We start from the raw sequence: 55,786 nt of genomic DNA, 5'->3' as shown, positions 1-55,786 counted from the left end.
TTTCGGCCGAACAGCCCAAATCGGGGGTTTTGACACGTTTATTCTGGGGTGCCGGTGGCTTGCAATATGGGGTGTTTCACTCCAAGAGGATTGTTAACGACCTTCGCACAAGCTCGAAAAATCGTTTCAAAACCCCCTGAAATCGATAGGGGAATAAATTTCTGAGGAGGGTTGAGAGGCACCCTTTCCAGGCACGAAAAAGGCGGCCTCGCGACCGCCGATCTCATGTTTGATATCTAAAGCAAGTCCGCTTCTATCCCTTGAAGGAGAGCTTCCAAGCCTCGTAATCGGCCTCTGAGAGGTCGCCGGCTTCCAAGGCATCCTTCTTGCGCTTCCACGCCTTCAGGGCCTGAGAGAACTTCTGGGAGCCCTCCACGGAGGGATCCACAGCGATCGCAAGACCCTGGCCGGTGTCGACGAGCTTGAGACCCAAGTTGTCCTCCATGCGGAAGAGCATCTCGAGCGCGCCGCGAGCGGTCTCGGGTCCCATGTCGGAGAGCGCCTCCTCCGTCACGCCGAGCGTCTTCGCCAGCGCGGCGAGGTTCGCCTTGTTGGGGTTCCTGTAGCCGAGCTCGTAGTTGCGCACGGCAGACTCGGTCACGCCGATCTCCTCGGCGAGCTCGCGCTGGGTCATCCCCGCTTCCCTGCGGAACCTCCTGAGACGGGTACCTAAGCTCATAATCCGCCAATCTCTTGCCGTAAACGTATTTTGCTCATCTTACGACAACACAAATTTGTGCGCAATGCCTTGACAGCACATATTGGTATTGTTACCATCCAAAAGCAGAAGGGCACATATACGTGTTGTTTTGAAAGGGGCGTCGGGGATGTCGGTCAGGCAAGAGGAAAACGGCACCTGGACCGCGCAGGTCTGGTACCACGACTACAACGGCGAAAGGCGCCACAAGACCAAGCGGGGCTTCGAGACGGAGGAGGAGGCGCTCGCCTGGCACGACGAATACGCGGTAGAGGCAGAGGGCTCCGTGAGCAGCTCGCTTGCCGCCTTCGTGGAAACGTACCTCGAGGACATAAGGCCGCGCATCCGGGAGAGCACCTACGAGAACAAGGTGTACACCATCAAATCGAAGATCCTGCCTTATCTGGGCCACATGCGCATGGACGAGATCGAGCCCGTCGACATCGTCAGGTGGCAGAACCGGCTGATGAAGGCGACCAACAGCCGCGGCGAGCAGTACTCCCCAACGTACCTGCGCACCGTCAACAACCAGCTCACCGCCATATTCAACCACGCCAGCCGGCTCTACGGGCTCAAGGACAGCCCCTGCAAGAAGACCCAGCGCATGGGATCCTCGGAGGCGAGCGAGATGCAGTTCTGGACGAAAGAGGAGTACCTCAAGTTCGCCGACGCCATATCCGACAAACCGTTCTCTTACCATGCGTTCGAGGTGCTGTATTGGTGCGGTCTGCGCGAGGGAGAGATGCTGGCGCTCACCCCGAACGACCTCGATTTCGAAAGGTCGCTGCTTTACGTGAGGAAGTCGTACCGCCGCGCGCACGGCCAGGACATTATCACCGACCCCAAGACGCCGAAGTCGGTGCGCAAGGTGCAGATGCCCACCTTCCTGAGGGACGAGCTCGAGGAGTACGTCAAACAGCTCGGCATCGCCCCCGACGAGCGCATCTTCACCGTCACGAAGCACTGCCTCTACCACGAGATGAAGCGCGGAAGCCAGCTCGCCGGCGTCAAGAAGATCCGCGTCCACGACCTGAGGCACAGCCACGTCTCGCTGCTCATCGACCTCGGGTTCTCCGCCGTTGCCATCGCCGACAGGCTCGGCCACGAGAGCGCCGACATCACCTTCCGGTACGCGCACCTGTTCCCCGACAAGCAATCCGCCATGGCAGACGCCCTCGACGAGATGAAGAGGTAGACCATGCCCTGCCCCAACGACCACAGGCGCCGCAGCGTGACGATCGGCTTCAGGACCACGCCGGAGGATGCGGAATGGCTCGACCAGCTCGTAGCCCTCTCGGGCATGACCAAGCAGGAGTACATCCTCAAGCGCCTGGAGTGAGAGGACGTCACCGTCGTACCGAGCGTCAAGGTCCAGAAGAACCTGCGCGTCGCCATGGAGCGCGTGCACGACGAGCTCTCGCGCCTTGCCGACATCAGCCAAGCTGACGAGCGCATCGTGAGGCTGACCGAGATCCTCGCGGACACGTTCGCAGCGCTCGGCGCACCCGAAGCAGTCGACATCGGGCGGGGCAAGCACTTCGACTCAGCGCAGACCCACGCTCGCGACATCATGAACCTACAGCGCTAGCACCGCCAAAACGAGACCTTCCCGTCATGCGCGCCCGTGCCCACCGACCTCCGGGCATGGGCGCGCTCCCTTGCTCTCCTCGTTCCCGCAGCATCGCCCGGAACCGCTCCGCGCGCAAGGGCCGCAAAAACTTTTCGCCGGCCGCTTCCTGGCCTGCGGCGAAAACTCAGGCCTTGCGGTTTTGCTTCCTCCCTTGCGCGCTCCGCGAGCCCGTCCGTCACGCGAGCCACGAGGTTCGCCAAAGGGGCGGGCCCAAACATAAGGAGGCCATCACAATGGGCAACAGGGCAGTCATCACCACCAAGGATCACGATCTGGCAGTCTACCTGCACTGGAACGGCGGGCGCGACACCGTCGAGCCGCTTCTGAAGTACTGCGAGCTCAAGGGCTACCGCGCACCGGATGCCGACTGCTACGGCTGGGCGCGCCTGGCTCAGGTCGCCGGCAACTTCTTCGGAGGGTCGCTCTCCGTGGGCATCAACCGCTTCGAACGCCTCGGCGACCAGGGCGACAACGGCATCTACGTCATAGACGGCTGGAAGATCGTCGCCCGCGAGGCCCTCTGCGACGGCTTCGAGGAGCAAGCCGAGCACCCGTTCGACGAGATGCTGCACGCGCTCGATGAGGCGATGCCAGAGAAGGAGCGCCTCGGCGAGCTCCTCGACGCCGAGAAGGTCCCGGTTGAAGAGTTGCGGGTCGGCGACGAGGTCTGGATGCGCGGTTACGAGTCTCTGGAGGCGTGGCCGGTGGCGGGCTTCAAGGACGGCCGACCCTACGTCGAACACTACGACCACGACGGCGACTGGACGTGGAACCCGAACAACTACATCAACGGCGAAACTGCTTTCATCCGCAAGCGCGCATAACCGGAATCGCATTCAACGTGACGAGCCCGTCGGCTTCGGTCGGCGGGCTTTTCCATGTTCGTGGGCGCGTAGTCATGTGGTGACAATTCGATTGCTTCTAAATTCCGCCCGCCCGAAGGCGGGCAGCTTGCCTGGCGCCTAGATGCCCCCAGCTCGGAAGCACGACTCGCGGCAGCGCCCCACCCAGCTCTCCCGATGCGGGTTCACATGCGTGACGAACCAATCGTCTCTTTGCATGTTGCCGGAATGGCCGCAGAACGTCGGCGTTTGCGCTGACCTCGGGCGGCAGCGCTAGCAATGTTCCGCAAGATGTACGGGCGCTCTCGTCCTCGTCACCGTGCATGAAGACGCTTCTACACGCCATGCGCCCAGCCCCTTGTATCCATGAATCCTGTGCATAGCGCCTGATGGCCATGCCTGCTGGCTGTGCCTCCACGACCCCCGTCACTTGGGTGCGCCTCCTTCGCTCTCCTTCGACCCTGCACTCTCGCCGAGGACCCCTCCGCGTGCAAGGGCCGCAAAAACTTTTCGCTGGCCATGTCCAAATAGATGGCGAAAACTCGGGCCCTCCGGGTTTTGCTTCCCCCCTTGCACGCTCCAGGAACTCCGGCGCCGTGCGAGCCACGAAGTTCGCCAAAGGGGCGGGCTGAAAGACTTAGGAGGTCATCACAATGGAAGCAACGATCCAAGCCAAGGTAATGTCCGGTATCAAGACGTACCTCGAGCGCAGGGGCTTCGAAATCCTCGAGGAAGGCTGGGCGCACGGCAGCGACAGTGTCGACTTCATCGCACGCGACGACGAAGACGAGAGCACCCTGGTCTTCATAAGCTGCGGAATCACCGGCAACACCGGCGACGGATTCCCCGAGGACAGGCTCGACCGCGATTCCCTCGAACGCCTGGCAGTCGCCTACCTGGCGGAGCACACCGAAGAGGCGGATTTCATGATCCGGTTCGACTACGTGAACATGCTCGTCATCGGTGAGAGCAAGGCACTTCTCCGCCATCATCGCAACGCGCTTTGCGCGTTCTAGAAGCTCTCAAGGCCGGGAGCTTCGGCTCCCGGCCCCGGCTGGTTGGTGTCTGTTCGGCGGGGCAGCTGGCACCGGCCCCGCCGGCTTGCCTGCCGAGTGAGCGTCGAATTGAACCGGCCGCGCTGTTCGCTCGGGCCGCTGGTAGTTGGCCTCGCGTCTCCCATCGTGTTCGCCTCGTGCTGCATGCATGGAAGTGCCTACTTTGGCGTGAGGGCAAGTAAGTGGAAGAGCTGGACTGCGCTCATGGCGCTCGTTGGCCTTGCGAACGCTGCCGGCGCGCCCTCAGGCTCATGCAGGAGGGCCACCCCGTGGGACAGCTTGCGGCAGGTAGCATAGGCTTCAATCTTTGCTCGGGCCTTGCCTTCCTGATTCCGGCAGCGATCTCCCTTGCCGGCCACCTGAGGGGAGAGGGGGTTGAGGAGAGTGAAGAGCCTGATGATGAAGTCGGCACGGGCCGTAAAGGACTGCTCTCAGCAGCAGCTTGCGGACCTGGTGGGCGTGTCCAGGCAGACCATCAATGCCATAGAGCGCGGGGACTACAACCCCAGCGTCAACCTCTGCCGCGCTATCTGCAAGGCGCTCGAACGGACCCTGGACGAGCTCTTCTGGGAGGAGCGGCCTCTCCTCAGGCTGACCGCCTGCAACGCCAGACCAACCCCGCCGCATGAATGGGTGAAGAAGGAGGCGAAAGGATGACCAAAGAGAGCGGTGCCACGCCCCAGTTTTCAGAGGAAGCCCACGTGTGAGCCGCCCGAGTTCTTGGTGCTCGAGGAGAACGGGTCCACGGAGGACATCGTTATGGCCGTCCCGTAGAACTCGCCGTTGTCGATCGTCCGTCCCCGGGCGCAGGCGGGCGCGGACTCGATGACGGTCTTGGCGTCGACCGTGGAGGCCGCGGCGACAGTATTCTTCCGGTCGTTTTATGATGAGGTCGCCTACTGCACCGATCTTCCCCCATCGCAGTCGACGAGCGATATGCCGTCCTTGCCGTCCCGCGACCAGGCGCCGTCCTTGAAGCCGGTGCCGCTCGCGGCGGTGGTATACTCGGTGTCTTGCACGTTCACCGACGTCGCGGCATATGCGCGGGGACTGTCGCGACGATCTTGCGCACATGTGGATGTGCCTGAATGCCGTTCTTTATCATGGAACTTTCCTGAATTGAAATAACAATACAGCCTGATCGCCGTGCATCCTCTCGCCCATGCGCCGCCCACGCGCCAGAAGGCAGGACTCGCCTCTCTTATGCAGGTGAGGAACTCATGTCCCCGCACCAGTATCCGTCCGGCTCATCGCTCCTCATCGCGGCTTCCGCGCTCATCCGGCCCTCTGCGGGAATGCGGGGCGCTATTGCCGGATGCGACGAGGACGGTGTTCCGCTGGACCCACTCCACGAGCTCGCGTCGGGCGATGAACATCCCGCGGACCCTGCTCGCGAGTCGGCGGAATGGGAGGGGGTCGCTTGGCCTTCCGGCGAGCCGGCGCACCTCGTTCTCCCCGATTCCCAGCAGGGTCGAGACGTCGGCGACGCTGTAGTAGTCCTTAAGGGGGATGTGGCTCCGGTTTCTGTTCGCAGCGGGCATGGTCGCCTCACCTCTTCTGCTTGCCTGTCTCGCAAGCGGCAAGGAGGTGGCGGCTGGTTCCCCTGTTCTGGGTGCATCGCCTCCGAGCGGTGGGGCAGTTGCGCGCGATTCGTCTCGGCGGGAATCGACCGGAGGCCATCGCGATGCCGCCTTACGGTCGTTTGCCCGGGCGCCTCCCGGGTCCCGGGTGTGGCGGACGGTTGGCCCGGGCACGTCCGCCCCGTTGCTCAAGCGAACCGCCCCCCAGGAGCGATGGAATCGCTTCCAGGGGGCGGTTTCCCTACGTAGGCCTTCTCTGTTCGGCTAGGCGTCTACCTCTTCGAATGGCGCGCGCATCCGGCGGCGCTGTCGTCCGGCTCCGCCGTCATCCTGCGGCGGGCGATGAGCCCGGCCGCCCCTGCCGCGAGGGCGGCCGCCAGAAGGGCTATAGGCGCTACGGTGTCGTCGCCGGTCTTCGGCAGGAACGAGTCCCCGCCGTGCTTGCCTTGGGACGGACCGCCGGGTTTGCCGGGGATCTCGTCCTTGGTGTTCGTCACCGTGAAGCCCCCCTTGGCGTCACCGGAGATCTGTGACGTGTACCCACTCACCGCATCCTCGGAGATAGTGTAGGCAATCTCGGTTCCATGGTCCTTGTACTTGGGCAGCCCCTCGAAGGAACCCTTCCAGTCGCCGTCAGCGGTAAGCGTCAAAGTATTACCAGTGTCAACACCGTCGGCGAGCAGGTGGATGGTGACGGGACCGGCCTCGCCCCCGACCCAAACCTTGGCCACGGGAACGCCCACGACCTCGGGGGCGTGGGCGTTGGTGACGGTGAAGCCGGCCGTGGCGTCGCCGGAGACCGCGGACGTGTAGCCGGCAGGCGCGTCGAGCTCCCCGACGGTGTAGACGACGTCCTGGCCGCCCTCCTTCTGGAACAGGCCGGTCCAGGTGTGGGTCCACTGGTTGCCCTCGTCCAGAGTGACGGGGTCGCCGGAGGCGGTTCCATTCGCGTAGAGCTGCACCTTCACGGTGCCGGGGCGGACGCCGTCCTGGTCGCCTCCGTCGTCCCACGCCTTCGTGACGGTGACGGAGGTCTTGCCGGGCGTGCGGGAGTTGGTGACGTCGAAGCCGTCGACCGTGGTGGCGTAGCCGGGGACGGCGTCCTCGGTCACGGTGTAGGAGATCTCGTGCCCGTCGGCCTGGTCGTACTTGTTAAGGCCGTCGAAGGACCACGCCCAGCCGTCGTCGGACGTGACGGTCTTCGCGGCCCGCTCGACCCCGTCCGCCAGCAGGCGCACGGTGATGGAGTCGGGGCGCTTGCCGTCGCGGTTGCCGTCGTCATCCCAGGTCTTAGTTCCGGAGACGCCGACCTTCTCGGTGTTGGTGTTCGTGATGGTGAAGCCCGATGCGGCGTCGCCCGAGATGGACGAGCTGTATCCGTCGACCACCTCCTCGCTGACCGTATAGGCGATCTCGGTGCCGTGGTCGCGATACTTGGGCAGGTTCTCGAAGGAGGCCGTCCAGTTGTTGCCATCGCTCAGCGTGACGGTCTTGCCCGTCGCCGCGCCGTCCGCGAGCAGGCGCACGGTGACCTGGCTCCCCTTGGGGCCGACCCACGCCTTGGTCACGGGGACCGACGTCGTCTCGGGGGCATGCGTGTTGGTGAGGTTGTAGCCGTTGGAAGTAGCCATGTAGCCCGCGACCGCGTCCTCGGCCACCGCGTAGGCGTACTCGTGGCCGTCGGCGGGGTCGTACTTGGCGAGACCGGCGAAGGAGTAGCTCCAGCCGTCGGCCGCCGTCACGGTCTTGGAGTCGACCTTCACGCCGTCCTTCATGAGGTTGACGGTGATGCTGGCGGGGCGCCTGCCGTCCTGGTCGTTCGCGTCGTCCCAGGTCTTGGTGCCAGAGACGCTCACGGTCTCGGCGTTGGTGTTGGTGATGGTGAAGCCGGAGGCGGCGTCGCCGGAGACGGTTGAATCGTAATTGGCCACCGGGTCCTCGGAGACGGTATAGACGATCTCATGACCATCATTGACGTCGAACTTGCGCAGGCCGTCGAAGGACCCCGTCCAGCCGCCGGCTGCGGAGAGCGTGGCCGTCTTGCCCGTGTCAGTGTTGTCGGCGAGCAAGCGCACGGTGACGTCGCCGCCCTCCGGGCCGACCCAAGACTTCGTCACGTCGACGGAGGTCCTCACCGGCTCGTCGGTGATGGTCTGGAGAGCACCGCCGGCGGAGTTGACCGTGAGGGTGTACTCCTGCTCGTTGAGCTCGTAGCCCGTGGGAGCGGTCTTCTCCTTGGCCTTGTACGTGCCCTGCTCGAGGTGGCCGGAGGTCACCGTGCCATCGGCGCCCGTGGTGAGCTCGAAGGTGGAGCCGTCGGGCCTGGTCACGGTGAAGACAGCGCCCGCGAGCACGACCGACGTGTCATCGGCGGCCACCTTGACGAGCTTGATCTTGCTTGCCAGGTCGCCGCCGGCTGTGCCGCCCGAGTCGGAGGAGTGGTAGTTAGACTCGGCGACCTTGCTCTGCTCGGTCGACGTGAGCTTCAGCTTGTTCTTGAGCGTCGAGCCGGGCGTGTAGGTGGATGCGTATGTCAGTCGGTATTGATCGCCGGGGACGTTCCCCAAGTTGAGCGTGAACGAGTGGCCATCGGGCGAGATGGCGAGCATGGAGCTCGTGTCGACCGTCTCGTACACGTGGTTGACGTACCCCTTGGAGGTGAAATCGACTCTGTCGAGTTTGAAGGAGCTGGGGATGTAGGTCTCGGTACCGCCCTGCAGCTCGTCCGTCACGACGACGTTCGTGAGGTTGCTCTTGTTGTGATTGATGCGGACATGCCACATTGCCTGGTGCTTGTCGCCGGAGACCTTACCGCCCCACTTGCCTAGCACCTCGTCAGGAAGGTCCTGCTGTCCAATGATGCCGACAGTAGCACTGCTGCCGTGGCCGGAGACCTCGCCGTTGACCGTCACGGTGAAGGTGTTGTCCTCCCCCGTCTTGATTTTCGACCTGTCGAAGCAGGCAGACAGGTGTATCGTGCCCTTGACGTTGTACTTGCTCTCCGCGCCCTCGGTGAAGGTAACTCGAACGGTGCCGCCAGCGTCATGATTATCGCCGCCAGGACCAGGTGTGACGTGCGCCGTCGCCACGACGTTTCCGTCGGCATCGGTCAGGTTGAAGTCTGCCGCCGGCGAGCTGTCCGGGAAGCGCATGTTGTCAGGCAGCGTGATGTCGAAGTAGTCACCCTCGTGGATGTCCGTCCCGTTCGCGCTGGCATCCCAATCCATCGCAAGGTAGAAGTGGGACGTCTCGTGCAGCTGTGTCGCCGTGTTGTGGCTCCAGTCCTGAATATCGAACTTCGTGACCGTCGCATCGACCTGCTTCGCCGCTGCTGGCGCGCGCAGAGGCGCCTTCGCGGCTGCGGGGACGTCGGCAGGCGGCTCCTCGGTCGGGCTGCCTCTGGTGCCGTTCGCCTGCATAGCCTCGCCGGACGCCTTTTCGTCCGCCGGGGCCGGGACGGCCTGCGAGGCCTTGCCGGGGTCGGAGGCGGCCCCCTGCTCGCCCTGCTCCCGCGCGACGGCCGAGGTGACCTGCGACTCGTCCACCGCCTGGCCGGAGGCGGCGGGCTCCTGCGGGGCCGTTGCCGACGTCGAGACCTGCCCGCCGCCGTCGGCCGCCAGCGCCTGCATCGCCCTCCCGGGCACGCAGATGCCGAGCGCGAGCACCGCGCTCATGATGCAGCATAGTTTCTTTCTCACTGTGTTCCTTTTCTCCCTTTCGCTGTCTCGGTCGGCTCTGGGGCATAAAATCCCACGAACCTACAGGATGACTTTACCCCCCCGAAAACGCAAGCTAAACCTGCATGGCAGGTGCCAAAATAATGTGTGATGACCTGCCAGAGCATGGACGCAAAGGGGTGCTGCCTCTGGTCGTTCGCGCCCCCAATAGTGGCCGGCTGGCGGGTCCTTCCGAATAAACAGCACGTATACATGCTGTTTATGGTACAATCCTGCTGCCAGCGAGGGCGACGCGCTGGTCATAGCGACCACCGCGATGGGCATGCCGTCCGCCCCGCTGCCGTGTCCGGCCAACGGCGAGATTGCCGCCGCCGCGCTGCAATTTCACAACCAAGTCTCCAGCCCTATAAAATAAAGCACATATATGTGCTCGTTTGTGATATGATGGGCATGCTTCTCCAACGGAAGCAAGCGCGTGCGGCGCGGGCTCTACGCCTCGCACGCGGGCAGGTTCGAGGGCGTGGGCGTCGACCCCTACGAGGTCGTCACGGCCCTCGACCCAGGCGCCGTCCTCTCGTACCACACCGCCCTGGAGGCGCTCGGCGTGGCGCATAACGTCGTCTTCGAGTGCAGGTTCCGGACCGGCCGCGCCAGAGCCCCGTTCTCCTTCGGCGGCATCGACTACGTCCCGCACCCGGCCGACGGCGCCGCGCGCAGCCGAAGGGTGCGCGGCAGCGCGTTCGGCAGCGCGCTCGCGACCACGCGGGAGCAGACCATCGTGGACTGCCTGAAGCACCCGGAATGGTCGGGCGGCATCGAGGAGGCGGTCAGGTCCCTCTCCGCCATGCCGTACGTGGACTCGGCGGCCGTCGCCGAGCTCGCATGCGCCGACAGCGCGTCGCTCGCCGCGAGGGCTGGCTGGCTGCTCGAGGCGAAGGCGGGGCGGTGGCGCGTGCCCGAAGATGTGATCGAGCAACTGCAGGAGAGGTGCGCCGGCGTGACCTCCAAGCTCGACAAGCGGTCCCCCGGATCGCGCGGCTGGTCAAATAGGTGGCGCATGACGCTGCCGGAGACGGAGGAGGAGGTGCGCTCGTGGGTATCGTGAGCATGGACGAGTTCCAGCCGAGGACGGCGGACAAGGTGGACAGGCTCCTCGACGTCCTCGAGGAGATGGGACAGCATCCCGATCTGCGGGGCAAGCTCGCCATGCACGGAGGCACCGCCGTCAACCTCTTCATGCTCGGGATGCCTCGGCTCTCGGTCGACATCGACGTGTCGTACGTGGGCGCCGTCGGCCGCGCCGCGATGCTCGCGGAACGCCCCCTCGTCGAGGCCGCCATCGGGGAGGTGGCGACCGCGCTCGGGTACGCCGTGGGTCCCGGGGAGGGCGGCCACGCGGGAAGGACCTTCATGCTGCGCTACGGAGGCGCGTGGGGTCCCGACCACGTCAAGATCGACTGCATCTACATGAACCGCTCGCCGCTCGCCGCGCCCACGCTGCGGTCGTGCCCGCTCCGCCCGGATGCCGGCGTGCTCCCGAGAGACGATGCCGAGAGGGAGTATCTGGACAGGCTCGCGGATGCGGACTGCCGCCCAGACCTCCTCTTCGCGGACGCCGAGACGGCCGGCGCCGCGTCAAGGAGCCCCGAAGCGCTCTGGAAGGTGCGGAACCTCCAGAAGATGGCGCGCGGATAGAGCCCAATGGGCATCGCTCACAGATCCTCGTTGCTCTCGGCCGCGTAGACGATCGTGCGCGAGCTCCAAGTCTCGTAGTAACACATGGCAAAAGCGTAAATCTGGCCGGCGACTGCCGGCCGTCCGAGTAAGACTTCGCTCTCGTCGATGCATGACGCCACGTAATCATCGAAGGCCTTCCGGTCCTCGAACTCGGTCTGCAGCGGTTCGCCGCTCGCGTTCAGGACGTTGACCGTCTCAGCCTTCAACTCGTGGCGCAGAATTGCCGCGCATTGCTGCGCATTGCCGCGCATTCGGGTGCGCGGCAATTCAATGCTTGGCCTGACCTGGCAGGTCGTATTGTGCTGATACTGACCGGCCGATTCTGACGATGGCGCCGGATTCGACTATCTTGCTGAGTATCCTCCTGGTTTGGGATTCGCTCACGCCGATTTCCTTGCTCATTTCTGCGGATCCGGATTTGCCATGAGCGCGCAGGTACTCGATCACTTCTTCCCCGTGTGCGGGAAGTGCCGTGCTGAGCCCGTTGTTTTCAGGACCGTTCGTCGCGGCTTCGGATCTGGCCCAGTCCGGGCGGTGGAAGCGCAGGACGGTGCCCTGCGCCATCACGAGGTACTCGAACGAGACGCCTGCGCTGGCGCATAGGTCCCTGATGCGCGGTATGCCGGTGCCATATGACTCTATGTCCCGCGACCTGTACAGAGTTTCGGCTATCAGCTTGTTCGGACTCTTGGAGTACGGCCGTTCCGCGCGAACGCGCTCTTCGGGAGTTGTGTCGGACGGGAAATGCCCGGGACTGAAGACTTCCACCTTGTCTGGGAAGATGTCGACCTGCACGGCGAGGCTTGAAGCGTAGCTGCGGTGGCAGAACGCGTTGATGACGGCCTCCCTCACGGCGGCCTGAAGCAGCCCGTCCTCGTCGATGTCGGCGACGGTGTACTGCGAGGTCCGCCTATCCCACGGGTCGGACCTGTTGCGGTTCTCGTCGAACATGGCCACAAGCTCGGTGCGAGGCATCTTCACGTCTTCGTCCCCCACGCGCTTGAGGTAGACGCCCGCGCTCGAGTACGGGGTGCCATCGCCGACTGCGGTGACCCGGATGATGGTCGCTCCGTCCAGATCGAGCCGATGAGCACGGAATAGCCCGACCAGATGAACGACTTGGCGATGGCGCTCGCCTCGTAGGTCTTCCCAGCTCCGACGCCGCCGACGAGGTAGAGCCCCTTGCCGTCTGAGTTGGCGAAGCCGTTGATGTAGTCGATGCACGGCTTCTGGCTCACGTTGGCGTCGAGGTACTTGCGCCCGATGCCAGCTCGCTTGCACTTCGTAACTATTGCGCGGCGGGCCGCCTCCTCGCGCGCTTTCTCTTCCTCACCCTTGATGCGCTCGTTCTCCGCGAGCTGCCCCTCGCAGTCGCACTGTGTGGTTATGAACCAGCGGACGATGCCGTCGCTCCCGAGACGCCCGAGCCGCTCGAGGGGCTTGCCGCAGAACGGGCAGGGCTTCTCCTCCTGGGGCTCGAACGCGAGCCCCTTCTCCTTGGCGTCCCGCATCGTGTAGAGCTTGAAGTCGGCTTTCATGTGGTGGTTTCCTTTTCTATCCGAAGAATTTGTTACCGGTCTTTGCCATTGGGTGAACATCCTTCAGGGGAGGCTCTGAACCTTCTTCAGAGCTGGCAGCCTTCGCCTCTGCAGTTTCTGCAGAGGCGCCCCACCCCGCTTCTGAACTTCCTTCAGAAGGTGAAGTTCCTGTATCTGCATGTTCTTCAGACCCGCAGGGCAGGACACCCACCGCGGCAAGCGGGCCGTATGCTGGCCGGTAGCATTTGCTGCCGATCTCGACGGCCGCGGGGCATCGCTCAGTCTCCTCGATAAGGCCCTTCGCCTTAAGCCGTGCGGCCGCATCGAAGACCGCGCGGTCACTCACGCCGAAGAAAACCGCCGCGCTGTGCTTGCTCTCGAAGTACACACGACCCGCCTGGTGGAAGCCGAAGATCCGGGCGTAGACCACCAGGTCGGTTCCCTTTAGCCCAAGCTTCTGGCCCATGAAGTCCCAGATCGTGGTGAACGAGCGGCCCGAGAGGTCGAACGCGGCTTTGGCGGGTCTCATCATCTCCCGTCCTAGAGGTTCTCGTCAACGGCGCAGCACTCGAGCAGGTCCTCGATGTTCTTGCGCGTGAAGCGCAGGGACTGCCCGATGCGGACGCCGCAGAGCGCGCCGTCCTTGATGAGACGGTAGACCGTCGTGTTGCTGACCTGCAGGTACTTCGCCACCTCGGTGATGGTGAAGAGCGGCGGCATGCACTCGAACTTGCCGTGCCCACGGTCTCCGATGGCCCGCGCCATCGCCTCCTCGATTTCCTTGCTGTCTCGCATTCGCACACCTTGCCTTCTGTTGGTGCCCGCTGCACGGCCGTGGCGTCGGGCTGGTCGATTCTCCGTGCGCACGGCGCCATTTAATCGGTTTGACGCCCTGTGGAAATCGAGAGACACCCGTTCGGGAGCTTCTAAGGTGCCTGTATGTTCAGGTTTTCTTATTCGGGATCCGGGTAATGGGTCTTCGGAAGGTTCGTCACCTCGCGGAGCCAGTCGATGAACCCGCTGCGGAGGACGAACGACCCGCGCGAGCCGTTGCGTCATTTCCTCAGCGGCAGTGGATTGACTGCATCCTTCGCGTAGCGGTAGACCTTGATTGGCTTCACGCCCAGCAGCTTCGCAATCTCGCCGACGGAGTAGGCGTCCTGAGGCAGGACCGGCTGATGCACGAGGCGCATGACGAAGAGCGCGTTTCCGGTGTTCTCGCCCTCGACCTTGATGTCGGGAACCTTGACGGTGGGTGTTTCCGCCACCCATGGGTCCGATTGCTCCTGGATAGATTGACGCGCCTGGGTACTGTCCATCTTGACCCAATGAACTCTCACCGAAGCGAACACCGTGTTTCTCATAACCCACTCTCGGAACTCGCAACACTCTATAAACATTCCTCTCTTGGAGTCCTGGAGGCATCGAAATGGCAGGGGATCGTCTAATCTTGAAATGAACTCTCGGATGCGACGCTCGCTGACATGGAGCATGGCTCGAACGTCATCCATGCTGTAGATATCTTTGATGGGAATCTGCGGCGATGTGTTTCTGTTTGTGGTCATTGCCGGTTCACCCCTTCCGCCTGCGGGAGCACGCCGCTACGAGCGGGAGGGACGGAAGACGTTGGCTTAAGGCATGTCGGTCGAAGGAACCCCCAAATATTGGGCGTCTGAAGCGATACGAACCACGTGCAGTCCCCCTAGCTGCGCGCCGGGCGCCTTTCCGCTTCGAATGCGGAGGATCGCCCTATCCCGAAGAACTCGCGTAGACGCGCTGCGCCCCCCGCATCGAGACCGTACTGGGCGATAGCCTTTCCGCCCTCCATCTCGGTAACTCTGTCGCAGGCAGCCAGCGCCAACTCGTAATCATGCGTTACGACGAGGACGAAGACCCCGGATGCGGCAAGTTCCCGCAGCAGCCCGGCCGTCTGCGCCATATGGGCGTAGTCAAGACCGCTCGTCGGCTCGTCGAATGCCATCACCCTCTTGCCGCAGAACATGGCCGCCGCTATGGCGCACCTCTGTTTCTGCCCTCCCGACAGCGTCAGGGGGTGGCGTCCCCTCACGTCGAGGAGATCCATCCGGTCGAGCACCGACTCCAAGGCCTGGGCGCCAGGGTGGCTTGCCCCAAGGATGATCTCCTCCTCGACACTATCGCAGAAGAGCTGGTGGTTGACCTCCTGCATCACTTCATAGCTTATGGGCAGGCGTCTTTTCGCCTTGAGAACACTGCCGTCTATCTCGGCGCGGCCTCGCCTCTCCTGGGCAAGCCCGCACACCACCGAGGCGAGGGTCGACTTGCCCGCACCGTTGTCTCCCACGATCGCCTCGACGCGACCCGACCCGAACTGCGCGTCGGCAACGGAGAGGGAGGGGGCGGTATGCCGTGAGTATGAGAAGACGAGGTCGTCGAGATGCATCTCGTGCATGGGCGCGTGTTCCACTGGGGCGCCCGTCCTCGGGAGGTCGAACCCCTCCAGCTTCACGGGTCGTATGCCCGTCTCGAGGCGCTGGCTGCGGGTCAGCGAGGCGAGCTCGCCCATGGCGAAGACACCGGAAGCCTTCCCGCCGTCCAGGTAGACCGCGCGGTCGACTATGCCCTCGAGGTACCACGTGCGATGCTCGGCGACGAGGATCGTCTTGCCCTTCGACCTTAGTATGCCCAAGGTACGTCGCAGCTCCCTGATCGCGGGGAAGTCGAGGTTCGCCGATGGTTCGTCCAGTAGGAGCACCTCCGGGCCGGTAGCATAGACGCTCGCGATGGCGACGCGCTGCTTCTCGCCCCCCGAGAGGCGGAAGATGTTGCGATTCATGAGTGCCGCGATGCCCAAATCGGCTGCGGCTTCGTTCACCCTACGTGAGATCTCGGCACGCGGCATCCCACGGTTCTCGCAGCCGAAGGCCACCTCGCTCGTGGTGTCGAGGGTGTAGAATTGCGTGCGGGGATTCTGGAACACGGTCCCTACCCGGCGGGCCACCTTGTACTGAGGGCAGGTGGTGGGATCCATGCCGCTAACCCTCACGCGCCCAGTCAGGTCACCGTCAAAGAACTCGGGTATCATGCCGTTCAGCAGGCGGAGGACGGTTGACTTTCCGCAACCGCTCTTCCCGCACAGGAGCACGCATTCCCCCGCCCCCACGTCAAGCGACAGCGACGATAGGCTCGGGGATTCTGCTCCACGATAGGAGAAGCTGACGTTGGTGAGCGATATCATCGGCTGGCCCATCGTCTCAGAGCCCCTTCCCGGCAATGGCGAAAGCCGCCGCCGTGGCCGTTCCCGCAGCTACGAGCGCCAGAGCCAGCCAGTCCTGGGCGCGCAACCCAATCTGTGCCAGGCAGGTGTGAGGCGCTGGATCGTCCATGCCGCGGCAGAGAGCCGCAGCCGCGAGTTCGTCACTTATAGAGATCACGGAGGCGAAAAGCGGCACATAGATGTGGGCTATCGTCTGGGCGGGATGGAGCAGCCAGGATGAGAGGCCCGTCCCGATACCCCTCATCTTCATGGCGGACCTTATGGCGCGCCACTCCTCGCCGATAGTCGGGAAGCACCTGAAGGCCACCGATGTTGTGATTATGGCGCTCTTCGGCACCCCGCTTCCCCACAGGGCGGCCGAGAACTCGCTGACGCCGGTTGTCCCCACGGCCCAGTAGGCCACAAGTAGGCATGGCAGGACCTTGCGGACCGCCACTGCCAGGAATTGCACGAGGGAAAGCGCGGCGCTTTGGCCCACCATGGGACCGATCAGCTGTTGGACGGCAACGAGCAGGGAAAAGACCGCGCAGTAGCGCAGGGCGGTGCTGGCCATGCCGCCGACTGCCACAATCAGGACGCAAACCAAAAAGACAGCGGCCTCGTAGGGCAGTGAGCGGCCGAGGAAGACGGCTATGTCGAGCAGGACGAGCAGGGTCGCCTTCGTTCGAGGGTCGAAGACAATGCCTCCGTTGTGACCCTGCTCCGTATACAGCTTTTCGAGGGAGCTCACAGGATTCCTGCCCGTTCGAGCTTGGCTGCGAGCAGCTTGCGCGCGATCAGCGAGCCCAACATCGAGCAGACGACGATGGCGACCATCATGGCCGGAAGCACCCAGCCGGGCGTGAGCGCATAGAGCGTGTCGCAGAAGCTTGAGCTCATACCCCGCTCAAGGGTGTCTTGGAAGAAGTAGTCGCGCATGAACCAGATGGGCACGAAGCCTCCGAGCAGGTTCCAGGAGAAGACGGCGTGGCTTGCGGCGTTCCGTGCGAAGCTGCGATATTTTCCAGCACGCGCGATGAGCACCGCAACGATGCCCGCAGGGACCGAGACAGCAGGTGCGATGGGGATGTGTCCCGAGGCGATGAGGACGAGGCTCGGAAGGACGGCGGCGATGAAGACGGGCACGCCCGAGGGCGACCTGGCGAGCATTATGTGGAAGACGGGTGCCGCAAGCAGGGCGACGAGGGCGGGCATGAGCAGAAACAGAATCGGCACCGGCATGCACACGGCCCCGATGATGACGTAGATGGCCAGGTAGAGCGCAATGAACACCCCTGCGGAAATAGCAGCCCTCGAGGATGTGCTCTTCTTTTGTGGTTCCATGATGTTTCCTTTCTCTTGTGGTTGGCGAACGCCGTTGTCTTCGGAGGATGTCATCGTGCGGGCGTGTCGCCGTTGCCGTGCGGGCGCTTTGCGCGCCAGGCGTCGAGATCCGTCTGGAGTCCCCACAGTTTCGCGTAGGTCCCTCCCTTGGCAAGCAGCGACTCGTGGGTGCCGCTCTCCGCGACGCGACCGCTGTCGATCACATATATGGCGTCGGCGCGCGTCACCGTGCGCAGCCGGTGCGCGATGGCGACAACAGTCCTGCCCTGTGCGAGCGTGCCCATAGCCGCCTGCACCTCGGCCTCGTTCTCCGGATCAAGGGCGCTTGTCGCCTCGTCCAGAAGGACGATAGGCGCGTCTTTGAGTAGGGCGCGGGCGATGGAGATACGCTGGCGCTCACCGCCCGAAAGAGTCGAGCCGCCCTCGCCGATGACGGTATCGTAGCCGTTGGGCAGTTCCATTATGAAGTCGTGGCAGCGTGCCGCCTTGGCCGCCTGAACGACCTCCTCGTGCGTTGCATTCGCGCGCCCGTAGCGGATGTTGGCCTCGACCGTATCCTGAAACAGGTAGACATCCTGAAAGACGATCGACACCCGACTGAGCAGGTGCTCCGGGTTTATGGAGCGCTCGTCGAGCCCGCCGAGCAGCACGTGCCCTGCTTGCGGGTCCCAAAAACGCGCGGCAAGCCTCAGAATCGTGCTCTTGCCTGAGCCAGAGGGTCCGACAAGTGCGGTCAGCTCCCCAGCCCTCATGTCCAGGCTCACGTTGTGAAGCACCTCGTCATCGTCGTAGCCGAACGACACGTGGTCAAAGGAGATGCCGCACTCCTCGGGGGCATCGGCCTCGCCGGGCATCTCCGGCTCGCCCATGAGGGACATGATCCGGCGGCCCGCCGCCGCGCAGCGCTGCAATTCGGGCCAGCTCGTGAGGGCTACGGCAAGAGGCTCGAAAGCTCGCGTGCCGACGAGGAGGAAGAGGGCGAACCCCGTGGGGTCGAGGGAGCCGCCGGCCAGCAGGTAGACGCCGGCGAGGATCATGCATGCCAGACCGCTGCGTAGAATTGCCTCCGACACCGCGCCGAGCGAGCCGGCCGCGCTCTCGTTCGCCATGCAGGCATCTCGGTAGTCCTCGCATGCCTTGGCGAGGGTCGTGAAGCTCGCGCCCTGCAGGTGATGGGCCTTGATGGCGCGCATGCCCCTCAGATACTCCTGGATTCGGGTTGTCTGCTCCATCCTCGTTGCGGCAAGGCGCCTCTCCGCGCGGTTCTGCAAGCCCTGTGCAACGGCGGTGATGGTGAGAGACAGGGGCAGTCCAACGAAGAGGGCGAGGCCCATGCGCCAGTCGAGCAGGCAGAGCGCCCCCGTCGTGACGAGCGCCACGACGCCGGCGCTGATGGCCTGGGCGAGCAGGTGCGTCATGCCCGTCTCAACGAGCGAGAAGTCGTCCATCATCGTCGTAGCGATGCCGCCAGCACCCTTTCCCTCGAGTTTTCCTAGGGGCAGCTTGCGGATATGCTCGGCCAGGCTTGTGCGACCCGCAGCGCCGACAGCGTAGCCGCCGCGGAAGGTCACCTTGCATGCGATGTTCTCGACCGCGAGGGCAAGGACGAAGCAGGCGGCCATGCCGGCCCACGCGAGCCAGAGTCCGGCGTTGCTCAGTCCGCCTGTGGCATAGAAGCCGAACATGCAGTCGACGATCAGCACCAGACAGATGAAGGGTAGAAACCATACGAGCTGGGCAATGGTGTTCCAGAATGCGGGTCTGGCTATGCGCCTCGGTTCTCCGCAGGTTATCGCCTCGATAATGCCTCTCATAGCGACACCTCAGCCTTCTCTGTGCCAAGCTTCCAGTCGGCAGCTCTGTCGCCGGAGGCCCACATATCTGCATAGGGCCCATCGACCCCTATGAGCTCGTCGTGTCTGCCCCGTTGCGCAATCCGGCCCTTATCCATCACGATGATCTGGTTCGCCGACTGTACGGTCTCAAGTCTGTGGGCGATTGTCAGAACCGTCTTGCCCCTCGCCAGCTCCGCCAGAGCGCGGTGGATCGAGAACTGCGTCTGTGCGTCAGCGAAGGAACTGGCCTCGTCGAGGATGAGGATGGGGGCGCTTTTGAGGATTGCCCGCGCTATAGCCACGCGCTGCCGCTCACCTCCCGACAGGCGGACACCGCCTGCGCCGACGACGGTGTCGATTCCCTTCGGGAGCCGCGCGAGGAACTCGTCGCACTGGGCCGCCGAAGCCGCTGCGGCTATCTGATCCTCGGTCGCGCTGGGTAGCCCCATGGCGATGTTATCCCGGATGGTTCCTGCAAAGAGGAAGCTGTCCTGGAAAACGAAGGCAACGCCGTCCATGAGCGCATCGGTCCCCAGCTCGCGCACATCGACTCCCCCTATGCGGACCGCTCCCTCATCCACATCCCAGAAGCGGCCGACTAGCTCGGCGATTGTGGACTTACCGGCGCCCGAGGGACCCACGATGGCACAAGTGCTGCCGGGCTCTACAGCGAACGACACCCCATCTACCGCGGGATTCTCGGCACCTGGATAGGAGAAGGTCACACGGTCGAACGCAATGCCCGCATCTTGGGGAGTCGCCCGGACATCCTGCGAAGCCTGTCCTTGCGGCTCCAGGTCAAGCACTGCGCACACACGCCCGACCGCCTCGTTGACCGTGTTCACGCCCTCGGCGAACATGCGCAATTTGAGTACTGGCGAGGAGGCGGCGGGACCGACCACGAGGGCGAAGACGCAGACGGCTGCGAGCGCGACGTCCGAGGGGTTGCCGAGGAACAGCGCTATCGCAACTGGGGCCGCGAAGGTCGCGACCGAAAGCGTGAAGACGCGGAAACGCACGTAGCCCGGGCGGATCTGGTCGGTCATGCCTACAGTGAAGTCCCGGTAGGCCTCGGTGTCGCCCTTGAAGCCGCGAAAGGACGCCGTGGTCTGGCCGAACGCTTTGATGGCGGGCATCCCCTCGACGTACTGGATCGCCGACGAGTTGATCCGTTCGAGGACATCGAAGTTCTTCTTGATCGCGCCCGTCTTCATGACCTTGGCCATCGCCTGCAGCTGACAGGTGATTCCAATGACAATTGGCGCAAGGCAGGCCAAGGCAAGCCAGACATTCGCGGCGAACATCAGGACGAAGAGGACGATGAGCGTGGCGAGGGCGCTCGCGAAGTCGGGCACCTGGTGGGCGAGGAATGCCTCGACCTGCTCGACATCCGCATCCATCACCTGCTCGGCCTGCCCTATGGACGAGGAGTCGAGGTAGCCCATCGGGAGGCGGCCCACATGCTCTGCGACCGCGATGCGTATGTCGCAGACCGTGCGGTAGGCGTGCGCATGCGCGGCGATTCCAGCGATCCAGGAGGCCGCAGTCCCAGCCAGAAGCCCCGCGAGGCCGACGGCCCCCCACCATAGCATGGAGCCCGCCTCGGGGGCCGTGCCAGATGCCACGCCTGCCATCAGAGAGGCTATGACCCGCCATGAGGCTAGATAGGGCACGAGCTGCAGCGCTGACCCGATACAGCCGAGCGCAATGCCGAACACGAGAAGCCCCTTCCCTCGCTCCGAGAGGGCCAGCAGCCTGGCCATGCCCTGCCTCTTTTTCAAGTTTTTACCTGGGTCTTCCAGGTCTGTCTCGTCCTCCATGGACCCGTGCTCCTTTCACTGCTATCGGAACGAATTCGTTCCGTTTTTCCCTTAAACGTACCGACGGGAGCATCCATCTGGATGCTCCCGTCATCAGTCCCTTCCTGCACGCCGCTCAGAGCGGCGATTTTGCAGCCTGCCTACGTCAATAAAACAGCTCCTGCGCTATCTCGAATGCCTCTTCAGGAGAATGCCGCTCACACTCTGGTGCAAAACGCCCGTCGTACATGACGCCCCAGAGCCCGTACAGCATGAACAGCGCGCAGGCCTGCGCATTGCTCTCGTTTACGCCGAGACGGTTCTTGAGCTTGCCAGTCTGTATCCCTTCCAGCATGAGCTTGGTGTAGGGGCCTGCCATACGATCGATCATCTGGACCATGTCCCAGAGTTTGTAAGAGGCGTCGGGAACTGACTCACCCGGCTCGGGGTCGAAGGAGCGGACATATTCGCTGACGTCATCCTTTACGAGGCTGCGCAGAGCGGCGATCCTTTCGTCGAACGGCCGGCCCTCGTCCTCCATGACCGCGCACTTGCGGTCCATGCGCTCCGAGATGAAGTCCTCCATGACGGCCACGTAGACGTCCTGCTTCGACTTGAAGTAGTAGTAGAACATGCCAGGAGCGCCGTTCACGGCATCCAGGATGTCGCGCACCGATGTACTCTCGTAGCCCTTCTCCGCGAAGAGCCTCGCTGTCGCATCCACGAGCTCCTTGCGTCGCTCTGCAGGTTTTTTGCTGTTCTTTCTCAAGCGATGCTCCGATTCCTTGTCCCATGTCGATGAGTTTCTGATGCACAGAACGAACGTCGGTCTAATGTTAGCCAAGACTAACTGCAATGTCAAGGATGGTGCATTAGGGAAGGGCGGGTCGCTGCGGTTCGAGGCGCGTCATGCCCGTCATGCCCGAAGACGGGCTATGGGCGGGAGAGTTGCACTTTGCCCATGGGGATGAAGAGCGGCGGCATGACGCACGTCTTTGACGTATGTTTTCTAACTTTGCCGGGAATTTGCATTCCCGAATTCCGCGGCGGTCAAAGAGCAGCTGCCCTTTCGGCGCTGGTGACAGGAGACTTTAGCTTGTTCACCGGGTCCGATTCGATAGCTTGGGGCGTCTTCCAAGCCACCGGCATTCATTCCCGCTGGGAAAACGGGGAATGACTTGTTGCAGCTGGCGATAGTTGGTGAGATTTGGCGCTATGTGAAAATCATTCCCCTTCCATCTGAATCAAGGGCTGATTCGGGATTGATTCGGATGGGGCAACACGAGATGGACGGTACAGCACCATATAGAGACATGCAGAACCGTATGGACAAGATAAGGCATCGAGTGGGAATAGAGTTTTAGCCCATTTCATCTAGTCTTATCCTGCACGTCTAGTCGCGGTGGTTGATCGCGTCGGAAAAGTTGGTGTAAGTCCGGGAACGGCCCCTTTGTAAGGGAAACGGCCATTGCCTAGAATCTGAAATCACGACAGATCAGGTTCTAGAGAAAGGCAATGACCGCAATGGAAAGCATAGCAGACGTGAGGACGCCGGAGGCGGCGCTGGCCATCCCCAGGTTCGAGGACGGCTTCGTGAACATGCAGGAGCTCCTGCGCTCCCTGGCCGAGTCGATCGTGAACGAGATCATGAGCGCCGAGGCCGACCAGATGTGCGCGGCCACGGGCAACAGCAGGAACGGGTACAGGGAGCGCAAGCTCACAACGTGCGTGGGAACGCTCACGCTGCGCGTCCCCAAGCTGAGGTCCGGCAGCTTCTTCCCCGACGACGTCCTCGAGCGCTACCAGAGGGTGGACAGGGCGATCGTGGCCGCCGTCGCGGAGATGTACGCCACCGGCACGAGCACCAGGAAGGTCCAGAAGGTGGCCCAGGCCATGGGCGTCGAGCGGCTCTCGAAGGACCAGGTGAGCGCCATATGCGGGCACCTGGACGCCGAGGTGGGGGAGCTGGTGACGCGCCCGCTCGGAAAGCCGCGCACGCCCTACCTGTGGATAGACGCCACCTACGTCAAGTGCAGGCGCGACCGGCGCGTGGCCTCCACCGCCGTCGTGACGGCCATCGGCTGCGACGAGGGGGGCTGGCGGCGGGTGCTCGGCCTCGGCGTCGTGGACACCGAGGCCTACGACTCCTGGCTGGCCTTCCTGCGGAAGGTCAGGGACCGCGGGGTGCGCGGCGTGGGGCTCGTGACCTCCGACGCCCACCCCGGGCTCGTAAGGGCCGTGTCCGAGGTCTTCCAGGGCGCCGCCTGGCAGCGCTGCGTCGTCCACCTCATGCGCGGCTGCGCCCGCGCGGCCGGATCCCGCCAGCTCTCGAGGCGGGTCTCCAGGATCGTCGCCCCGGTCTTCAGGCTGAAGGAGGCCGGCGCCGTGCGCGCCGCCTACCACCTCGCGGTCGACGTGCTCGGGTCGTGCTGCCCGGAGGCCGCGGCCGTCCTCGAGGGGACCGAGCCGGACGCCCTGGCCTACCTGGACTTCCCGCCGAGCCACTGGAAGCGCCTGCGCACCAACAACGTGCAGGAGCGCGCCAATCGCGAGATCAAGCGCAGGTCGCGGGTGGTGCAGGTCTTCCCCTCGGCCTCCTCGCTGGAGCGCCTGGCCGGCGCGGTCATGTGCGACATGGACGAGGCGTGGTCGGATGCGCGCTACTTCTCCGAGGCCAGGATGGCCGAGCTCTATGACGAGAGGCAGAGGGGAGCGAACGGGGAGCCGCTGACCGAGGAGCAGCTCGAGGGGTTCCGCTTAGTGGCCAGGCAGGCCATCGAGGCCAGCCTGGAGCTTGCAGACATGCTGGAGGCGGCGTAGGATAGGCGGGGATCGAAGATTCTGGTGATGGCCGACTCGCCTACGGAAGAGCCGTTACACCAACATTCCCGACACTACCGCGAGGACGCAGTGCACACAACCCGTTGCTTGGCAGTTCTGGTTACTCCAGGTTTGCATGCCGCGCGTACATCTGCGTGCCAGTTGTCCCTGTCCGCTCCATGATGCCAAGCACCAGGGCATCCAGGCTGATCCATAGCAGCTGCTCGAACGATGCGCCCATCGGCTGGATTGAGGAGCTGCCAGCCAGCTTGCTCGCGCCGGGAATGTACACCACGGCATCTGCCATGCTGCCGAGCGTGGAGTCTGGCGTTGAGGTGAGCACCGCAACCCTCACTCCCTCGCGCTTTGCCGTGCGCGCCAAGGAAACCAGGGCGTCCGTCTCGCCCGAACTGGAACCCACGACAAGGAGGTCGTCCGGGTCGGCGTGCGGGGCGCTGATCTCCCCGACCAGGCTTGCCGGGTAGCCCAGGTGCACCAGGCGATTACAGAAGGCGGATATCGCCATGAGGCTGCGGCCCTTGCCGGCACAGAACACATGGCCTGCCTCGCTGATGGCTTGGTACAGACCGGCGAAGTCTGCGTCGTGCAGGCCCTGGGCGTTCGCCTCCAGCTCGTTGAGCACCGCGCCGGTAAGGGACATGACCCGTATCGTATCGCTCATAGTCCGTCCTCCTCTCGTCCGTCCTCTTGCAGAAGCTCGCGGATTCTCTGGGCGGGATCATTCGCGCCGAAGATGTAGCCTCCGCACACCACGATGTCCGCGCCGGCCTTGGCGCACTCCCGCGCAGAAGCTGCGTCCACACCGCCGTCCACCTCGATCTGGAAGTGTGCCCCGAGGCTCTTTCGCAGCTCCGCGACCTCGGCCACCTTGCGGGTCATCGCCCTGATGAACGACTCCCCGCCGACCCCCGGGTTGCAGGTCATGACAAGCACCTGGTCCAGCAGGTCCGCGTACGACCCGATCATCGCCGACGAGGTACCCGGATTGAGCGCGACCCCCGCCTTGACGCCCACGGCATGCAGCTGCTGCAGGCAACGGTATACGTGGGGAGTCGCCTCGTGGTGGACCGTCACGATGTCTGCACCAGACTGGACGTACTCGCCAAGGCACCGCTCCGGATGCTCCACCATGAGGTGGACGTCCACCGTAAGGTCGGTGAGGCCACGCACCGCCTTCACCACGCTCGGCCCGAAGTCCTGACGGGGCACGAAGTGGCCATCCATTACGTCCACGTGGACGTGCGTGGCGCCGGCCGAGCCGAGCATGCCGAGCGTTCCGCAGAGGTCCGCAAGGCCGGCGCCATAAAGGGACGGGGAAACCTTCATCGTTACTCTCCCATCACCATGACGTTGATGGTGCGGGTGCGCTCGCGCAGGCGATCCCAGTCCACGAAGTACACGCGACCCAGGGGGCCCAGTAGCAGTTCGCCGTCACGCACGATGAAGGTGAGAGACGCAGAGCCGAAGATCGAGGCCTTGAGGTGGGCGTCGGTGTTGAGCATCACCCACTTCTCGGCTGGGTAGGAGGGGTCGGAGAGGGACAGGCCGAAGGCGATGTGCTCGGGACCCGGACTGTGGTACTGTCCCTCGCACTGCATGGGCGGCGCGATCTTGTCCATGGCCTCGTTGATGTCTTGCCACAGGAACTCGTCGCCGAAGAAGTTGCGGTCATGCATGGTCTCGTCAAAGAAGAGGGAGCAGGTGGTGTGCGCGCTTGCGACCGTCAGGCTACCGTCTTTGATGCCCGAGGCGGCCACGGCCTCGTTGAGCTGCTCGCGAATGTCGTGGTAGGAGTTCCTGCCGGTGACCGTTCGCACCTGCAGCGTGTCGTGGAAAACCGTCATCCTAGAGCCCCAGCCTCTCCACGAGCGAGGAGTAAATCTGATCCACGCCCATGCCCGTGAGCAAGCCCAGGCCGGGGATGACCTTGGCCTTGATGGAGTCGGGGACGATGGTGGTGGAGATGACGGCATCGTAATCGTCGATGCGGTTCAGTTCGTCGGCGATCTTGGACTGGTAGATCTTGACCTGGCTGTCATAGCCGTTGGCCTTGAGCCACTCGCTGACCTTGGCGACTGCGATGGTGGAGGTTGCGTGACCGGCGCCGCAGACGATGAGGAGCTTCTTCATGATGGTACTTCCTTTCTTTCTGGGCCCGCAGGCTCATCGATGGCTGAATCCCTTGTGGACTCCTTAAACGCTTGTTTGGTGCTTACTTGATTGTTGTTGGGAGTTGCCAGAGAGGTTAGGCCTCAGCCTGCTTGGGAGCCCGGACCTTGTTCACGTAGAACATGATGGCAACGACTGCGACGGCGATCAGCGCAAGGCCGACGACGCCGAGGTGCTGGGCGGCCAAGGTGAACAGGACGACCGGCCACAGACCGGCGGTGACGAAGCTTACGAGGCCAGTGGTGCCGACGTTGAAGCTGGCGAGCTTGAAGACGCTGGTGACGACGGGAGCGAGCCACGTGGAGAGGTAGAGCATGGTGATCATGTAGAGCGTGCAGCCCAGGATGGAGCGGACCACGTTGCCGTTGAAGAACGGGATCATGAGGCAGATGACAAAGGCAAAGAAGGCGAGGTCACCGAAGGGCAGGATCTTGACGCCGGGCAGGACCAAGGAGAGAGCCAGGGAGATGGGGACCATGAGCAGGGCGCAGGACATGACGGTGGAGTGGCCGACAGTCAGGGCAGCATCCATGCCGACGTTGACGCTCTTGCCGTGCATGTGCTTGTTGGCGAAGTCTTTGGCGCCCTCGGCGATGGGCATGATACCTTCCATGAACATGGCAACCATCTTGGGCATGATCTTCATGACGGCGGCGGTGGACATACCGAGGCCGAGCACGCCGGCCGCGTCGTAGCCAGCCAGGATACCGACGATAATGCCGATGATAAGGCCCATCACGACGGTGTCACCGAAGATACCGAAGCGCTTGGTCAGGGACTCGGCGTCTGCGTCGACATTCTTGAGGCCGGGGATGTGATCGAAGATCCAGTTCATGGGAATGGCGAACACAACGCCAGAGAGAGCCATCATGTGGGTGATCGCGATGCCAGGGTAGCCGAAGAACGTGCTGATCTTATCTGCAAAGAGGTCTGCGAGGAGCCACTGGAGCATGACGGCGACAACGGTGCCAAAGACGCCGGTGATGAAGCTGCCGGTGACGCTCTGAACGACGAGGCCCAGGAAAGCGGGGAACCAGAAGTTCCAGATGTCCACGTTCAGTGTGCGGGTGAGGCCGAGGGCGATGAAGGCGAAGTTCACGAGGAGCGAGATAGGGATGAGCAGGATGCCGGTCGTGGTGGAGAAGGCGAGTGGGCCACCCACGCCGCAGCCGATGTCCATGATGGAGAGTGAGGTGCCGTAGTTCTGACCCATCAACTGGATTGCCGAGCCAAGGCTGCCAGAAAGCAGGTCAATCACCAGACCCAAACCGATGGAGCCAATGCCAACCGTGATGCCCGAGATGAAGGACTTGGATGGCTTGACGCCGAAGATGAGTCCGATGACGAAGATGATGATGGGCAGAAAGACAGTCGATCCGAGTCCGATGAACCACTGCAATGCATTCATGATTACGTCCATGAGCGTTGTTCCTTTCTTGGGTTGACGTGAGTCTTATCGCAGGTTGGCATCCGCGAGAATCTGGGCGAAGTTCTCTCGGCTCTTACAGACCTTGAGGCGCTCGACGACTTCGGTGTTCTGGAACAGACCGAACAGGTTGCTCAGGGTATCAACCTGTTCGTGCGGCTGGCTCATGGCGAGCATGAACACCAGGCTGACGTCTATGCGGTGAGTGGGGTCGCCCATGTCGGCAAACTCGATGGGGTGCGCAAGCTGCCCGAAGAGAATCTGCGAGACGTTGACGTTCGCGGAGTCGCAGTGGGGAATGGCAAAGCCCGTGCCATCGATGAGCAGTCCGGTGGGGTAGACGGCCTCGCGCTCCTTGAGAGCCGACAGGTAGCTGGGCTTCACAATGCCCTCCTCCTGCAGCGCCCCAGCCATCTGGGTAAAGAGATCGTCTTGGTCCGTTGCGTCAAGACCGAGAAGACACATGTTCCGGTCGAAAAACATCCTCGTGCTCCTTACTTTGAAATCTTATGGTGGCCTGCTGTTGCATGCGACTCCTGCAGTGAATCTGGCGTGCGGGTCCTTGCTTGGGAAGTGGCCTCTCCTTTTCGCGATTTCATGGTAAGAGCGACGGTGCCTAAAGGGAATTACACCGACTTCCAAAATAATGTGGAAGTCGGTGTCGGCTAGTGCTACCTGCAATTTTATGGTCTTGGGACCGAGATGGTCCAAACCGGGCTACGGAATCTGGAACGCGCTCGCGAACTCTTCGGCCGAGGGGACGCTGGCAAGCTCGTGCACAAGCTCGTGGGTGCCCGTCATCTTGTAAACCTCGGTGATGACGTCACGGAAGTCGTCCACGTCCTGTTCGGCCAGCGACACCAGAATCACCAGCTCCACGCTCACACCATCCCAGTCAAGCGGCTGAGAGAGGCCCATTACAGAAACGCTCGACTCCCGCACTTCCTCGGGAGCCGCATGTGGAATGGCCACGCCGCTCTCCAACGCCGTCGCGCCCATCTGCTCGCGGTCGAAGATGGACCTGCGATACCCGTCCTGGACGAGTTCCATGGTCTCCAATTGGCAGAGCATGGCATCGAGGCACTCGTCTTTTGTCGCGAAATCCTCGCCCAAAGAGACGAGGTCCGGCCTTAGGTAGCTGGCAAAGCGAGGTGCGCAAACCTCCTCCAGAGCCGTGGGTGCCGCGTCTTGGGGCCCGATGACTTTCTCTGTGTAGGTACGCATGACGCTCACAAGGTCCTCGGTCGTGACTAGGGGGTTGACCCTGACCCACGGAATGGAGAGATTCTGAGATGTCAGGTCCAGCGTCGATATGACCATGTCCACGCCGTCTGTGTTCTTGATAAGGTGTTGAAGGGAGGAAGCCTCGACGTTGTCCTTGGCTGGGAGATACTGACGCACGCGCTCGCGTACCATCTGGCTTGTAGCGAGGCCAAACTGGCATACGACCACGATGTTGCGCGCTTGGGAGGTTCGCTCGATGGCCACCTGGAAGTGGGCGAGCAGCAGGGTAACTTCATCGTCGTTGAGCACGATGCCAAAGTCACGCTCCATGAATGAGAGCGCTACCCACAGCACGCTGAAAAGCTGACCGTACTGTCGGCGTATATCAGACTTCAGGGGGTTCTCGATGCGGATGCCTCGTTGCAGCCGCACGACCATAGCCGACACGTGGTAAAGCAACGCTTGATGCAGCTGCTGGTCGTGCGTCAGGTCAATGCCCTCCATCTCCCCCACGCGTCTGACCATATGCCTTACGAGGGAGTCGTACTCTTGATCGCCGACCGGCAACGCAGCCGTAATGCGATGCGCAAAGAGTTGGCGAGATAGATATTCGATGTCGCCAGGCTGGTAGTCAAGGCCAAGCCGCTCGCGCAACGTGCCCGCGATGCTGTTGGCGATGACGAAGGTCTCCATATACCGAATGTTGTTGAAGAGGTACTCCTGGTCGGGCACAACGCGGGCGCCGCGCCGCAGGCGAGATGCTTGCAGGGCGGCCAGCGTGACCAGCGAACGCAAGTAGTGCTCCGACACCTGGTCGGTAAGGTCAGCGTAATCCGACGTCAGGAGACGTATCACGGCTTCCGCGATGTCGTGGTCGGCGATGCGCGCCAAGACGGCGGCGTAGTCCATGCCCTGCGCAGCGGCAGTGTCCAACACAAGCTCCCTGGCAGCCATCTGAAGCTGCTCCTCAGTTCCCTTCGCCTCAACCCCCTCCGTAGACGAGATGATGCGCGCATGCGCCCTCACGGCAATGCCATCGAGCCAGCGTATGTCGGAATAAAGCGAGGTCTTTGCGACGTAGAACTCCCGAACCAGGTTTTCAAGGTGGAGCGTCTGGCCTTCGACAAGCAGCCTGCGCGCAAGCTCGACGCGGCGCCGCTCGAGTGAAAGCGGGTCGTCAAAGGATTCGCCCGCCGCCTCTGCCACCAGGCGATGCCGCAGCTGTGGATCGTCACATTCCAGCCGAATGCCGTTGCGGGGATTCTTGATCAGGTCGACGGAGTGAGCGTCGCAGAAGTTTTGCAGCTCCGACACGTCGGTGTAGATGGTTTTGCTCGATACGCCGAGGGCCCTCGCAAAATGGGAGGCCGGCAAGTAGCCTTCCGCGTCACACAACATACGTAAGAGCTCAATCCGTCGCTGCAACAACGCGACCCCATCCTCCCGAGCCGGTGACCCCGCACACGCCGCAGCCCAACTCGACGTGATATCAAGTATTCGGATTATATCCCAGCCGAAGAGTCGGGCCATCGAGGCCGGCACCGAGGATTTCGAAGTCCCTCAGACTCTCATTACTTTCAAAACAAGCTTTCTACCAGCAGAAATGCATCAATATAAATTTCATCAAATGGCGCAAATCGGCCCTCAGAGCGAAGAGGGGTCAAACGGTAGGCTATTTTGGCCACAGCAGGACATAAAACAAGACTACACGCAGATCCGCTTTTCAGTGATTCCTCATACCTTCGTGCCTCGATGCAAGGTTTTCATATAGCGCTTCCATATAAGCATGTTCATATTGTGCTGCGTATTTTTAAAACAATATCGAAAATGAGAATTATTGCGGGTAAAGACATTTCCGTGCACTGAAGGTATGTGTGACCTGATACCATATTCAAGCTCGCTAACCGCGTGTAATGGAGGCTGTATGAGCCGAATGAAGCATCACGAAGACATTTTTATCGTCTGATTGATGATTTTGGTACCAACGTTGTTGCTGCCGCAGACCTGTATAAAGACATCATTTACAATTTCTCGCCCGAAAGTGTGCGTGTGTAGGAGTTTCGCGATATGGAGCATACTTGCGACGCATGTGTACGTGCCATTATGGTTGAGCTCGCGCAGTCCTTTATCACGCCTTTTGATCGCGAGGATATCGCAGCATTGGCACACAAGATGGACGATATTGTTGACTCCATGTACGGGGTTGTTCAGCGTCTAACGATTTTTCATGTTGATGAAGTACGTCCTAGCGCGCTTGATTTGGCAGACATTATATTCCACTCCGACAGGGGTTCCCAGTACACCAGCCGAATGCTTTTGGACTGGGCCGAAGAAAACAACGTAAGGCTCTCATGCTCTAGGACCGGCAACTGCCACGACAACGCGGTGGCAGAATCCTTCTTTGCGACGTTGAAGAACGAGATGTATTACAGACGCAGCTTCAAGACCAGGGCCGATGCTAGGCGGGCGGTTTTCAACTACATCGAGGTTTTCTGCAACCGCAGAAGACCCCATTCGACGATGGGCTACCAGGTACCCGGCGAGCTCATGGACACCTTCTTCGCGAGGGCCGCCCCGGGCTGGGGGAAGCTGCCCATAGCAGCGTGAAATCCCCCACTTTCCCGTGTCCGAAATCTTGGCACAGGTCAGGGACTGCCGCTTCGTAGGTTGGCAGGATTTTGCGCCTACGACTCTTGGGTATGAGTGCGAGCTCGTCGTAGTCCCTGTCTCATGCGCACTTCTCATATGTAATGCTCGGCCACATGGTTCCTCCCAGAGGATTTAATGCTAATTCCTATTCTTTTACGGAAGTAAATATTAAAATACTACCGTTATTTTGACAAAGCGGAATTTGCGCGCTGTTGGCACATGCCAAGCGTCTACCTGCTTCGGCAACCATCGGGTGCGATTGCCATGTAGCAGCACTTACCTACGTGGAAGTGTTACAAGCATGGTGGTCCCGTTCTCGGAGCTCTTTTCCACCTCTATCGTGCCGCCGTGAAGGGCGACGATTTCCCAGACCAGAGAAAGGCCGAGGCCAACTCCGCCATATGTCCTGCTACGCGACTTGTCGATACGGAAGAAGGGCTGAAAGACGCTCTTTTGGTACTGGCTGGGTATCCCAGGTCCGCTGTCTTCCACTCGCACGAGAGCGCGGTCGTCCTTCGCGCAGACGGAGACGCTGACGGTGGAATCGGAGCGGCTGTATCGTATGGCGTTTTCGGTCAGGTTGAACAGCATGCGATACAGCAGGGTGTCGCTGCCAGGCACCTGGGCTTCTCCATCACATGTGAGGGCGATGCCCCTTTGCTCGGCAAGGGGGGAAAGGTCGGTAAGAACCTCCTCGACCATCGGTGCAAGTTCGATGATGTCGTTGCAGGAGACGCTGCAAAGTTCGCTCATCTCGAGCAGTGTCCTTGTCATCTGAGACATTCGCTCGGTCTGCTCCTGCAACGAGCCGAGCAGGCTAGCCGTGTCGGGCTGCGCGTCGGGATGCTCGGAGCAAAACAGCTCGATTTGGGCCTGCATCAGCGCCAGCGGCGTCCGCAGCTCGTGCGCGGCGTTGCCCGTGAACTGCCGCTGCGCGGCAAAACCCTCGTCAAGGCGGTCGATCATGTCGTTGAATGATGCGCTGCAACGCCCAAGCTCCGACGGTACATCCTCGGTGATTTTCATGTCAGCCAGATTGTCGGGTCGCACGTTTTCGACCTGAGTCGCAAAGGACCTCAGCGGCCTGAGTGCACATCCGCTTACAAAATACGCCAGGATGCCTCCAAACAGCGTCATTGCTGCCGTTATGCACCAGCTGGCCGTGCTAAAGGACCCCTGCGCATCGCTCACGACGATCGTGAGCTCGTGGTCTATCTCCTCACTCGCCGGGTCAAACGACGTGGGGTCGCCCCCGTTGATGTTGTCGCGGGCTGTCAGGCCGATGCCAATCGACTCCATGGAGCGCATGCCTAAGTAGCCGATCAGGCAATTCATGAGCACGCAGGTCAGACACAAAACCAGCGCCGTCATCAGCGTAATGCGCCATTGCAGCGAGAGTCGCTTCACTTAGACCTCCTCCATTACATAGCCCTCTCCAATGCGGTTGCGGATGGGGTCGTGCCCCAAGGCGCAGCGCAGCTTTTTCCTGAGCGACGAGATGTGTACCCTCACCGAATTGCTAAAGCTGTTCACGCTCCCGTCCCACACATGCTCGATGAGCTCCTCCTGACTTATCGGGCGCCCCTGGTTGAGCATGAGATGCTCTAGGATTCCCATTTCCTTGCGGGTCAGAGACAAGACCTCATCGCCGACGGTCGCCATGCGCAACTTGGTGTTGAAGCAAAGACTTCCGCAAGTCAGCACGACATCGTCTTGTGTAAAGCGCCTGAGCGTCAGGCTGCGAATCCGCGCCGCGAGCTCATCCAGATGAAACGGCTTGGTCAGATAGTCGTTGGCCCCTGCGTCCAGGCCCGCCACCTTGTCGGCGACCTCGCAGCGGGCTGACAAGATGAGCACCTTGGTCTCTCGGTCATCTTTCCTAAGGGTTTTGAGCACGGTCATGCCGTCGGCATGGGGAAGGTTGAGGTCGAGCACGACAAGGTCAAAGCTCTCGACAGCAAGTATTTCTAAGGCCTGGCGCCCGTCGTAGCTGCAATCAACGCTATAGGCAAGATTTCGCAGGCTGCGCGCAATCGCGTCGCACAGCACCCGCTCGTCTTCGACAACCAAAATACGCATGACGCTCTCCTCGTGCAGGTCTTTTCACGCTTAACAAAGATTTTATGGCCAGTATGGTCCAATGGTACGCAAGGTGAAAGGAGCAACCAAATTGTTCAAAGCAATAAAACCCATAGCTCAGCTTGCCTTGCTGGTCATCGGGATAACTATGGTGTGCTTTGGCGTTATGCGCGGCGAGGCAGACGCCGTGTTGGCTAAGGCTATCAGATTATGCTTGGAGTGTATCGGAATTGGATAAGAAAAAAAACTCCGCCTCACATCTTTTGAGCCGTTTTCGCTCTTGGGTGCAAGCGGCGGCGACGTTGCTCACCAATGTCCACCTGCCCAATTTCGTCAGGGGCGGCATCTATCAGGGTGCGGGCAAAACGGTCTGCGTGCCTGGCCTCAACTGCTATTCGTGTCCGGCGGCCTCGGGCGCGTGTCCCATAGGCTCGTTTCAGGCGGTGGTGGGTTCCTCAAAGTTCAACTTTTCCTATTACGTGACGGGAACGCTGATTTTAATCGGCGTGCTGCTGGGACGCTTCGTATGTGGGTTTTTGTGTCCGTTTGGCTGGTTGCAGGAGTTGCTGCATAAGATTCCCGGCAAGAAGCTATCGACAAAAAAGCTCAAGCCGCTCAGGTATGTGAAGTACGCCGTGCTGCTGCTTGCTGTAGTTTTGCTTCCCGCGCTGGTCGTAAACGATATGGGAATGGGCGACCCCTTCTTTTGCAAGTACGTTTGTCCGCAGGGGGTGCTTGAGGGCGCAATCCCACTGTCTATCGTTAACGCCGGCATACGCTCTGCTTTAGGCCGGCTGTTTACTTGGAAGCTCATCATCTTGGTGATGGTGGTTGTGCTAAGCGTGCTCTTCTATCGTCCTTTTTGCAAATGGATCTGTCCACTTGGCGCATGGTACGCGCTCATGAATAAGGTATCCCTGCTAGGGATGCGCGTTGACCAGCATAAGTGCGTCTCGTGCGGCAGGTGCGCAAGGGTGTGCAAGATGGACGTTGATGTCACGCGGTCGCCCGACCATGCCGAGTGTATTCGCTGCGGCAAGTGCGTAAGCGCCTGTCCCGTTGGTGCCGTTAAGTTTCGCTACGGCTTAAGCCTGCCGGACAAGCAGTCTTCTCAACCACGCGAGGAGAAGCAGCACGTAAAAGCAAAGATTTAGGTTTTAAGAAAACGGAGGAAAGTTATGAGTGTTATGAAGCTACCAAAGATTGCAGTCGCACTGGTGATGTCTGCGCTGGTGTTATGTCTTGCAGCCTGCTCGACGCCCGGAGCTGATAAGGGAAAGCCAGCAGGAAGCGATGCGGACATCGAGGCCTTTATTGCAGAGGAGCCAAAGAACGCCGGGGAAGCGACCGATCTGTACAACAGGCTCATGCAAAAGGAAAACGACATTTTCTCAAGCGACAAGGAGCTGTGGGAAAAGGTATTTGCTGAGGCAAACAAGGATTCCTCGATGATAGGGAACGGCTCAAATTACGGTGAGTTCCTGCTTTCTACTGTGGAAAGTGCCAAGGATAAGTTCTCGACTGACGAGTTCAACGTGCTTAAGACAGGGGCCGAGCAGATCAAAAAGATTGAGGATAAACTTACGGCGCTCAAAAAGAAGTTCCCCGACTGCGTAAAAGCACCTGAATCAGGCGATAGTGTTGATGCGTCGAGCGCGGGAATGACAGGCGATACAAGTAAGTCCACCAAGTTCCCCAGCTTTAAGGGCAAAGATCTCGATGGCAACGACGTAAGCAGCGATGAGCTTTTCTCAAAGAGCAAGGTGACTGTGATGAACTTCTGGTTTACCAGCTGCAAGCCGTGCGTGGAAGAGCTTGGAGAGCTGGAGGTGCTTCACAAGAAGCTTGCCGAAAAGGGCGGCCAGGTAGTAGGTGTTAACTCTTTTACGCTCGACGGCAACCAGGGTGAGATATCGGACGCTAAGGATGTCCTATCGAAGAAGGGTATTACATACAAAAACGTCTGGTTCAAGACGGATAGCGATGCAGGCAAGCTTGTCTCGGGGCTCTTTTCCTTCCCGACTACCTACGTTGTTGATAGCAAAGGCAACATCGTGGGAGAGCCAATCGTAGGCGCAATCACGTCTGCTGCGCAGCGAGAGGCACTGGACAAGCTGATTGATCAGGCGATTGCAAACAGCACAAAGTAGGGTTCGACGACAATATAACGCAATGAGCTTAGCATCTGCGGCTGCGTGGCACACCACCGCGCAGCCGCACTGTTGTCTAGATACTCCCGCACTATCCCCTCAGAGCAAAGATTCTGACGCGCTGAGGCAGGATGACCAGGTCAATGGGTAGCTCTGGCCCGTCGCCCCCGTCGTGCCCGCATTGCAGTCTACCGTCAAGGCACTCGATGCGGATGTTCTTTCCGCTCAGCAGGAGCACCTGGTCGCTCTCCTCGGCAGTTCTTGTCAGGATGTTCGGAATGACCTGTGCCAAGATTTCGGACACGGGAAAGTGGGGGATTTCACGCTGCTATGGGCAGCTTCCCCCAGCCCGGGGCGGCCCTCGCGAAGAAGGTGTCCATGAGCTCGCCGGGTACCTGGTAGCCCATCGTCGAATGGGGTCTTCTGCGGTTGCAGAAAACCTCGATGTAGTTGAAAACCGCCCGCCTAGCATCGGCCCTGGTCTTGAAGCTGCGTCTGTAATACATCTCGTTCTTCAACGTCGCAAAGAAGGATTCTGCCACCGCGTTGTCGTGGCAGTTGCCGGTCCTAGAGCATGAGAGCCTTACGTTGTTTTCTTCGGCCCAGTCCAAAAGCATTCGGCTGGTGTACTGGGAACCCCTGTCGGAGTGGAATACGGCGTTTTTGGCCACATATCCGCGCCCCTTGGCGTTTCCCAAGGCGGCAACGACGATGTCGGCCGTCATGCGCTCGGACATCGACCAGCTCACGACCATGCGGGTGGCAAGGTCGATCACGGTTGCCAGGTAGAGCCAGCCCTCGCCCGTGCGCAGGCAGGTGATGTCCCCGCAGAGCTTGACGGTAGGCACCGGGGCCGTGAAGTCGCGCCTGATGAGGTCTTTTTGCCCTTCACTCTGGGGTCCTGGATAGTTGTCCTCTTGCCTGTGTTTGGGGTGCAGCCACGTATGCCCAGCTCGCGCATGAGCTTGCGCACCCTGTAGGGTGTCAGGTGTGAGAATTTATCGGGAAGGCAGGCATGCACGAAGCGGAAACCGAAGCGGCCATCAGACTCGATCCAGACGCGCCTTGCAGCCTCGCGGACCCCTGCCCACAGATCCTCCCAGCCACGTCTCCTCTCCCATTCGTAGAAGCCAGACCTGCTCACCTCTAGAAGTCTTGCCATCATATTCACCTTGAAGTTCGCCTTCTCCGCATGCATGAGCCGGTATTTGTGGCTCTTCGGTAGTTTGTGTGGGTGACCACCGACCGCTTTGACCAGCTCACGTGTAGGAAGCAGGTAGGATTGACAGGAGCGGCCCCGCAAGGGGCCGCTCGGCGCCCTTTTCCCGTAGGATTCCACTTCGCCAAAAGTATCCGGAGCAACGGGAGGCGGACGCATGGCGAGGATTCTACGGTATGTCCTCGCGCTTGCGAGGACCGTCGTGGAGGGCGCGGCGATCGAGGGCGACGCGATCGTCGTGTCGGCGGGGCCGCACGGGAGGGGGCGGCCGGGGTGCCCGGTCTGCGGCCGGAGGTGCGAGTGCCACGACCACGGGCCGACCAGGCGGCGGAGAGCCATGGACCTGGCGGGGCCCGAGTGCCTCCTGGAGTGCGGGCCCGCCAGGGCGGCGTGCCCCGAGCACGGCGTGCGCGTCGAGCGCGTGCCGTGGGCGAGGCACGGGTCCGGGCACACGCGCGACTTCGAGGACTGGGTCGCGTGCCTGGCGGTGAGGTGCCGCGTGCCCGCCCACTCGCGCATCGCGCGAGTGGAGTGGCACAGCGTGGGCGGCATCTGCGGGAGGGTCTACGACGAGACCGGGGCGCAGGGGGGCGTCGGGCGCTTCGGCGGGCTGAGACGGATCGGCATCGACGAGACCGGCTGCAAGAAGGGCCACAAGTACCTGACCGTCGTCGTCGGCCACGACCGGGGACGCCCCGTCTGGGCCCACGAGGGGTACGGCAGGGAGGTGCCGGGCCTCTTCCTCGACGAGCCCGCGCGCGAGCAGCGACGCGCCATAGAGGTCGTGACGGCCGACGGTGCCAAGTGGACAAAGGCGCTGGCCAGGCGCGGGTGCCCCAACGCCCGGTGGGCCATGGACCCATTCCGCGTGGCCGAGCGGACGAGCGACGCGCTCGACGAGGCCGGGCGCGAGGAGTGGCGGGTCGCCGAGAGGGCCGCCCAAGGCGCGAGGCCGAGGCGCGACGGGCCCGGCAGGCCGCGCGGGGGCGAGGGGGCCCCGCCGGAGGCCAGGGCGCTGAGGGAGGCTGCGGACGCGGTCAAGGGAAGCCGCTGCGCGCTGGTGAGGAGCCCGGGGGACCCCACGGGGTCGCAGCGGGCGAAGCTCGCCGAGCTCAGGAGGGCGGGCGCCTCTTCACGGCCTGGGACCTCAAGGAGGGCCTGAGGGCCGTCTTCCGCGCCGGGACGGCCGTCGAGGCCGAGGCCATGCCCGACGGCTGGCTGCGCGGGGCCGCCTACCGCGAGATCGGGCCCGTGGTCGCCGTCGAGAAGAAGGTGGGGCGCAGGCGCGCGGACGTCGTCGCCGCCGTGGCGCTGGGCATCGGAAACGGCCGCGCGGAGAGCATCAACAACAAGATCAAGGTGACGGTGCGCATGGGCCACGGGTTCCGCAACGCCGGCAACCTCGTCGCGCTTCTCATGCTGCGCCGCTCCGATGGGCAGCCGGCACTTCCCTGGGAGGACCGCGGGGAGGAGAGGAGGAAGGTGGACGAGAGAAGGAGGAGGGGCGGGGAACGCGACAGGAAGAGGAGGAGGAAGGTGGCAAGGGGCAACTAGACGACCCCTAGGCCACGAGAACTACCGAAGGCTCAAACTTGTTCAAACGAGTAATATACCTATACGAAGGAGCGTGTCTGCGAATCTGAGTGACGAGCCTGTCTGTGAGTAGCGGTAGCGAACGATCGTGCAGTGGTCGCGCGACCGTGGTGAGTATCCGTTACAATTGGCCTGTGGGTCTAGGAGAGAAGAGGACGCCATGCGAGCAAGTGGAGTGTTGATGCCAATCTTTGCGCTGCCTGGGAGGTATGGCATCGGCTCGTTCGGGCCGAAGGCCTATGAGTTCGTCGACTTCTTGAGCCGCTGCTCGCAACGCTACTGGCAGATCCTGCCGCTGACCACGACGGGCTACGGTGATTCGCCGTACCAGTCGTTCAGCGCCTACGCGGGCAACCCCAACTTCATCGATCTGGACGAGCTGGTAAAGCTGGGCTACCTGAAGCGCGGCGACCTTGAGGGCGTAAAGTTCGGGGATGACCCGACGCGCATCGACTACGCCACGATCTTCGTCGCGCGCAGGAAGGTGCTCGAGCGTGCGACGGCACGCTTCATGCAGGACCCCCCCTCGGACTTAGACGAGTTCTCACGCAGGCACGCCAGTTGGCTTGACGGCTACTGCGAGTTCATGACCGTCAAGGAGGAGTTCGGCCTTAAGGCCTTCCACGAGTGGCCACAGCAGTATCGCAACCCGGGGAAGGCGTCGCGGGACCTGAGCGCCAAGCGTGAGCACCACTACCAGTACCACCTGATGACGCAGTACTTCTTCTTCAAGCAGTGGGAGAGCCTGAAGGGCTACGCGAACGAGCGCGGAGTGCTTATCGTGGGCGACATGCCCATCTACGTCTCGCGCGATTCCGTCGAGATGTGGGCAATGCCGCAGCTCTTCAGGGTCGGTGAGGACGGGAGTCCCACGAGCGTCGCGGGCACTCCGCCCGATCAGTTCTCCGCAACAGGACAGTACTGGGGTAACCCAATCTACGACTGGGACGCCATGGCCCAGGATCACTACTCCTGGTGGGTCGAGCGCATGCGCATGAGCCTTGAGATGTACGACATTGTGCGCATCGACCACTTCCGGGGCTTCGAGTCCTACTGGGACGTGCCCTTTGGCTCTGCGACGTCTGCGGCTGGCTCTTGGAGCAAGGGTCCTGGCACGGCACTCTTCGACGAGCTGACACGGCAGCTGGGCAAGCTCCCCATCATTGCGGAGGACTTGGGGTTCATGACTCCGGAGGTCATCAAGATGCGCGAGGACACGGGCTTTCCCGGCATGAAGATCTTGCAGTTTGCCTTCGATGGCAACAGCGACTCGTATTATCTGCCCCACCATTACACGCCTAACACCATCGCGTACGTGGGTACCCACGACAACCAGACCGTTCGTGGCTGGTACGAGAACACGGCGACCCCGCGCCAGCGCGAACAGGCGGACCGCTACACCAGGCGGGCCAAGGGCGAGCCCGTGGGGGCTGCGTTCAACCGCGCCATCGCCGCATCCGTCAGTGACACCTGCATCTACACCATGCAGGACCTACTTGACCTAGGAGACGAGGCGCGCATCAATGTGCCAGCCGTCTTAGGTGGAAACTGGGACTGGCGCATGAGGGAGGGTGCCATCACCCGAGCCGTCGAGGAAGCCCTCCTCGACCTCACCCAGACCTACTTTCGCGTCCCCGGAGCACGGCCGCCCGAGCTCCCGGCGTGATGAGGCCATTCGCACAACCAAGCGCCCCGGATCGTCCGGTCGCCGTCCTTACGCACAGCAATAGACTGAAAAGAGGAAGACACATGTTGAGTCTGAACACCTGCGCCCACGACAGCTACGGCCTTGACCTGGAGGCCCTGAGCGACGAGCAGATCTGCGCCATGCTGCAGGGCATCGTGAGGCAGCGCAGCGCCAAGCTGCCTCCCAATGCCGGCAAGCGGCGCCTCTACTACCTGTCCGCGGAGTTTCTTATCGGCAAGTTGCTGATCAGTGATCTCATCAACCTTGGCCTTTACGATGAGGTCAAGGCCCAGCTCGAGGCGGCTGGGCATGACCTTAACAAGGTCGAGGAGCTTGAGGTGGAGCCGTCATTGGGAAACGGTGGCCTGGGCAGGCTCGCCGCGTGCTTCCTGGACTCCATAGCAACCCTGGGTCTTCCCGGTGACGGCGTGGGCCTTAACTACCACTATGGTCTGTTTCGTCAGGAGTTTCGCGACAAGCAGCAGCGGGCGCTTCCCGATGGGTGGCTCGACAGGCAGGCCGTCCTCAACGACGAGGGCGTGAGCTTCAATGTGGTGTTCGGTGACTTCAACGTGAGGTCGCGACTCTATTCCATCGACGTGACGGGCTACGGCCGTCCAACCAAGAATCGCCTGAGGCTCTTCGACCTCGAGGGCGTGGATGACTCGCTGGTCCCCGCCGACTCGATAGAGTTTGACAAGGACGAGGTCAAGAAGAACCTCACGCTCTTCCTCTACCCCGACGACTCGGACGAAAAGGGACGTCTGCTTCGCGTGTACCAGCAGTATTTCATGGTGAGCAACGCGGCCCAGCTCATCCTGCGCGAGGCGCTGGAACGTGGCAGCGACCTGAGTGACCTGCCCGACTATGTCATGGTGCAGATCAATGACACGCATCCCACGATGGTCATCCCCGAGCTCATTCGCCTGCTTACCGAGGAGCATGGCATGGGCTTCGACGAGGCCGTCGCGATGGTCGAGAAGATGGTCGCCTACACCAACCACACGATCTTGGCCGAGGCCCTCGAGAAGTGGCCCATCAAGTTCCTCGAGACCGTTGCTCCTAAGATAGCTGACATTATCGTGAAGCTCGACCTTATCGCCAAGGAGCGTTACGCTGATCCCGCAGTTGCCATCATCCAGGATGACGTGGTCCACATGGCAAACCTGGCGATCCACTTTGGCTGCAGCGTCAATGGGGTAGCGGCGCTCCACACCAAGATCTTGGAGGACACGGAGCTCGCACCCTTCTATAAGATCTATCCCGAGAAGTTCAGCAACAAGACGAACGGCATTACGTTTCGCCGTTGGATCATGGGCTGCAACCCTGAGCTCACCGGACTTTTGGACGATACCATCGGTACGGACTGGCACAAGAGCGCGGACCTCACGCCGCTTAAGGAGCACTTGGACGATAAGGCCGTGATAGAGGGGTTCGAGAGGGCGAAGGACAGCGCCAAGGGGCGCATGCGGCAGTTCATGCTCGAAAACCAGGGCGCGCGCATTCCCGAGGACGCGATCATCGACGTGCAGGTGAAGCGTATCCACGAATATAAGCGACAGCAGATGCTCGCGCTCTACATCATCTGGAAGTACCTGGACATCAAGAACGGCAATCTGCCCGCACGCCCCATCACGATCGTCTTTGGCGGGAAGGCGGCACCTGCCTACGTTATCGCCCAGGACATCATCCACCTCATCCTCACGCTGTCCGATTGGGTGGCCCAGGACCCCGATGTTTCTCCGTACCTGCAGGTCCTCATGGTCCAGAACTACAACGTCACGGCGGCGGAGCACCTCATCCCCGCAGCTGACATCTCCGAGCAGATCTCGCTGGCGAGCAAGGAGGCGAGCGGTACCTCCAACATGAAGTTCATGCTCAACGGCGCCGTGACCCTCTGCACGCTCGACGGCGCCAACGTCGAGATTGCCGAGCTGGTGGGCAAGAATGACATCTACACCTTTGGTGCGTCGAGCCAGGAGGTGGAGCGCCTCTACGCCGAGGGCGCCTACGACGCGTCCGCGCACTATAGCCGGCCTGGTGTCAAGCTGCTCGTGGACTTCATTACGAACCCCCGGTTCATGGCGACGGGTGACGCCGAGCGTCTGCGCCGCCTACACGATGACATTGTCAACAAGGACTGGTTCATGGCCCTCTTGGACCTTGAGGAGTACATCCAGCTGAAGGAGCGGGTGTATGGGGATTACGAGGATCGTCATGCTTGGATCCAGAAGGCGCTCGTGAACGTGGCCATGGCGGGCACGTTCTCCTCCGATCGCACCATCGCGCAGTACGACGAGGACATCTGGCACCTGTCATAGACCTAGCGTGGCCCGGGGCGGCGTACGTCCCCGCCTCGGGCCAGACCCGCTCTAGGAGTACGCGGCGGAGCGAGGGGCTCAGGCTTGGCGTCTCGAGACCACGCAGTACCTGAACGTGTCGGGATGGCTGCGCACCTGGGTGAACTCGAACATGAGGCCGTCCGAGTTGTATGTCTGGTTCTCGACGACGGCGACGCAGTTGAAGGGACCCAGGTTGAGGTACCGTCGGTCCTCCTCGTTGGCGAGGCCGACTGTTATCTGGCGGCGGCTGGTGAGTATCCTCATGCCCAGCTCCTCCTCTAGATACTTGTACACGGAACTCTCGGCGATCGTGGGGGAGAGGTCGGGGATGATGTCGGCGAGGAGGTAGCTGGTGTCTATCTGGCAGGTGAAACCGTCCAGACTACGGGTGCGGACCATGCGATAGAGCTCGGTTCCCTCGTCGAAGCCCGTGTATCCGGCAAGTCCCTTCCCGCAGACGAGCCGCTCGAACTCCCTCACGATGGTGCCCGGCCTCATGTCGTTGTGCGCCGCATACTCCTCGAAGGAGTAGAGCCCATCGAAGGAACCGATGACGTCGCGGTAGTCAGAGTACCAGATGACTCGGACGCCCTTGCCGTGGATGGGTTGCACGAAGCCCTCGTCGGCTAGGATGGCAAGCGCTCGGCGGACGGTGTTCCTCGAGCAGGAGTACACGCCGATAAGCTCGCTCTCAGAGGGTATAAACGATTGGTAGGGATAGGTTCCGTCCTTGATTTTCTCCCTAATACTTAGATATATGTCTTCGAAGAGCGCCTTGGGCATCGCGTGTTCCTCACTGCGTGGTCGTCGTCTTGGCGCAGGCCTCGAGTGTCTCGGGCGCACCTTGTCTAGATTGATTGTGAGCACATAGTTACCTTGTACCGCAACCGTCCTGATGGAACTCCCCCTTCCGCGCATATGGATGAAAAATCCAGGAAGTGGGATGCCCGCCGAGTTCAAAGCAAATCACCCGGCAAGACTGGGCAGTGACGCGAATCGCTTGGAATAGGTGCCAAAAAATATGACTTGTTTGAACAACATGTCCAAGAAGCTGCTATACTTGTTCAAATAAGATGACCGAAGAGGTCGGTCACGGGGCAGCATCGAGCTCGCACTCAGAGAAGGGGCACGCGCCATGATGCAGAAGATCCAGAAGTTTGGCGGGGCGATGTTCACGCCAGTTCTGCTGTTTGCCTTCGCGGGCATTGTCGTGGGACTGGGAACCCTATTTACCACAGAGATAATTGTGGGGCCGATAGCGGCCAAGGGTACCGCCTGGTACAACGTATGGAGCGTGATCTTGGCCGGAGGTTGGACCGTCTTCAACCAGCTCCCGCTGCTCTTTGCCATCGCCCTGCCCATTGGTCTTGCCCGCAAGCAGAGCGGTCGCTGCTGCATGGAGGTCCTCGTCTCGTACCTCACATTCAACTACTTCGTAAATGCTATCCTAACTGCTTGGGGTCCGGCCTTGGGCGTCGACTTCACCGCCGAGGTCGGAAACGCCTCTGGTTTGGCGACGATAGGCGGCATCAAGACGCTGGACATGGGCATGGTTGGAGCCCTGCTCATCTCTGGGGTGGTCATCAGCCTGCACAACAAGTACTTTGACACCGAGCTTCCTGAGTGGCTGGGCGTGTTCTCGGGCTCCACCTTCGTCTACATGGTCGCCTTCTTTGCTATGCTCCCCTGCGCCATCATCTCTGTGCTGCTGTGGCCCAAGGTGCAGGTTGGCATGCATGTGTTTCAGGGTGTCATCATGAGTGCGGGCACCTGGGGGGTCACGGTCTTCGTCTTCCTCGAGCGGCTGCTCATCCCCTTCGGCCTCCACCACCTGCTCTATGCCCCGTTCTACTACGACAACGTGGCCGTCAATGGGGGTATCTACGCGGAGTGGGCCAAGGCCTTGCCCCAGCTCGCTGCCTCTACCGCCTCCCTCAAGGAGCTCGCTCCTTGGGGCGCCATCACTGCGACGGGTTGGTCCAAGATCTTCGGTATGCCCGGCGTCGCCGCAGCGTTCTATGTCACGGCGAAGAAGTCCAATCGTAAGAAGCTCCTTGCCCTTTTGATCCCGATCACCATCACTGCTGTCCTGTGCGGCGTGACCGAGCCCATTGAGTTTACCTTCCTCTTCGTCGCGCCCCCGCTGTTTGCTGTCCACGCCCTGCTCGCGTCTTTGCTCTCGACCTGCATGAACCTAATCGGCATCGTGGGCGTGTTCTCGGGCGGACTCATCGAGATGGCGTCGTTCAACTTCATACCGCTTGCTGCCTCGCATGGCCTCACGTACCTGATGGCCATTCCCGTCGGCCTTGCCTTCACGGCCATCTACTTCTTTATCTTCCGTTTCCTTATTCTGAAGTTTGACTTCAAGACTCCTGGCCGTGAGGAAAACGAGGAGATAAAGTTCGGCTCCAAGAAGGAGTTCCGCAAGGCACATGGGATGGCGCAGTCTGTCGGCTCCGAGGACGCCGACGAGGCCGGCTCTTCCGCACCCGACGTCGACACGAGCGACGAGAAGATGGTTCTTGCCGCGAACATCCTTGACCTCTTGGGTGGCGTGGACAATATCGTGGACGTCACCAACTGCGTCACACGCCTGCGCGTGAACGTGAAGGACGAGACCAAGGTAGCCGAGGACAAGGACTTCAAGTCCATCGGCACCATGGGCATCTCCAAGAACGGCAAGGCCATGCAGGTGATCATCGGTCTCAGCGTGACGAAGGTCCGCGAGCGCTTCGACAAGCTCGTCGGCAATGACTAGGGATTTGCTTGTCCCGAGGGTGTAAGCTTCCACCGGGGTCCCGTGCGGCTGTCGTGGGTCCCCGGTGGTTGATCGGTTGCAACGTCCGTCTCGCGCTGGGGCGGCTACTGAGATGGGGAGTGCCATGGCACAATCAGGCAAAGCGACGGTCTTCTTCGACATCGACGGAACCCTTGGGTGGACCGATCCCAACAAGCGCGATGCGCTGCCCGAGTGGGAGAGGGGCCTGTCGCCCACGCCCAGTCCGCGCGTCGCCGCAGCCATCCGCAGCCTGGTCGCTCGTGGCAACCACGCGTTTCTGTGCTCCGGGCGCTCGCCTGTGGGTATCCACCCCGACCTGGCCTCATTGCCGTTCAGTGGCATCATTGCGTTGGCGGGCGCCTACGTGACGATGGGCGATAAGGTGTTGCGCGATCGCCCCCTGCCGGCCGACGTCCTCGCCCACATCGACCGGGTCCTGGCTGCAGGTGGCTACGGCGCGCTGATAGAGTCCGCCCACGGTGCCGTCGAGCTGCGCGGAGGAGCCTTGGGCAGGCGCTCCGGCACGCCAGACACGATGGACGAGGCAATCGGACAGCTCCCGGACGGCTGTGCCTACAAGCTGGTCATCCGCAGTTCCGCCGCAGACGAGCTCGTCGCTGACCCCCAGCTGGGTTCCCAGCTGGTCGCCAGTCGTCTCGAGATGCAGAACTCCGAGGTCGGCCTCGCGTGCAATACCAAGAAGGCCGGCATCAAGGCGGTCCTCTCACATCTTGGTGATGACGTAGGAGTGACCTATGGCTTCGGTGACTCGGAGAACGACCTCACGCTCTTCTCTGAGGTGGACGTGAGCGTGGCCATGGGCAACGCCATCCCCGAGGTCAAGCGCCTCGCGGACTACGTCACCGATTCGGTGTCGGAAGACGGGGTAGCCTCGGGCCTCGAGCACCTGCAGCTCGTGTGAGCCTGGCTGGCAGGGGACCGCAGCGGGTCGCTGAGCTTGCTGCGGTTTGCTGCGCCACCTGTCGAGCGGTCGCGCCAATCCGGCCACAAATCCGGCCATCAATCCGGCCAAATGGGTACGCTAGCCCAAGATTTGACCGGATTTCCTGGAGGTGCGCATGGACGCTACTCGGCTCGCTAGCCTACCGCCTAGCTGCCCACCGACCGCTCGACTGAGGGACGTCCCCTGCTGTTCTTCAAGCTTTGGGGGTTGCCCTTCGGGGGCAGGGAGCGCGGAGCCAGATGCGGTGCCGACCACCGGGCCTGCGGGCTACTCCAGGCCGGTTGTCTCGTCGAGGCCGAGCGCGATGTTCATGTTCTGTACGGCTGCGCCCGCAGCCCCCTTGCCCAGGTTGTCGAAGAGGTCTTCTTCAACGAAGGTCGGCTCGGGCGCGATGCCATCCTGCGCGAGATCGACAGCACGCTACGCCGCCTGCAGACCGACTACCTAGACCTCTACATCATCCATCGCTTCGACTACGACCATCCCATCGAGGAGACCCTCGAGGCCCTCGACTCCCTGGTGCGGGCAGGCAAGGTCCGTGCGCTCGGCGCGAGCGAGATGTACGCCTACCAGCTCCACGACATGCAGGTCTGCGCGGCGCAGCATGGTTGGACGCAGTTCTCGAGCATGCAGCTCCACTACAACCTGCTCTATCGCGAGGACGAGCGAGAGATGATTCCCGTCTGCCGAGAGTACGGCATGGCGCTCACGCCCTACTCGCCGCTCGCGAGCGGCCACCTTATCAGGTCGCAGTGGGACTCCGACACCGTCCGCTCCAAGACGGACGGTGTGGTGAGGGAGAAGTACGACGCCGCCAAGGCCAACGACCTCGAGGTCGTGGCAAGGGTCGCCGAGCTTGCGGAGCGCCGCGGGGTTCCCATGGCAGACGTGGCGCTGGCTTGGCACTGGGCAAGGGGAATCACGGCGCCAATCGTGGGCTGCTCCAGGCCGAGCCGTGTCGACGACGCAGTGCGCGCCATGGGGCTCGAGCTAAGCGAGGACGAGGTCGCGTTCCTCGAGGAGCCCTATCGCGCTCACGAGTTCGTGGGGCCCCTCGCGCGCCCCGGTGAGCGAGCGCTCGCCGGAACGACCTTCACGAAGTGACATTGCCTAGCGCCCCTCGCCCGCATTTCTCACGCAAGTGTCGCGGTCCGTCACCCCCTTGCCCGCATTTCTCACGGAATGCGGGCATTTTTGGCAAATGGCCTGTTGGCAGGGTGGAAAGACGGCATTCTGCGAGAAATGCAATCTTTTCCGGCTAGGCCGTCTGACCGTTGGCCCGGGCCCCGGACCAAGGCCTGCGCGGGGAGCGCCTGCCCCTTGTCGTTCTCGTCAAACACGTCGCCGCACTCAGGGCAGAACTTGGGCGGCTTGGGCTGGTCCTCTGGCACCCAGCCGCACTTGTCGCAGCGGTAGCTCGGCCCCTCCTCGGGCTTGTGCCGGCACGCTGTTCTCGCTTGGATCTTGCTCTGCGGCGGCGTCCCAACCACACATGTCGACCTCGGCGCGCGAGAGGGCCGAAGTGGGTGGTTGGAACGCGGGAAAAGGTGAGAGGACCACCCACATCGCACCTGCGGCGGCATATCGCCCACCCACATCGGCGTCGGCGCGCGAGAGGGCCGAAGTGGGTGGTTGCGCGCGGCTCTCAGGTGAGAGGATCACCCACATCGCACCTGCGGCGGCATATCGCCCACCCACATCGGCGTCGGCGCGCGAGAGGGCCGAAGTGGGTGGTTGCGCGCGACTCTCAGGTGAGAGGATCACCCACATCGCACCTGCGGTGGCAGTCAAGTCACCCACTTCGCATTCGCGACGGTAATCCAGCCACCCACTTCGCGCTTCTCGTGACAGGTCGCAGTGTCTACTCCCGGGAGTTGCGCTTGCGGTATGCCTCGAGACGTTGGGTGTATGACGCCCCTTGGACGCGGAAGGCAATCGTGAAGCCTGCGGTGATGGCCGTGAGCAGGACCAGGTAGAGGAACGTGAAGCTCGCCCATGCGCCGGCGTTCTCTGTCGGGAACCACCCGCCAAGGAAGGAGCACGCCGCCAGCACGAGGTAATAGCTGAGCCCGAAGCCCGCGACGCGCACGGGATAGTTGGGCTTGGTGAGCACGGAGTAGCCAAACCACAGCTGTTGCAGGATGCCGCCGGCCAAGCCTGCGGCGATGGCAGAGGCGCACCAGCTCAACCCTTGGTTCCAACGCCCCGCGATGGCTTCGGTCCCGCACGCCGCAAGCAGCATCAGCACGGACACCATGCTGCCCGCCACCAGCCCCCTGAGAGCCATGTGCCAGATTCCCCGCCTGGACTCCTCGTCATAGATTCCGACATCTTTGTGATGGTGACGTGTCTTTTCGCCCATTGTTCCCCTGCCTTTCTTTGGACCCTTCGCTAGTTGCGACGTGGATTGCTTCCTAGGAGCCTCTTGATGTTCGGTACATAGGTGCGCGTCACCAGGACGTCCGTACCACCCTCCAGGCGAAGCAGGAGACGGCGGTTGAGCTCGGGCCTGATCGAGACGACCTTGTCGAAGTTGACCAGCACCTGCTTGGACGCGCGGATGACGGGGCTTCCCCGCAAGGCCTCCTCCAGCTCGTAAAGCCTGAGGGGGCTTTCGAGCTCGGAGCCGTCGGTGGTGCGAACGAGGACCAGGTCGGCTCGTACCTCGATGAGCAACAGCTCGTCGAGCGGAATCGGCCTGCGAACAATCGAACCCGGTTCGAACCCCACGACCATCTGTCCGAATGATTGGAGCCTGCCTACCAGCTGGGCGGCGTCCTGGTCTCCTGGTGCGCTCGTCACCAGAACGTCGATTTCGTCCTGTCCCTCTCGCTCGATGTGTCTGACGTTCATCGCCCCTCCGCGTCGTCCTGGCCTTGCCGCATCTCGAGCATATGGGATGGACGGCGAGGTGGATGGTTGGTGCAGCCAAGTTGCACGAAGCGGGGGGCGTGTTGCCCGTCCGGTGCCCAATGGCATGCGCTTGGCGTGCGAGAGGGTCGAAGTGGGTGGTTGGAATGCGGGAAAAGGTGAGAGAACCACCCACTTCGGGCCTGCGGCGGCAACTCAGCCACCCACATCGCTCATCTCGCGGCGCGTGATAAGTGGCGGGTGAATCGAACGTACCGCCTTCGGATTGCACGGGGCGCAGATTGCCTGTTTTGAATCCGATTTGGCAGCTTCATGCAAGTTAACGGCCGAATTGAGGACGCCTTGTGGATTATTGAGGCCATTTGGGCTCGTCGGGCGGCCGCAACGCTGACCTTGCGCCCTTCTCACCCTCATGTACCTGCGGGTCTTGCAGCTGCACGAACTCTCCGGCAGCTGCCTGCCAGCCAAGAGTGGGTTTGGCGCGAGTTTCGAACGGTACCCTTCGCGACATGTTTACGTTCATTTCTCATAACAGCTCCCGGGCGTATTGGCTCACGAGGCGCCACGACGGGGGTGGTCTGCCCATCGCCTGTGACGTGAGCCTGGCAGACGCGACTGCGTCGGCGCGCGAGGCGAGGCGGGCAATGGTGGCGCTCAGGGGTCGCAACCCCCTTCATGCCGCGCTCGGGCAAAAGCTCGACATTCTCGTGCCTTCGTCCAACGGGCGTCACTCCTGTGCGGACGTGCGCATGCACCTCTGCAAAAGAAGTCTGCCGGAGGGGTCGTTCGCGGCACTTTCTCCGGACGTCCTCGTCGCCTCGCCGGAGCTTTGCTTTCTACAGATGGCGGAGTCGCTTGACGTCCTAGGGGAAGTGGTCGAGCTTGGGTTCGAGCTCTGCAGCACCTACGCCTTTGGGCCCGACGGCAGGACACTCGCGGGAAGCCGGCCTCCCCTGACGAGCGTCGCTCGCATCGCCGGCTATCTTGACCGTTGCGCTGGGGTGCGGGGCGTCGCGAAGGCTCGCTCGGCGCTGCGCTGGGTGATAGACGGGTCGACGTCGCCCATGGAGACGCTCCTTGCCATGGAGCTGGGAATGCCCAAGCGCCTGGGCGGGAGGGGCTTCCCACCGTTTGTCGTCAATCGACGCATCGAGCTGCCAGACGAGCACCTGCGCAGGCTGGCGCAGCGCTCACGCGTCTACGTCGACCTGCTCTTCGAGCATCAGGGGTTGTGCCTGGAGTTCGATAGCTTCGAGCACCACGGGGGCAGGGAGGAGTATGACAACACGCAGGCACGAGCCAACGCGCTGCGTTCCATGGGACTGCGTGTCAACTCGATAACCTACGGCCAGGTTGCCTCGCTCGCACGCTTCGACGATTTGGTGTGGGGCCTCGAAACGCAGTTGGGGCTTCGGCATAGGCCGTGCGGGGACTCGACGAGGGCTCGTCAGCGCGAATTGCACGCGCTTCTCGCCGACGTGCGCAGGAGGCACTTCTAGCGTCGCTTTGCAAGGTAACGGGACCCACATCGCCTCCGGCGCGCAAGACATTCGAAGTGGGTGGTTGGAACGCGGGAAAAGGTGAGAGAACCACCCACTTCGGGCCTGCGGTGGCAACCCAGCCACCCACATCGGCATCGGCGCGCGAGAGGGCCGAAGTGGGTGGTTGCGCGCGGCTCTCGGGCGAGAGAAGCGCCCACTTCGCGTGCGAGGTGGCCCCATGGTCACCCACTTCTCACCTGTGGCGGTATGCGGCACCACGGCCACCCACTTCGCGCCTGCGGCGGCGGGATTCGTCGACGCAGGCGCGCAGCTACCAGAGCGCCCGCCTGGCAAGCTCGCAGAGCACCGCGCGCACGCGCTCGAGGTCCGCCAACGGTACGTACTCGTTGGGCTTGTGCGCCATCTCGAGCTCGCCCGGCCCGTAAGAGACGCAGTCGCGGTTCCCGCAGGTTCCCGCCACGACGGCGCCATCTGTGTAGCCGGTGAACACGTCGATGCCCGCCTTGGCCCCCGTGACCTCGGCGGAAGCCTCCTGCAGGAGCGCGAGCAGTCCGGACTGGGGGTTTGCCTCGATGGGAGGGCGGTCCCCGGTCACCTCGTAGCTGCCGACACAGCCTGGCACGGCCCTCTCGGCCGCACGAAGGGCGTCCGTCACGATGCCACTGGCAGAGTCGGTGCCCGCAGGAGGCACGAGCCGCATGTCAATCCACACATGGCAGTCGTCGGGTACCACGTAGGGCCGGTAGCCACCCTCTATCTGTCCGAAGGTCACGGTGGAAGCGCCGAGGTCGGGATGCCTCTCCAGTGCCGCCACGGCCGAGCGTATGCGCACGACCGCCTCGGCGGCAGCGGCGACGGCGTCCGCCCCGCGCCAGGGCGTGCTCGCGTGTGCGGTGACACCGCGCAGCTCGAGCTCGAACCAGCTGCGGCCCTTGTGTGCCATGCGCGCCTTGCCGCCCGTGGGCTCCGTGTCCAGCACCCAGTCGGTACCACCCACCCATCCGACGGCGATTGCGGCCTCGATGCCGCGCATGAAGTCCTCCTCATCAACAGTGCAGAGCAGCGTCATGCGGCGGCGGGGGAGGCGTCCCCTCAGCGCGACCTCGTCGAGGGCGCTCCCAAAGGCAAGCATCGCGCAGGCAAGGCCGCCCTTCATGTCACAGGAGCCGCGGCCATAGAGCCGCCCGTCAAGTACCCTCGCCCCCAGGGTGGGGGTCTCGTCGTCCCAGCCATCCCCCAGGACGACGGTGTCCTGGTGACAGCAGTAGACGAGCCCCGGCAGGCCTTCGGTCGTGGCCTCGTCGTCAGGCGAGAGCCCCGTCACCTCCGTGCCCGTGGCATCATGCTCATCCGCGGCGGGAATCACGGCCCTCAGGCAGGGCCGGCCGGGAAGCGCCTCGAGCTCTTCGAGGAAGACGTGGCCCAGTGTCTCGCGCCCGCCCTTACCGGCAAGCTCGCGCGCCCGTCCGATGCGACTTTCGAGCCAGCCGCGTACGAAGCCCTCGACTTCGCCCTCGAAGGCGCCAGGGTCGCTGCTGTCGATCCTCACGAGCGCCTGGGTGAGCCCGACCACGTCGTTCGTGCCGCGGTCCGTGTCCTTGTCCATGCCGGCATTGGCGTCGGCATCCGCATATGGGCCAGCGCCGGCGACCTGCGCCGGCAAGTCTCCCTTGTCTTCTCCAACCGTGACGTCCCGAGCCATGCGGCCCACCTCCCGGAAGGCGATCGCCTCGAGCCCGGGCTACCCTTGCGCCTGGGCCTTGGCCTCGTCCATGTAGCTGTACAGGGTGTACTTCGAGATGCCGAAGTAGTTGCAGACCTTCTGGCCCGACTTGGTGACCAGGAAGGCGCCGGAGTCGTTGAGGAAGCCGATTGCCTTGACCTTGTCCTCCTTGGTCATGAGGGCGACGGGCTTGCCCACGACCCGCACGCTCTGCTCGATGAGCTCGTCCAGGAGCTCGGTCACGCTCTGGGGGATGGGCTCGGGGTCTGCCGCACCCTGCGCGGCGACGGCGGTGAGCGACTCCAGCTCGTGACGTGCGGCAAGGAGCATGGTGATGTCGTAGTTGATGGCAAAGATGCCGTCCACCTCGCCGTCCTCGCCGCGCAGGAAGATGGTGGACGACTTCAGGATCTTGCCGTCCTCGGTCTTGGTGAGGTAGGCGAGCCGGTCCTCGACGGGGTTGCGGCGGTCGTGCAGTGCCTCGAGCACGACATGCGAGGGGCCGTCTCCCACCGCACGGCCTGACACATGACCGTTCTCGATGGCGACGATGGTGCTCGAGGGATTGTCGGCCGAGAGGTCGTGGATGACCACCTCGCAGCCCGGTCCGAACTGGGCCGCGATGCCATGTGCGAGGGAGCGACAGAACTCGATGTCCTGTGTACGCATGGGAACCTCCCGTTGACGTCGCCCGCGAGCTGGGCGTCGACCCTGCGAGGTCGCAGGGATGCCTGTCAAAGAGTTATGAGAGCCGACCTTTGGCGACCTGCGTCGCGAGCGGGTCTGGCAGCCGAATGGTATATCGAATCGCGCCGTGCTCAATAGATGAAGCTTACAAATTGTTAGGGATTTTCGGGGAGGGGTCCCAGCCGGGGCGAGGAGGTCCCTGCCTGCATGGGGCCACGTCGCGTCGTGCGACGTCACTCTCGCATGCGCAAAACGTTATTTATTTAAAAATACAACGCGCCGATGGTGGTATATCGACCGCCTACGACATCACTGATTCTTACTTTTCTTTTTTCCACCTATCATTTTTTCAGATATAGACGTGGTAAGAGAGGACCACGCCTCACAAGTATCCGGCCGTAGCTGATCTGCGGCGCTCAGCAGGGGGAGGGGTCTCATGCTGCTCGTAGCAAATGGTAGGGTCATCACTCGTGACGAGGCGCATCCGTACTTCGAGGACGGCGCGGTCGTCGTCGACGGCACCAAGATCGTGGAGGTCGGCGACAGGTCCGCGCTCGAGGGCAAGTACCCCGACGCCGGGTTCCTCGACGCGCGTGGCGCGGTGATCATGCCGGGACTCATCAACGCCCACACCCACATCTATTCCGGCCTCGCCCGCGGCCTGGCCATCAAGGGCTGCAACCCCACCAACTTCCTCGAGAACCTCGAGCAGCAGTGGTGGAAGATCGATCGCAACCTCAACATGGAGGGCACCCGCGCCTCCGCGTACGCGACCATCCTGGACTGCATCCGCGACGGCGTGACCACCATCTTCGACCACCACGCCAGCTTCCTCGAGATTCCCGGGTCGCTCTTCGCGATCAAGGACGTCGCGGAGGAGACGGGCATGCGCGCCTGCCTCTGCTACGAGACCTCCGACCGCGACGGCGAGGAGAAGTGCGATCAGGCCATCGCCGAGAACGCCGAGTTCGCGCGCTGGGCCGCCGGGCAGGACTCCGACATGATCGCCGCCATGTTCGGCGGGCATGCCCTGTTCACGCTCTCGGACAAGACTCTCGACAAGATGGTCGAGGCCAACGACGGCCTCACCGGCTTCCACATCCACGTCTGCGAGGGCATGAACGACGTCTATGACAGCCTGGGCAACCACGGCTGCACCGCCGTGCACCGCCTCCTCGACCACGGCCTCCTGGGCGAGAAGACCATGCTGGGCCACTGCATCCACATCACGCCCGCCGACATGGACGTGATCGCCGAGACCAAGACCATGATCGTGAACAACCCCGGCTCCAACATGAACAACGCCGTGGGCTGTGCCCCCGTGCTCGAGTTCTTCAAGCGTGGCATCACCGTGGGCATGGGCACCGACGCCTACACCCATGACGTGCTGGAGAGCCTGAAGACCTTCATCATGATTCAGCGCCACAACAGCTGCATGCCCAACGTCGCCTGGGGCGAGGACATGGCCATGCTGTTCAAGAACAACCGCACCATCGCCGAGAAGTACTTCTCGACCAAGCCCCAGGGCAAGCCCCTCGGCATCCTGGCTCCCGGCGCCGCGGCCGACATCGCGATCTTCGACTACAAGCCCTTCACGCCCTTCTCGGACGAGAACATCGACGGCCACATCCTCTTCGGCTTCGAGGGCAAGGCCTGCCGCACGACCATCATCAACGGTCGCGTCCTCTACAAGGACCGCGAGTTCGTCGACCTGGACGAGGAGGCCATCAACGCCCGCATCCTCGCCGCCTCCAAGCAGCTCTGGGGGGAGCTCAACGGCCGCGAGTACTAAGTCGCATGTACTTGCGTCGCCCGCGGACGCAATAAATGCGGGGGACATAATCCGCCTTTGGTTTTTAGGAGAGGACCAATATGAGCGACATCATGCGCCCCATTCCGTTCGACGCCCTCATGGGCTGGATCCTGGACGAGTACCACACGCAGGGCAGCATCTTCGGCGTCACCCGCTTCGCCAGGGGTGACGGGAAGGGCACCCGCCACATCTTCGGCGAGAGCATCGAGACGCCCGTCGGCCCTGCGGCTGGCCCCAACTCCCAGCTCGCCCAGAACATCGTCGCGAGCTACGTGACCGGTGCCCGCTTCTTCGAGCTCAAGACCGTCCAGGTCATGGACGGCGAGGAGCTCTCGGCCTGTGTCAACAAGCCCTGCATCCTGGCAGGTGACGAGGGCTACAACTGCGAGTGGTCCACCGAGCTGACCGTCCCCCAGGCCTTCGACGAGTACGTCAAGGCGTGGGTCGCCTGCAAGCTGCTCTCCCGCGAGCTTGGCCTGGGATCTGCCGACGGCTTCGTGTTCAACATGTCCGTGGGCTACGACCTCGAGGGCATCAAGAGCCCCAAGGTCGACAAGTACATCAACGACATGAAGGACGCCTCCGCCACGCCGGCCTTCACCGAGGCCATCGCCTGGGCGAAGGCGAACCTCGACTGCTTCGAGCACGTGGACGAGGCCTTCGTCGATTCCATCACCCCGCAGGTCTCGCGCTCCATCACCGAGTCCACGCTGCACGGCTGCCCTCCCGCAGAGATCGAGCGCATCGCCACCTACCTCATGTGCGAGAAGGGCCTCAACACCTTCGTAAAGTGCAACCCCACGCTCCTGGGCTACGAGTACGCCCGCACCACCCTGGACTCCCTGGGCTTCGACTACATCGCCTTCGACGACCACCACTTCCTGGAGGACCTCCAGTGGGAGGACGCCGTCCCCATGCTCGAGCGCCTCATCGCGCTGGGCAAGGAGAGGGGCCTGGAGTTCGGCGTCAAGCTGACCAACACCTTCCCCGTCGACGTGACCCGCAACGAGCTGCCCAGCGAGGAGATGTACATGTCGGGCCGCTCGCTGTACCCGCTCTCCCTCACCCTGGCCGCCCGCCTGTCCGAGCAGTTCGA

Annotated in this window: 55 protein-coding genes and 1 pseudogene (1 of these 56 only partly in view); 23 read left to right on the top strand and 33 right to left on the bottom strand. The window is 62.3% G+C overall.

The features are described 5' to 3' along the window. Nucleotides 1-253: 253 nt before the first annotated feature. Nucleotides 254-679, bottom strand: coding sequence for a helix-turn-helix domain-containing protein (locus HMPREF1008_RS01340; RefSeq protein ID WP_040656681.1), 426 nt, complete (start codon nt 677-679; stop codon nt 254-256). A 148-nt stretch (nt 680-827) separates the two neighbouring features. Between HMPREF1008_RS01340 and HMPREF1008_RS01335 the strand changes: the two genes are divergently transcribed. The 6 genes from HMPREF1008_RS01335 (at nt 828) to HMPREF1008_RS01315 (ending at nt 4,881) form a co-directional block, all read left to right on the top strand. Next, nucleotides 828-1,892, top strand: a complete 1,065-nt coding sequence (locus HMPREF1008_RS01335; RefSeq protein WP_009278047.1) for a site-specific integrase — start codon at nt 828-830, stop codon at nt 1,890-1,892. 3 nt (nt 1,893-1,895) lie between these two features. After that, nucleotides 1,896-2,036 (top strand): hypothetical protein, encoded by a 141-nt coding sequence (locus HMPREF1008_RS10370; protein ID WP_009278046.1) that lies wholly within the window; start codon nt 1,896-1,898, stop codon nt 2,034-2,036. Nucleotides 2,037-2,090: 54 nt separating this feature from the next. After that, the gene (locus HMPREF1008_RS09750) at nt 2,091-2,285 is read left to right on the top strand and encodes a hypothetical protein (RefSeq protein WP_009278045.1); all 195 of its coding nucleotides are present in this window, start codon (nt 2,091-2,093) and stop codon (nt 2,283-2,285) included. A gap of 275 nt (nt 2,286-2,560) precedes the next feature. After that, entirely contained in the window at nt 2,561-3,151 is a 591-nt protein-coding gene (locus HMPREF1008_RS01325) for a hypothetical protein (protein ID WP_009278044.1), read from the top strand. Between the two features lie 671 nt (nt 3,152-3,822). After that, the gene (locus HMPREF1008_RS01320) at nt 3,823-4,185 is read left to right on the top strand and encodes a YraN family protein (RefSeq protein WP_009278043.1); all 363 of its coding nucleotides are present in this window, start codon (nt 3,823-3,825) and stop codon (nt 4,183-4,185) included. 423 nt (nt 4,186-4,608) lie between these two features. Then, on the top strand, nt 4,609-4,881 hold the full coding sequence (locus HMPREF1008_RS01315; protein WP_083823450.1) for a helix-turn-helix transcriptional regulator: 273 nt from the start codon (nt 4,609-4,611) through the stop codon (nt 4,879-4,881). 239 nt (nt 4,882-5,120) lie between these two features. Here HMPREF1008_RS01315 and HMPREF1008_RS10955 read toward each other — a convergent pair whose 3' ends face one another. From HMPREF1008_RS10955 to HMPREF1008_RS01305, 3 genes are all read right to left on the bottom strand, one after another. Then, the gene (locus HMPREF1008_RS10955) at nt 5,121-5,249 is read right to left on the bottom strand and encodes a hypothetical protein (protein ID WP_255348640.1); all 129 of its coding nucleotides are present in this window, start codon (nt 5,247-5,249) and stop codon (nt 5,121-5,123) included. A 222-nt stretch (nt 5,250-5,471) separates the two neighbouring features. Then, nucleotides 5,472-5,765: a helix-turn-helix domain-containing protein gene (locus tag HMPREF1008_RS01310; RefSeq protein ID WP_009278041.1), complete on the bottom strand. Its 294-nt coding sequence runs from the start codon at nt 5,763-5,765 to the stop codon at nt 5,472-5,474. 311 nt (nt 5,766-6,076) lie between these two features. After that, a complete protein-coding gene (locus tag HMPREF1008_RS01305) occupies nt 6,077-9,502 on the bottom strand; it encodes a Cna B-type domain-containing protein (RefSeq protein WP_009278040.1) in 3,426 nt (1,141 codons plus the stop codon). Between the two features lie 454 nt (nt 9,503-9,956). On the opposite strand from HMPREF1008_RS01305, the gene HMPREF1008_RS01295 reads away from it, so the two are divergent. Together HMPREF1008_RS01295 and HMPREF1008_RS10555 are read left to right on the top strand one after the other, a co-directional pair. Next, entirely contained in the window at nt 9,957-10,586 is a 630-nt protein-coding gene (locus tag HMPREF1008_RS01295; RefSeq protein WP_009278039.1) for a hypothetical protein, read from the top strand. Beyond that, the gene (locus HMPREF1008_RS10555; RefSeq protein WP_009278038.1) at nt 10,574-11,176 is read left to right on the top strand and encodes a nucleotidyl transferase AbiEii/AbiGii toxin family protein; all 603 of its coding nucleotides are present in this window, start codon (nt 10,574-10,576) and stop codon (nt 11,174-11,176) included. The genes HMPREF1008_RS01295 and HMPREF1008_RS10555 overlap by 13 nt, the downstream gene beginning before the upstream one ends. Nucleotides 11,177-11,193: 17 nt before the next feature. On the opposite strand, the gene HMPREF1008_RS01285 is transcribed toward HMPREF1008_RS10555, so the two are convergent. The 12 genes from HMPREF1008_RS01285 to HMPREF1008_RS01230 form a co-directional block, all read right to left on the bottom strand. Next, the gene (locus HMPREF1008_RS01285) at nt 11,194-11,469 is read right to left on the bottom strand and encodes a hypothetical protein (protein ID WP_009278037.1); all 276 of its coding nucleotides are present in this window, start codon (nt 11,467-11,469) and stop codon (nt 11,194-11,196) included. Nucleotides 11,470-11,485: 16 nt separating this feature from the next. Next, entirely contained in the window at nt 11,486-12,169 is a 684-nt protein-coding gene (locus tag HMPREF1008_RS01280) for an ATP-binding protein (protein WP_198003132.1), read from the bottom strand. 26 nt (nt 12,170-12,195) lie between these two features. Continuing rightward, nucleotides 12,196-12,756 carry a hypothetical protein gene (locus HMPREF1008_RS01275; protein ID WP_009278035.1) on the bottom strand — a complete coding sequence of 187 codons (561 nt, stop codon included), beginning with the start codon at nt 12,754-12,756 and terminating at the stop codon, nt 12,196-12,198. 16 nt (nt 12,757-12,772) lie between these two features. After that, nucleotides 12,773-13,288, bottom strand: coding sequence for a hypothetical protein (locus HMPREF1008_RS01270; protein WP_009278034.1), 516 nt, complete (start codon nt 13,286-13,288; stop codon nt 12,773-12,775). An 8-nt stretch (nt 13,289-13,296) separates the two neighbouring features. Beyond that, nucleotides 13,297-13,551 (bottom strand): helix-turn-helix domain-containing protein, encoded by a 255-nt coding sequence (locus HMPREF1008_RS01265; RefSeq protein ID WP_009278033.1) that lies wholly within the window; start codon nt 13,549-13,551, stop codon nt 13,297-13,299. Nucleotides 13,552-13,811: 260 nt separating this feature from the next. Continuing rightward, the gene (locus tag HMPREF1008_RS10360) at nt 13,812-14,024 is read right to left on the bottom strand and encodes a hypothetical protein (protein WP_156797571.1); all 213 of its coding nucleotides are present in this window, start codon (nt 14,022-14,024) and stop codon (nt 13,812-13,814) included. 434 nt (nt 14,025-14,458) lie between these two features. Next, nucleotides 14,459-15,985 (bottom strand): ABC transporter ATP-binding protein, encoded by a 1,527-nt coding sequence (locus tag HMPREF1008_RS01255; protein WP_009278031.1) that lies wholly within the window; start codon nt 15,983-15,985, stop codon nt 14,459-14,461. Nucleotides 15,986-15,989: 4 nt separating this feature from the next. Then, on the bottom strand, nt 15,990-16,742 hold the full coding sequence (locus tag HMPREF1008_RS01250) for an energy-coupling factor transporter transmembrane component T (RefSeq protein WP_009278030.1): 753 nt from the start codon (nt 16,740-16,742) through the stop codon (nt 15,990-15,992). After that, the gene (locus tag HMPREF1008_RS01245; RefSeq protein WP_009278029.1) at nt 16,739-17,335 is read right to left on the bottom strand and encodes an MptD family putative ECF transporter S component; all 597 of its coding nucleotides are present in this window, start codon (nt 17,333-17,335) and stop codon (nt 16,739-16,741) included. The genes HMPREF1008_RS01250 and HMPREF1008_RS01245 overlap by 4 nt, the downstream gene beginning before the upstream one ends. Nucleotides 17,336-17,385: 50 nt before the next feature. Then, nucleotides 17,386-19,149 (bottom strand): ABC transporter ATP-binding protein, encoded by a 1,764-nt coding sequence (locus HMPREF1008_RS01240; RefSeq protein ID WP_009278028.1) that lies wholly within the window; start codon nt 19,147-19,149, stop codon nt 17,386-17,388. Then, on the bottom strand, nt 19,146-20,990 hold the full coding sequence (locus HMPREF1008_RS01235) for an ABC transporter ATP-binding protein (protein WP_009278027.1): 1,845 nt from the start codon (nt 20,988-20,990) through the stop codon (nt 19,146-19,148). The genes HMPREF1008_RS01240 and HMPREF1008_RS01235 overlap by 4 nt, the downstream gene beginning before the upstream one ends. A gap of 145 nt (nt 20,991-21,135) precedes the next feature. Further along, on the bottom strand, nt 21,136-21,738 hold the full coding sequence (locus HMPREF1008_RS01230) for a TetR/AcrR family transcriptional regulator (RefSeq protein ID WP_009278026.1): 603 nt from the start codon (nt 21,736-21,738) through the stop codon (nt 21,136-21,138). 755 nt (nt 21,739-22,493) lie between these two features. On the opposite strand from HMPREF1008_RS01230, the gene HMPREF1008_RS01225 reads away from it, so the two are divergent. Beyond that, entirely contained in the window at nt 22,494-23,789 is a 1,296-nt protein-coding gene (locus HMPREF1008_RS01225; RefSeq protein ID WP_050796579.1) for an IS256 family transposase, read from the top strand. A 121-nt stretch (nt 23,790-23,910) separates the two neighbouring features. Here the strand turns inward: HMPREF1008_RS01225 and hxlB are convergent, their stop codons facing one another. From hxlB to HMPREF1008_RS01190, 7 genes are all read right to left on the bottom strand, one after another. Then, a complete protein-coding gene (hxlB, locus tag HMPREF1008_RS01220; RefSeq protein WP_009278024.1) occupies nt 23,911-24,471 on the bottom strand; it encodes a 6-phospho-3-hexuloisomerase in 561 nt (186 codons plus the stop codon). Continuing rightward, nucleotides 24,468-25,136, bottom strand: coding sequence for a ribulose-phosphate 3-epimerase (gene rpe / locus HMPREF1008_RS01215; protein WP_009278023.1), 669 nt, complete (start codon nt 25,134-25,136; stop codon nt 24,468-24,470). Before rpe ends, hxlB begins: the two co-directional genes overlap by 4 nt. A gap of 2 nt (nt 25,137-25,138) precedes the next feature. Next, nucleotides 25,139-25,654, bottom strand: a complete 516-nt coding sequence (locus HMPREF1008_RS01210; RefSeq protein WP_009278022.1) for a YjbQ family protein — start codon at nt 25,652-25,654, stop codon at nt 25,139-25,141. Nucleotide 25,655: 1 nt separating this feature from the next. Next, nucleotides 25,656-25,940: a PTS sugar transporter subunit IIB gene (locus HMPREF1008_RS01205; protein ID WP_009278021.1), complete on the bottom strand. Its 285-nt coding sequence runs from the start codon at nt 25,938-25,940 to the stop codon at nt 25,656-25,658. Between the two features lie 115 nt (nt 25,941-26,055). After that, nucleotides 26,056-27,399 (bottom strand): PTS galactitol transporter subunit IIC, encoded by a 1,344-nt coding sequence (locus HMPREF1008_RS01200; RefSeq protein ID WP_009278020.1) that lies wholly within the window; start codon nt 27,397-27,399, stop codon nt 26,056-26,058. 33 nt (nt 27,400-27,432) lie between these two features. Next, the gene (locus HMPREF1008_RS01195; RefSeq protein WP_009278019.1) at nt 27,433-27,888 is read right to left on the bottom strand and encodes a PTS sugar transporter subunit IIA; all 456 of its coding nucleotides are present in this window, start codon (nt 27,886-27,888) and stop codon (nt 27,433-27,435) included. Nucleotides 27,889-28,122: 234 nt separating this feature from the next. Then, nucleotides 28,123-30,159, bottom strand: a complete 2,037-nt coding sequence (locus HMPREF1008_RS01190; protein WP_083823449.1) for a BglG family transcription antiterminator — start codon at nt 30,157-30,159, stop codon at nt 28,123-28,125. A gap of 537 nt (nt 30,160-30,696) precedes the next feature. Here HMPREF1008_RS01190 and HMPREF1008_RS11030 point away from each other — a divergent pair. After that, entirely contained in the window at nt 30,697-31,236 is a 540-nt protein-coding gene (locus HMPREF1008_RS11030; RefSeq protein ID WP_009278017.1) for a DUF47 family protein, read from the top strand. 318 nt (nt 31,237-31,554) lie between these two features. Here the strand turns inward: HMPREF1008_RS11030 and HMPREF1008_RS01180 are convergent, their stop codons facing one another. Beyond that, nucleotides 31,555-32,685, bottom strand: a complete 1,131-nt coding sequence (locus HMPREF1008_RS01180) for a HAMP domain-containing sensor histidine kinase (RefSeq protein ID WP_009278016.1) — start codon at nt 32,683-32,685, stop codon at nt 31,555-31,557. Then, nucleotides 32,686-33,357, bottom strand: coding sequence for a response regulator transcription factor (locus HMPREF1008_RS01175; RefSeq protein WP_009278015.1), 672 nt, complete (start codon nt 33,355-33,357; stop codon nt 32,686-32,688). 73 nt (nt 33,358-33,430) lie between these two features. On the opposite strand from HMPREF1008_RS01175, the gene HMPREF1008_RS11025 reads away from it, so the two are divergent. The 3 genes from HMPREF1008_RS11025 to HMPREF1008_RS01160 are packed head-to-tail and all read left to right on the top strand — an operon-like array spanning nt 33,431 to nt 35,507. Further along, nucleotides 33,431-33,595, top strand: a complete 165-nt coding sequence (locus HMPREF1008_RS11025; RefSeq protein WP_051317818.1) for a CD1871A family CXXC motif-containing protein — start codon at nt 33,431-33,433, stop codon at nt 33,593-33,595. Beyond that, nucleotides 33,588-34,511: a 4Fe-4S binding protein gene (locus HMPREF1008_RS01165; RefSeq protein WP_009278014.1), complete on the top strand. Its 924-nt coding sequence runs from the start codon at nt 33,588-33,590 to the stop codon at nt 34,509-34,511. Before HMPREF1008_RS11025 ends, HMPREF1008_RS01165 begins: the two co-directional genes overlap by 8 nt. A gap of 24 nt (nt 34,512-34,535) precedes the next feature. After that, a complete protein-coding gene (locus HMPREF1008_RS01160; RefSeq protein ID WP_009278013.1) occupies nt 34,536-35,507 on the top strand; it encodes a TlpA disulfide reductase family protein in 972 nt (323 codons plus the stop codon). A gap of 91 nt (nt 35,508-35,598) precedes the next feature. On the opposite strand, the gene HMPREF1008_RS01155 is transcribed toward HMPREF1008_RS01160, so the two are convergent. The 3 genes and pseudogenes from HMPREF1008_RS01155 to HMPREF1008_RS11020 all read right to left on the bottom strand — a co-directional run. Then, nucleotides 35,599-35,799, bottom strand: a complete 201-nt coding sequence (locus HMPREF1008_RS01155) for a hypothetical protein (RefSeq protein ID WP_156797570.1) — start codon at nt 35,797-35,799, stop codon at nt 35,599-35,601. 28 nt (nt 35,800-35,827) lie between these two features. After that, nucleotides 35,828-36,445 (bottom strand): IS3 family transposase, encoded by a 618-nt coding sequence (locus HMPREF1008_RS01150; RefSeq protein WP_255348648.1) that lies wholly within the window; start codon nt 36,443-36,445, stop codon nt 35,828-35,830. A gap of 11 nt (nt 36,446-36,456) precedes the next feature. Then, nucleotides 36,457-36,669 (bottom strand): annotated as a pseudogene (locus tag HMPREF1008_RS11020) (IS3 family transposase); the annotation flags it as partial. A gap of 214 nt (nt 36,670-36,883) precedes the next feature. On the opposite strand from HMPREF1008_RS11020, the gene HMPREF1008_RS10945 reads away from it, so the two are divergent. The 4 genes from HMPREF1008_RS10945 to HMPREF1008_RS01135 all read left to right on the top strand — a co-directional run bounded on the left by HMPREF1008_RS10945 (nt 36,884) and on the right by HMPREF1008_RS01135 (nt 42,327). Continuing rightward, the gene (locus tag HMPREF1008_RS10945; protein ID WP_009278011.1) at nt 36,884-37,888 is read left to right on the top strand and encodes a transposase; all 1,005 of its coding nucleotides are present in this window, start codon (nt 36,884-36,886) and stop codon (nt 37,886-37,888) included. After that, the gene (locus HMPREF1008_RS10940; protein WP_255348647.1) at nt 37,777-38,280 is read left to right on the top strand and encodes a transposase; all 504 of its coding nucleotides are present in this window, start codon (nt 37,777-37,779) and stop codon (nt 38,278-38,280) included. The genes HMPREF1008_RS10945 and HMPREF1008_RS10940 overlap by 112 nt, the downstream gene beginning before the upstream one ends. A 199-nt stretch (nt 38,281-38,479) precedes the next feature. Further along, nucleotides 38,480-39,985, top strand: a complete 1,506-nt coding sequence (gene malQ, locus HMPREF1008_RS01140) for a 4-alpha-glucanotransferase (RefSeq protein WP_040656667.1) — start codon at nt 38,480-38,482, stop codon at nt 39,983-39,985. Nucleotides 39,986-40,068: 83 nt separating this feature from the next. Beyond that, nucleotides 40,069-42,327 carry a glycogen/starch/alpha-glucan phosphorylase gene (locus HMPREF1008_RS01135; protein WP_009278008.1) on the top strand — a complete coding sequence of 753 codons (2,259 nt, stop codon included), beginning with the start codon at nt 40,069-40,071 and terminating at the stop codon, nt 42,325-42,327. Nucleotides 42,328-42,405: 78 nt separating this feature from the next. On the opposite strand, the gene HMPREF1008_RS01130 is transcribed toward HMPREF1008_RS01135, so the two are convergent. Next, the gene (locus HMPREF1008_RS01130; RefSeq protein WP_009278007.1) at nt 42,406-43,131 is read right to left on the bottom strand and encodes a GntR family transcriptional regulator; all 726 of its coding nucleotides are present in this window, start codon (nt 43,129-43,131) and stop codon (nt 42,406-42,408) included. A gap of 352 nt (nt 43,132-43,483) precedes the next feature. On the opposite strand from HMPREF1008_RS01130, the gene HMPREF1008_RS01125 reads away from it, so the two are divergent. The 3 genes from HMPREF1008_RS01125 to HMPREF1008_RS01115 all read left to right on the top strand — a co-directional run bounded on the left by HMPREF1008_RS01125 (nt 43,484) and on the right by HMPREF1008_RS01115 (nt 47,198). Further along, the gene (locus HMPREF1008_RS01125) at nt 43,484-45,109 is read left to right on the top strand and encodes an alpha-glucoside-specific PTS transporter subunit IIBC (RefSeq protein WP_009278006.1); all 1,626 of its coding nucleotides are present in this window, start codon (nt 43,484-43,486) and stop codon (nt 45,107-45,109) included. 124 nt (nt 45,110-45,233) lie between these two features. After that, complete coding sequence (locus tag HMPREF1008_RS01120; protein WP_156797568.1) at nt 45,234-46,052, top strand: HAD hydrolase family protein; 819 nt, start codon at nt 45,234-45,236, stop codon at nt 46,050-46,052. A gap of 249 nt (nt 46,053-46,301) precedes the next feature. Next, the gene (locus HMPREF1008_RS01115; RefSeq protein WP_009278004.1) at nt 46,302-47,198 is read left to right on the top strand and encodes an aldo/keto reductase; all 897 of its coding nucleotides are present in this window, start codon (nt 46,302-46,304) and stop codon (nt 47,196-47,198) included. A gap of 757 nt (nt 47,199-47,955) precedes the next feature. Here the strand turns inward: HMPREF1008_RS01115 and HMPREF1008_RS01110 are convergent. Then, on the bottom strand, nt 47,956-48,456 hold the full coding sequence (locus HMPREF1008_RS01110; protein WP_040656664.1) for a hypothetical protein: 501 nt from the start codon (nt 48,454-48,456) through the stop codon (nt 47,956-47,958). Nucleotides 48,457-48,485: 29 nt separating this feature from the next. After that, nucleotides 48,486-48,947: a LytTR family DNA-binding domain-containing protein gene (locus tag HMPREF1008_RS10345; RefSeq protein ID WP_009278002.1), complete on the bottom strand. Its 462-nt coding sequence runs from the start codon at nt 48,945-48,947 to the stop codon at nt 48,486-48,488. A gap of 527 nt (nt 48,948-49,474) precedes the next feature. On the opposite strand from HMPREF1008_RS10345, the gene HMPREF1008_RS09735 reads away from it, so the two are divergent. After that, a complete protein-coding gene (locus HMPREF1008_RS09735; protein WP_156797567.1) occupies nt 49,475-50,464 on the top strand; it encodes a hypothetical protein in 990 nt (329 codons plus the stop codon). Nucleotides 50,465-50,777: 313 nt separating this feature from the next. On the opposite strand, the gene HMPREF1008_RS01090 is transcribed toward HMPREF1008_RS09735, so the two are convergent. Beyond that, nucleotides 50,778-52,169, bottom strand: a complete 1,392-nt coding sequence (locus tag HMPREF1008_RS01090) for a M20 family metallopeptidase (RefSeq protein WP_009278000.1) — start codon at nt 52,167-52,169, stop codon at nt 50,778-50,780. A 39-nt stretch (nt 52,170-52,208) separates the two neighbouring features. Further along, complete coding sequence (locus HMPREF1008_RS01085) at nt 52,209-52,859, bottom strand: transcriptional regulator (RefSeq protein WP_009277999.1); 651 nt, start codon at nt 52,857-52,859, stop codon at nt 52,209-52,211. Nucleotides 52,860-53,313: 454 nt separating this feature from the next. Here HMPREF1008_RS01085 and ssnA point away from each other — a divergent pair, with 454 nt between their 5' ends. Further along, a complete protein-coding gene (gene ssnA / locus HMPREF1008_RS01080) occupies nt 53,314-54,669 on the top strand; it encodes a putative aminohydrolase SsnA (protein WP_009277998.1) in 1,356 nt (451 codons plus the stop codon). Nucleotides 54,670-54,749: 80 nt separating this feature from the next. Beyond that, nucleotides 54,750-55,786: the 5' end (the start) of a putative selenate reductase subunit YgfK gene (ygfK, locus tag HMPREF1008_RS01075; RefSeq protein WP_009277997.1), read on the top strand. It continues 1,960 nt past the right edge of the window; only the first 1,037 of its 2,997 coding nucleotides appear in the window; it begins with the start codon at nt 54,750-54,752; its stop codon lies off the right edge, out of view.

The organism is Olsenella sp. oral taxon 809 str. F0356 (assembly GCF_000233535.1).
In the GTDB taxonomy this organism is placed as follows: domain Bacteria; phylum Actinomycetota; class Coriobacteriia; order Coriobacteriales; family Atopobiaceae; genus Olsenella_I; species Olsenella_I phocaeensis.
The sequence above is the reverse complement of the archived record's forward strand: the minus strand, read 5'-3'. Positions and strand labels throughout refer to the sequence as shown.

What these genes read in the sequence shown, in the direction of transcription:
- HMPREF1008_RS10945 (WP_009278011.1), top strand. Translation starts at nt 36,884, where the DNA reads ATGGCGAGGATTCTACGGTATGTCCTCGCGCTTGCGAGGACCGTCGTG.
- HMPREF1008_RS01190 (WP_083823449.1), bottom strand. Translation starts at nt 30,159, where the DNA reads ATGGCCCGACTCTTCGGCTGGGATATAATCCGAATACTTGATATCACG.
- HMPREF1008_RS01085 (WP_009277999.1), bottom strand. Translation starts at nt 52,859, where the DNA reads ATGCGTACACAGGACATCGAGTTCTGTCGCTCCCTCGCACATGGCATC.
- HMPREF1008_RS01130 (WP_009278007.1), bottom strand. Translation starts at nt 43,131, where the DNA reads ATGCCCAAGGCGCTCTTCGAAGACATATATCTAAGTATTAGGGAGAAA.
- HMPREF1008_RS01110 (WP_040656664.1), bottom strand. Translation starts at nt 48,456, where the DNA reads ATGGGCGAAAAGACACGTCACCATCACAAAGATGTCGGAATCTATGAC.
- HMPREF1008_RS10370 (WP_009278046.1), top strand. Translation starts at nt 1,896, where the DNA reads ATGCCCTGCCCCAACGACCACAGGCGCCGCAGCGTGACGATCGGCTTC.
- HMPREF1008_RS01280 (WP_198003132.1), bottom strand. Translation starts at nt 12,169, where the DNA reads ATGTTCGACGAGAACCGCAACAGGTCCGACCCGTGGGATAGGCGGACC.
- HMPREF1008_RS01175 (WP_009278015.1), bottom strand. Translation starts at nt 33,357, where the DNA reads ATGCGTATTTTGGTTGTCGAAGACGAGCGGGTGCTGTGCGACGCGATT.
- HMPREF1008_RS01120 (WP_156797568.1), top strand. Translation starts at nt 45,234, where the DNA reads ATGGCACAATCAGGCAAAGCGACGGTCTTCTTCGACATCGACGGAACC.
- HMPREF1008_RS01195 (WP_009278019.1), bottom strand. Translation starts at nt 27,888, where the DNA reads ATGTTTTTCGACCGGAACATGTGTCTTCTCGGTCTTGACGCAACGGAC.
- rpe (WP_009278023.1), bottom strand. Translation starts at nt 25,136, where the DNA reads ATGAAGGTTTCCCCGTCCCTTTATGGCGCCGGCCTTGCGGACCTCTGC.
- HMPREF1008_RS01285 (WP_009278037.1), bottom strand. Translation starts at nt 11,469, where the DNA reads ATGCGCGGCAATGCGCAGCAATGCGCGGCAATTCTGCGCCACGAGTTG.
- HMPREF1008_RS09735 (WP_156797567.1), top strand. Translation starts at nt 49,475, where the DNA reads ATGTTTACGTTCATTTCTCATAACAGCTCCCGGGCGTATTGGCTCACG.
- HMPREF1008_RS01340 (WP_040656681.1), bottom strand. Translation starts at nt 679, where the DNA reads ATGAGCTTAGGTACCCGTCTCAGGAGGTTCCGCAGGGAAGCGGGGATG.
- malQ (WP_040656667.1), top strand. Translation starts at nt 38,480, where the DNA reads ATGCGAGCAAGTGGAGTGTTGATGCCAATCTTTGCGCTGCCTGGGAGG.
- HMPREF1008_RS01090 (WP_009278000.1), bottom strand. Translation starts at nt 52,169, where the DNA reads ATGGCTCGGGACGTCACGGTTGGAGAAGACAAGGGAGACTTGCCGGCG.
- HMPREF1008_RS01275 (WP_009278035.1), bottom strand. Translation starts at nt 12,756, where the DNA reads ATGAAAGCCGACTTCAAGCTCTACACGATGCGGGACGCCAAGGAGAAG.
- HMPREF1008_RS01265 (WP_009278033.1), bottom strand. Translation starts at nt 13,551, where the DNA reads ATGCGAGACAGCAAGGAAATCGAGGAGGCGATGGCGCGGGCCATCGGA.
- HMPREF1008_RS01240 (WP_009278028.1), bottom strand. Translation starts at nt 19,149, where the DNA reads ATGAGAGGCATTATCGAGGCGATAACCTGCGGAGAACCGAGGCGCATA.
- HMPREF1008_RS01245 (WP_009278029.1), bottom strand. Translation starts at nt 17,335, where the DNA reads ATGGAACCACAAAAGAAGAGCACATCCTCGAGGGCTGCTATTTCCGCA.
- HMPREF1008_RS01335 (WP_009278047.1), top strand. Translation starts at nt 828, where the DNA reads ATGTCGGTCAGGCAAGAGGAAAACGGCACCTGGACCGCGCAGGTCTGG.
- HMPREF1008_RS11030 (WP_009278017.1), top strand. Translation starts at nt 30,697, where the DNA reads ATGGAGCATACTTGCGACGCATGTGTACGTGCCATTATGGTTGAGCTC.
- HMPREF1008_RS09750 (WP_009278045.1), top strand. Translation starts at nt 2,091, where the DNA reads ATGGAGCGCGTGCACGACGAGCTCTCGCGCCTTGCCGACATCAGCCAA.
- ssnA (WP_009277998.1), top strand. Translation starts at nt 53,314, where the DNA reads ATGCTGCTCGTAGCAAATGGTAGGGTCATCACTCGTGACGAGGCGCAT.
- HMPREF1008_RS01205 (WP_009278021.1), bottom strand. Translation starts at nt 25,940, where the DNA reads ATGAAGAAGCTCCTCATCGTCTGCGGCGCCGGTCACGCAACCTCCACC.
- HMPREF1008_RS01225 (WP_050796579.1), top strand. Translation starts at nt 22,494, where the DNA reads ATGGAAAGCATAGCAGACGTGAGGACGCCGGAGGCGGCGCTGGCCATC.
- HMPREF1008_RS01320 (WP_009278043.1), top strand. Translation starts at nt 3,823, where the DNA reads ATGGAAGCAACGATCCAAGCCAAGGTAATGTCCGGTATCAAGACGTAC.
- hxlB (WP_009278024.1), bottom strand. Translation starts at nt 24,471, where the DNA reads ATGAGCGATACGATACGGGTCATGTCCCTTACCGGCGCGGTGCTCAAC.
- HMPREF1008_RS01325 (WP_009278044.1), top strand. Translation starts at nt 2,561, where the DNA reads ATGGGCAACAGGGCAGTCATCACCACCAAGGATCACGATCTGGCAGTC.
- HMPREF1008_RS01255 (WP_009278031.1), bottom strand. Translation starts at nt 15,985, where the DNA reads ATGGGCCAGCCGATGATATCGCTCACCAACGTCAGCTTCTCCTATCGT.
- HMPREF1008_RS01160 (WP_009278013.1), top strand. Translation starts at nt 34,536, where the DNA reads ATGAGTGTTATGAAGCTACCAAAGATTGCAGTCGCACTGGTGATGTCT.
- HMPREF1008_RS01235 (WP_009278027.1), bottom strand. Translation starts at nt 20,990, where the DNA reads ATGGAGGACGAGACAGACCTGGAAGACCCAGGTAAAAACTTGAAAAAG.
- HMPREF1008_RS01135 (WP_009278008.1), top strand. Translation starts at nt 40,069, where the DNA reads ATGTTGAGTCTGAACACCTGCGCCCACGACAGCTACGGCCTTGACCTG.
- HMPREF1008_RS01125 (WP_009278006.1), top strand. Translation starts at nt 43,484, where the DNA reads ATGATGCAGAAGATCCAGAAGTTTGGCGGGGCGATGTTCACGCCAGTT.
- HMPREF1008_RS01310 (WP_009278041.1), bottom strand. Translation starts at nt 5,765, where the DNA reads ATGCCCGCTGCGAACAGAAACCGGAGCCACATCCCCCTTAAGGACTAC.
- HMPREF1008_RS10345 (WP_009278002.1), bottom strand. Translation starts at nt 48,947, where the DNA reads ATGAACGTCAGACACATCGAGCGAGAGGGACAGGACGAAATCGACGTT.
- HMPREF1008_RS01200 (WP_009278020.1), bottom strand. Translation starts at nt 27,399, where the DNA reads ATGGACGTAATCATGAATGCATTGCAGTGGTTCATCGGACTCGGATCG.
- HMPREF1008_RS01270 (WP_009278034.1), bottom strand. Translation starts at nt 13,288, where the DNA reads ATGATGAGACCCGCCAAAGCCGCGTTCGACCTCTCGGGCCGCTCGTTC.
- HMPREF1008_RS01210 (WP_009278022.1), bottom strand. Translation starts at nt 25,654, where the DNA reads ATGACGGTTTTCCACGACACGCTGCAGGTGCGAACGGTCACCGGCAGG.